53 protein-coding genes and 2 pseudogenes (1 of these 55 running past the window's edge) are annotated in these 57671 nt (G+C 51.0%); 41 read left to right on the top strand and 14 right to left on the bottom strand.

What is annotated here, in order from left to right:
* Positions 1-59, top strand: the end of a protein-coding gene (locus ACKI3C_RS05175) for a hypothetical protein (RefSeq protein ID WP_407402734.1). The gene continues 571 nt to the left of window position 1, outside the view; 59 of the gene's 630 nt are visible here — the last part of the coding sequence; the start codon falls outside the window, past its left edge; the stop codon is at positions 57-59.
* A 44-nt stretch (positions 60-103) separates the two neighbouring features.
* Here the strand turns inward: ACKI3C_RS05175 and ACKI3C_RS05170 are convergent, their stop codons facing one another.
* Complete coding sequence (locus ACKI3C_RS05170) at positions 104-1780, bottom strand: DUF4153 domain-containing protein (protein ID WP_407402732.1); 1677 nt, start codon at positions 1778-1780, stop codon at positions 104-106.
* A 303-nt stretch (positions 1781-2083) separates the two neighbouring features.
* A complete protein-coding gene (locus ACKI3C_RS05165; protein ID WP_407402730.1) occupies positions 2084-2542 on the bottom strand; it encodes a VanZ family protein in 459 nt (152 codons plus the stop codon).
* 152 nt (positions 2543-2694) lie between these two features.
* Here ACKI3C_RS05165 and ACKI3C_RS05160 point away from each other — a divergent pair, with 152 nt between their 5' ends.
* The 15 genes from ACKI3C_RS05160 (at position 2695) to ACKI3C_RS05090 (ending at position 20719) form a co-directional block, all read left to right on the top strand.
* Entirely contained in the window at positions 2695-3003 is a 309-nt protein-coding gene (locus ACKI3C_RS05160; protein ID WP_407402728.1) for a hypothetical protein, read from the top strand.
* Between the two features lie 52 nt (positions 3004-3055).
* A complete protein-coding gene (locus ACKI3C_RS05155) occupies positions 3056-4405 on the top strand; it encodes a sodium-dependent transporter (protein WP_407402726.1) in 1350 nt (449 codons plus the stop codon).
* A gap of 77 nt (positions 4406-4482) precedes the next feature.
* Positions 4483-5340 carry a dihydropteroate synthase gene (gene folP, locus ACKI3C_RS05150; RefSeq protein WP_407402724.1) on the top strand — a complete coding sequence of 286 codons (858 nt, stop codon included), beginning with the start codon at positions 4483-4485 and terminating at the stop codon, positions 5338-5340.
* 22 nt (positions 5341-5362) lie between these two features.
* Positions 5363-6127: a diadenylate cyclase CdaA gene (gene cdaA / locus ACKI3C_RS05145; RefSeq protein WP_407402868.1), complete on the top strand. Its 765-nt coding sequence runs from the start codon at positions 5363-5365 to the stop codon at positions 6125-6127.
* Between the two features lie 33 nt (positions 6128-6160).
* A complete protein-coding gene (locus ACKI3C_RS05140) occupies positions 6161-6745 on the top strand; it encodes a DUF3109 family protein (protein ID WP_407402722.1) in 585 nt (194 codons plus the stop codon).
* Between the two features lie 156 nt (positions 6746-6901).
* Positions 6902-7264, top strand: coding sequence for a 50S ribosomal protein L19 (gene rplS / locus ACKI3C_RS05135; protein WP_407402720.1), 363 nt, complete (start codon positions 6902-6904; stop codon positions 7262-7264).
* Between the two features lie 354 nt (positions 7265-7618).
* The gene (locus ACKI3C_RS05130; protein ID WP_407402718.1) at positions 7619-8623 is read left to right on the top strand and encodes a glycosyl hydrolase 53 family protein; all 1005 of its coding nucleotides are present in this window, start codon (positions 7619-7621) and stop codon (positions 8621-8623) included.
* A 120-nt stretch (positions 8624-8743) separates the two neighbouring features.
* A complete protein-coding gene (locus ACKI3C_RS05125) occupies positions 8744-10096 on the top strand; it encodes an Ig-like domain-containing protein (RefSeq protein WP_407402716.1) in 1353 nt (450 codons plus the stop codon).
* A gap of 781 nt (positions 10097-10877) precedes the next feature.
* Positions 10878-12395, top strand: coding sequence for a 2,3-bisphosphoglycerate-independent phosphoglycerate mutase (gpmI, locus tag ACKI3C_RS05120; RefSeq protein ID WP_407402714.1), 1518 nt, complete (start codon positions 10878-10880; stop codon positions 12393-12395).
* A 119-nt stretch (positions 12396-12514) separates the two neighbouring features.
* The gene (locus ACKI3C_RS05115; protein WP_407402712.1) at positions 12515-13096 is read left to right on the top strand and encodes an LURP-one-related/scramblase family protein; all 582 of its coding nucleotides are present in this window, start codon (positions 12515-12517) and stop codon (positions 13094-13096) included.
* 284 nt (positions 13097-13380) lie between these two features.
* Positions 13381-14898, top strand: coding sequence for a bifunctional metallophosphatase/5'-nucleotidase (locus ACKI3C_RS05110; RefSeq protein ID WP_407402710.1), 1518 nt, complete (start codon positions 13381-13383; stop codon positions 14896-14898).
* 66 nt (positions 14899-14964) lie between these two features.
* A complete protein-coding gene (locus ACKI3C_RS05105; RefSeq protein WP_407402708.1) occupies positions 14965-17976 on the top strand; it encodes a glycoside hydrolase family 3 N-terminal domain-containing protein in 3012 nt (1003 codons plus the stop codon).
* A complete protein-coding gene (locus tag ACKI3C_RS05100; protein WP_407402706.1) occupies positions 17973-18965 on the top strand; it encodes a redoxin domain-containing protein in 993 nt (330 codons plus the stop codon). Before ACKI3C_RS05105 ends, ACKI3C_RS05100 begins: the two co-directional genes overlap by 4 nt.
* A 75-nt stretch (positions 18966-19040) precedes the next feature.
* Positions 19041-20081: a porin gene (locus ACKI3C_RS05095; RefSeq protein ID WP_407402704.1), complete on the top strand. Its 1041-nt coding sequence runs from the start codon at positions 19041-19043 to the stop codon at positions 20079-20081.
* A gap of 215 nt (positions 20082-20296) precedes the next feature.
* On the top strand, positions 20297-20719 hold the full coding sequence (locus ACKI3C_RS05090; RefSeq protein ID WP_407402702.1) for a hypothetical protein: 423 nt from the start codon (positions 20297-20299) through the stop codon (positions 20717-20719).
* On the opposite strand, the gene purT is transcribed toward ACKI3C_RS05090, so the two are convergent.
* Positions 20697-21890 (bottom strand): formate-dependent phosphoribosylglycinamide formyltransferase, encoded by a 1194-nt coding sequence (purT, locus tag ACKI3C_RS05085; RefSeq protein ID WP_407402700.1) that lies wholly within the window; start codon positions 21888-21890, stop codon positions 20697-20699. The genes ACKI3C_RS05090 and purT overlap by 23 nt on opposite strands.
* Before the next feature lie 129 nt (positions 21891-22019).
* Between purT and ACKI3C_RS05080 the strand changes: the two genes are divergently transcribed.
* The 3 genes from ACKI3C_RS05080 to ACKI3C_RS05070 all read left to right on the top strand — a co-directional run bounded on the left by ACKI3C_RS05080 (position 22020) and on the right by ACKI3C_RS05070 (position 25386).
* Complete coding sequence (locus tag ACKI3C_RS05080) at positions 22020-22919, top strand: hypothetical protein (protein ID WP_407402698.1); 900 nt, start codon at positions 22020-22022, stop codon at positions 22917-22919.
* A 252-nt stretch (positions 22920-23171) separates the two neighbouring features.
* Complete coding sequence (locus tag ACKI3C_RS05075; RefSeq protein ID WP_407402696.1) at positions 23172-23933, top strand: hypothetical protein; 762 nt, start codon at positions 23172-23174, stop codon at positions 23931-23933.
* A 397-nt stretch (positions 23934-24330) separates the two neighbouring features.
* A complete protein-coding gene (locus ACKI3C_RS05070) occupies positions 24331-25386 on the top strand; it encodes a helix-turn-helix domain-containing protein (protein ID WP_407402694.1) in 1056 nt (351 codons plus the stop codon).
* A gap of 103 nt (positions 25387-25489) precedes the next feature.
* Here the strand turns inward: ACKI3C_RS05070 and ACKI3C_RS05065 are convergent, their stop codons facing one another.
* Both ACKI3C_RS05065 and rsgA read right to left on the bottom strand, forming a co-directional pair.
* Positions 25490-25693, bottom strand: a complete 204-nt coding sequence (locus tag ACKI3C_RS05065; RefSeq protein ID WP_407402692.1) for a winged helix-turn-helix domain-containing protein — start codon at positions 25691-25693, stop codon at positions 25490-25492.
* 215 nt (positions 25694-25908) lie between these two features.
* Positions 25909-26844 (bottom strand): ribosome small subunit-dependent GTPase A, encoded by a 936-nt coding sequence (rsgA, locus tag ACKI3C_RS05060; RefSeq protein ID WP_407402690.1) that lies wholly within the window; start codon positions 26842-26844, stop codon positions 25909-25911.
* Positions 26845-27005: 161 nt separating this feature from the next.
* Here rsgA and ACKI3C_RS05055 point away from each other — a divergent pair, with 161 nt between their 5' ends.
* The 8 genes from ACKI3C_RS05055 to ACKI3C_RS05020 all read left to right on the top strand — a co-directional run bounded on the left by ACKI3C_RS05055 (position 27006) and on the right by ACKI3C_RS05020 (position 33564).
* Positions 27006-27299 carry a hypothetical protein gene (locus tag ACKI3C_RS05055; RefSeq protein ID WP_321625817.1) on the top strand — a complete coding sequence of 98 codons (294 nt, stop codon included), beginning with the start codon at positions 27006-27008 and terminating at the stop codon, positions 27297-27299.
* A 10-nt stretch (positions 27300-27309) separates the two neighbouring features.
* Positions 27310-27606, top strand: coding sequence for a hypothetical protein (locus ACKI3C_RS05050; RefSeq protein WP_407402688.1), 297 nt, complete (start codon positions 27310-27312; stop codon positions 27604-27606).
* Positions 27607-27785: 179 nt separating this feature from the next.
* The gene (gene rny, locus ACKI3C_RS05045; protein WP_407402686.1) at positions 27786-29327 is read left to right on the top strand and encodes a ribonuclease Y; all 1542 of its coding nucleotides are present in this window, start codon (positions 27786-27788) and stop codon (positions 29325-29327) included.
* 23 nt (positions 29328-29350) lie between these two features.
* Positions 29351-30793, top strand: a complete 1443-nt coding sequence (gene ricT / locus ACKI3C_RS05040; protein ID WP_407402684.1) for a regulatory iron-sulfur-containing complex subunit RicT — start codon at positions 29351-29353, stop codon at positions 30791-30793.
* Positions 30726-31262: a gliding motility lipoprotein GldH gene (locus ACKI3C_RS05035; protein ID WP_407402682.1), complete on the top strand. Its 537-nt coding sequence runs from the start codon at positions 30726-30728 to the stop codon at positions 31260-31262. Before ricT ends, ACKI3C_RS05035 begins: the two co-directional genes overlap by 68 nt.
* A gap of 17 nt (positions 31263-31279) precedes the next feature.
* Positions 31280-32446, top strand: coding sequence for a M24 family metallopeptidase (locus tag ACKI3C_RS05030; protein WP_407402680.1), 1167 nt, complete (start codon positions 31280-31282; stop codon positions 32444-32446).
* 8 nt (positions 32447-32454) lie between these two features.
* Positions 32455-33108, top strand: a complete 654-nt coding sequence (locus ACKI3C_RS05025; RefSeq protein ID WP_407402678.1) for a trimeric intracellular cation channel family protein — start codon at positions 32455-32457, stop codon at positions 33106-33108.
* Positions 33109-33114: 6 nt separating this feature from the next.
* On the top strand, positions 33115-33564 hold the full coding sequence (locus ACKI3C_RS05020; protein WP_407402676.1) for a GtrA family protein: 450 nt from the start codon (positions 33115-33117) through the stop codon (positions 33562-33564).
* Positions 33565-33941: 377 nt separating this feature from the next.
* Here ACKI3C_RS05020 and ACKI3C_RS05015 read toward each other — a convergent pair.
* Positions 33942-34451 (bottom strand): annotated as a pseudogene (locus tag ACKI3C_RS05015) (methylated-DNA--[protein]-cysteine S-methyltransferase); the annotation flags it as partial.
* A 27-nt stretch (positions 34452-34478) separates the two neighbouring features.
* A pseudogene (locus ACKI3C_RS05010) lies at positions 34479-35909 on the bottom strand (CCA tRNA nucleotidyltransferase); the annotation flags it as partial.
* A 361-nt stretch (positions 35910-36270) separates the two neighbouring features.
* Here ACKI3C_RS05010 and rho point away from each other — a divergent pair.
* From rho to ACKI3C_RS04990, 4 genes are all read left to right on the top strand, one after another.
* A complete protein-coding gene (gene rho, locus ACKI3C_RS05005; RefSeq protein ID WP_407402674.1) occupies positions 36271-38316 on the top strand; it encodes a transcription termination factor Rho in 2046 nt (681 codons plus the stop codon).
* A 12-nt stretch (positions 38317-38328) separates the two neighbouring features.
* Complete coding sequence (gene ruvX, locus ACKI3C_RS05000) at positions 38329-38742, top strand: Holliday junction resolvase RuvX (RefSeq protein WP_407402672.1); 414 nt, start codon at positions 38329-38331, stop codon at positions 38740-38742.
* Between the two features lie 41 nt (positions 38743-38783).
* Positions 38784-39353, top strand: coding sequence for a peptide deformylase (gene def / locus ACKI3C_RS04995; RefSeq protein ID WP_407402670.1), 570 nt, complete (start codon positions 38784-38786; stop codon positions 39351-39353).
* A gap of 154 nt (positions 39354-39507) precedes the next feature.
* A complete protein-coding gene (locus ACKI3C_RS04990; protein WP_407402668.1) occupies positions 39508-39897 on the top strand; it encodes a hypothetical protein in 390 nt (129 codons plus the stop codon).
* On the opposite strand, the gene ACKI3C_RS04985 is transcribed toward ACKI3C_RS04990, so the two are convergent.
* From ACKI3C_RS04985 to pheS, 3 genes are all read right to left on the bottom strand, one after another.
* Positions 39890-40660, bottom strand: a complete 771-nt coding sequence (locus tag ACKI3C_RS04985; RefSeq protein ID WP_407402666.1) for an alpha/beta hydrolase — start codon at positions 40658-40660, stop codon at positions 39890-39892. The two genes, ACKI3C_RS04990 and ACKI3C_RS04985, sit on opposite strands and share 8 nt — an antisense overlap.
* On the bottom strand, positions 40647-41288 hold the full coding sequence (gene nth / locus ACKI3C_RS04980) for an endonuclease III (protein WP_407402664.1): 642 nt from the start codon (positions 41286-41288) through the stop codon (positions 40647-40649). The genes ACKI3C_RS04985 and nth overlap by 14 nt, the downstream gene beginning before the upstream one ends.
* Before the next feature lie 75 nt (positions 41289-41363).
* A complete protein-coding gene (gene pheS, locus ACKI3C_RS04975; RefSeq protein WP_407402662.1) occupies positions 41364-42401 on the bottom strand; it encodes a phenylalanine--tRNA ligase subunit alpha in 1038 nt (345 codons plus the stop codon).
* A 140-nt stretch (positions 42402-42541) separates the two neighbouring features.
* On the opposite strand from pheS, the gene tilS reads away from it, so the two are divergent.
* Complete coding sequence (tilS, locus tag ACKI3C_RS04970; protein WP_407402660.1) at positions 42542-43900, top strand: tRNA lysidine(34) synthetase TilS; 1359 nt, start codon at positions 42542-42544, stop codon at positions 43898-43900.
* Between the two features lie 66 nt (positions 43901-43966).
* On the opposite strand, the gene ACKI3C_RS04965 is transcribed toward tilS, so the two are convergent.
* A complete protein-coding gene (locus tag ACKI3C_RS04965; protein ID WP_407402658.1) occupies positions 43967-44794 on the bottom strand; it encodes a DUF5106 domain-containing protein in 828 nt (275 codons plus the stop codon).
* 72 nt (positions 44795-44866) lie between these two features.
* Between ACKI3C_RS04965 and ybaK the strand changes: the two genes are divergently transcribed.
* Genes ybaK through ACKI3C_RS04930 form a run of 7 tightly spaced genes read left to right on the top strand, consistent with a single transcriptional unit; the run spans position 44867 to position 50896 of the window.
* Positions 44867-45367, top strand: coding sequence for a Cys-tRNA(Pro) deacylase (ybaK, locus tag ACKI3C_RS04960; RefSeq protein ID WP_407402656.1), 501 nt, complete (start codon positions 44867-44869; stop codon positions 45365-45367).
* The gene (aroC, locus tag ACKI3C_RS04955) at positions 45360-46433 is read left to right on the top strand and encodes a chorismate synthase (protein WP_407402654.1); all 1074 of its coding nucleotides are present in this window, start codon (positions 45360-45362) and stop codon (positions 46431-46433) included. Before ybaK ends, aroC begins: the two co-directional genes overlap by 8 nt.
* Entirely contained in the window at positions 46433-47314 is an 882-nt protein-coding gene (locus tag ACKI3C_RS04950) for a TIGR01212 family radical SAM protein (RefSeq protein WP_407402652.1), read from the top strand. Before aroC ends, ACKI3C_RS04950 begins: the two co-directional genes overlap by 1 nt.
* Complete coding sequence (locus tag ACKI3C_RS04945; protein WP_407402650.1) at positions 47311-48288, top strand: hypothetical protein; 978 nt, start codon at positions 47311-47313, stop codon at positions 48286-48288. Before ACKI3C_RS04950 ends, ACKI3C_RS04945 begins: the two co-directional genes overlap by 4 nt.
* 5 nt (positions 48289-48293) lie before the next feature.
* Positions 48294-49031, top strand: a complete 738-nt coding sequence (locus tag ACKI3C_RS04940) for an acyl-[acyl-carrier-protein] thioesterase (protein WP_407402648.1) — start codon at positions 48294-48296, stop codon at positions 49029-49031.
* 27 nt (positions 49032-49058) lie between these two features.
* Positions 49059-49601 carry a rubrerythrin gene (rbr, locus tag ACKI3C_RS04935; protein ID WP_407402646.1) on the top strand — a complete coding sequence of 181 codons (543 nt, stop codon included), beginning with the start codon at positions 49059-49061 and terminating at the stop codon, positions 49599-49601.
* 17 nt (positions 49602-49618) lie between these two features.
* Positions 49619-50896 carry an SLC13 family permease gene (locus ACKI3C_RS04930; protein ID WP_407402644.1) on the top strand — a complete coding sequence of 426 codons (1278 nt, stop codon included), beginning with the start codon at positions 49619-49621 and terminating at the stop codon, positions 50894-50896.
* 650 nt (positions 50897-51546) lie between these two features.
* On the opposite strand, the gene ACKI3C_RS04925 is transcribed toward ACKI3C_RS04930, so the two are convergent.
* Both ACKI3C_RS04925 and ACKI3C_RS04920 read right to left on the bottom strand, forming a co-directional pair.
* Positions 51547-52785: a sensor histidine kinase gene (locus ACKI3C_RS04925; RefSeq protein ID WP_407402642.1), complete on the bottom strand. Its 1239-nt coding sequence runs from the start codon at positions 52783-52785 to the stop codon at positions 51547-51549.
* The gene (locus ACKI3C_RS04920; RefSeq protein WP_407402640.1) at positions 52778-53476 is read right to left on the bottom strand and encodes a response regulator transcription factor; all 699 of its coding nucleotides are present in this window, start codon (positions 53474-53476) and stop codon (positions 52778-52780) included. The genes ACKI3C_RS04925 and ACKI3C_RS04920 overlap by 8 nt, the downstream gene beginning before the upstream one ends.
* Positions 53477-53665: 189 nt before the next feature.
* Here ACKI3C_RS04920 and mgtA point away from each other — a divergent pair, with 189 nt between their 5' ends.
* Positions 53666-56323, top strand: a complete 2658-nt coding sequence (gene mgtA, locus ACKI3C_RS04915) for a magnesium-translocating P-type ATPase (RefSeq protein ID WP_407402866.1) — start codon at positions 53666-53668, stop codon at positions 56321-56323.
* A 15-nt stretch (positions 56324-56338) separates the two neighbouring features.
* Positions 56339-56884, top strand: coding sequence for a hypothetical protein (locus ACKI3C_RS04910; RefSeq protein WP_407402638.1), 546 nt, complete (start codon positions 56339-56341; stop codon positions 56882-56884).
* Positions 56885-56894: 10 nt separating this feature from the next.
* Here ACKI3C_RS04910 and ACKI3C_RS04905 read toward each other — a convergent pair whose 3' ends face one another.
* The gene (locus ACKI3C_RS04905; protein WP_407402636.1) at positions 56895-57530 is read right to left on the bottom strand and encodes a carbon starvation CstA family protein; all 636 of its coding nucleotides are present in this window, start codon (positions 57528-57530) and stop codon (positions 56895-56897) included.
* Positions 57531-57671: the final 141 nt, after the last annotated feature.

Below are 57671 nucleotides of genomic sequence, written 5' to 3'. Positions count from 1 at the left end.
CTGAAAACTTTGCTGGCATCATCACTAACATATACAACAGGCTCACAGGACACAAGTGAGAGATCTTGCCAGCCACGAAGAGGCTGGCAAGACCACAGGATGGTTATAGCGGTTTCTTTGCGAAGAGGTTGCCTGAATGGCCGTTTAAGCCTGAATATCCGTTGAGGGCGGTGCCGCTAGTAATGACATCGTACCTGTCTAGGACTATGCACACCGAGTCGTTGCGGTAAATGAATGTTTCGACATCGTTTGTTTTTATGTGACCGATGCCGTGATGGTCTTGCAAGGCTTTGCTGATGGCATCGACGTGGATGCATTCTTGCAGGATTACCTTGTCGTTTAGTTTGGCAGTGATGACGTCAGAATCGGTATCTACATTGAAATCCTGATTTGAGCTGTTGGTTGATCCATAGAAATAAGGATATCCTAGGGTTGTGGTGTTGACAGGTTGGTCACGATCAAGGCTGATGAAGAACACAGGGAACTCGTCGAGCCCATTGGTGGTGTTTATGTCCAGGATGCCGCTTTCTTTGAGCGATTTGTATTCTTCATTTACCTGGCTGTATCCTAACACATTGCAAAGGTAGGAGTAGGCAGCCTGCATTTGCACAATCTCCTTATTGTGTTTGTCAAGATATTGTCTGCTGAACGGCGTGAAATTCCCGTCAAGGTCGCGTGTGCCCAGTGCGTCCATTGACTTCTCGAGCCTTGCCGTCTGTGCATTGATTCCGATGTATTGTGCAGTGATGCCTGGAATGAATGTGAACAGGGCGATGATGGCGGTGGCACCACCGAGAATGAGTTTCAGGTGGTTGCCGCGTTTTAGGGAGAGCAGTAGCGATGCAACAGTGAAAAGAGTCCCCATTGCCAGGATATAGATGCGGTTCTCGGTGAGTGAATATTCCATGACGCGGTGTGAGATGCCCCACCAGAATAGCACTAGCAGCGGGATGCTGATCACTCCAAACCACTTGTAGAACCAGTTGAAGAAGCGCGATGGTGCACACAGGTGCATTGTGTAACCAAGCAGAGTAGCGGCATAAAGCGAGACAATGAGAGTAGCCACTCCTCCTTCGGGCAGTTTCATGCCGACAAAAGAAGAACCTGCATATAAATATAAGAATAAGGTGTAGAGCACAATGGCTGGTGAAATCACATAATGGGCGATGGTACGCAGGAATGGGGCTGCGGTATTACTCAATGCGTCGCCGTTGTGCCTGAAGTGGAGCACGACAAACATGAGTGGAGTGATAAAGTACAAGTTCCACTGGTAACAGTACACAAACCATGAGTTGTTATGATAAAGAGTTTCAGCGGTATAGGCGATGAACATATCTATGAAATAGATGATGAGTGCGGTGAACATAGCGAGGCTTGCATCTACAAGAAATGTGATGATACGTGCCGATAGCATCTCTTCGCTTTGTGTGTCGCGCAGGCAGAGGAAGATGCCGCCACCTGCTGCGGCATAAGACATCAAAAACCATGTCGGACCCGGGGAGAATGAAAGGTATATTGACAGAATCGACAACAAAGACACTCCTGTAATTCCGACTAACCAGTATAATAAGCGTTGCTGCTTGCCAAACAGCAGGTTGGGAATAAAGCATGAGGCAAAGAAAAGCGGGAAATAGGCCTCAATGTGCGGCAAATTCTCATAGCCCTTTGTTTCAAAATGATGGAGTACGACTGTAAGAACTGTGAAAAGGGTGCAAGTGAGGGTTTCTAGCGGTGCTTGTGCCACAAGCTGAGCGAAAGGGTTCTTGAATGATGGTTTCATAATAGGTTTGTAAAATTAATAAGGAATAAATAAGCAACCTGTTATGACGTGGTAACTATTTCCCAATGGAAATCTCCGTGCCGATCTCACTCTCACAGATGATTTTATTAATATTTAATTTCTTCAACTAAAATATCTTTGAGATCCGTGAAATCTGCGCGGTGAGTCAGCAAAAAACACTATTGGTGTATAGTTGTTATGACGTAACATACCGATTGTGTGTCACAAAAGTAATAATTGCTGTGACACTATCAATGCTGGACGGCGGTGCGATGTGTGAATCCAGTTATTTTTTGTGTGAACCTATTGCTCGCTGTGGTGGTGATGATGATGGTGGTGATGGTGATGGTGGTGCTTTCCGCCGAAGAACTTGCGGAAGCGGTGGATGAGGAACAGCTTCAACAGTCCAAGAGCAGAGAAAGCTCCTGCCGTGTTGGCCACGATGTCGAGAGTCTCGAAGCAACGGTGGTTGCTAAGCGCAAGTTGCCCGCACTCCATGAGCAACCCGATGATTGCCGCAATGCACGTGATGAGTATTTCCTTGCTCAAAACGGTGTGGTGAGGGTATTTGTGCTTAACGTAGTCATAGATAAAGGCAGTGGTTGTGACAAAATACATGATGAAATGTGCTATCTTGTCGCTGCCAGGAAATAAAGAAATAGTGGTCCCCACCGGATTGTCGGTCAGGGAAAAATAGGCAACCAGAGCGACCACGATGGCCGATGGTATTCCTGATGGTATAGCGAGAATTAGTTTTCGCATTTAGTCAAGACGTGATTATGTGTATTAAAATAGGGTTTATGGGCACGGTGTCCATGCTATGTGGTGCAAATGTAGTGCAAAAATATGGAAATATGAAGTTTTTTTGCAAAAAAATGTGTAAATACTGCGGAAATTACTATTTTTGCACTTAAATGGGAACGATTAAAGATTTCTTCACAATCACCCGCCATGAGCGAATAGGTGCAGTTGCGGTGCTGATGTTACTGTCAGCAGCGGTGCTGGCACTGGTGATTGCGCAGAGAGCAGAGTCGTCGCCCGATGCAGTAGATAGTGCGGCAGTTGTCGTGTTTGAGCAACGCTGTGACTCTATTGCGGCATCGCGTGACTCGCTGCCCGCCAGGAAGCAATCTAAAAAAAAGAGCAAGTCAAAAAAGAAAACAGGAACAGAGCGAGGGCATCAGGCGCCCGACCGCAGGCTTGACCCTGTGCCTGGATTTTGACCGGAACAGTACCCGCTAGAAAAAGAATATAAATTAAGTAAAGGAAATTTAGATGACAGAAAGAGGACAATTTGCAACTCGGCTAGGAGCGATAGCAGCAACCGTGGGGTCGGCTGTGGGACTAGGTAATATATGGCGATTCCCCTACGAGGCAGGCCAGCACGGAGGGGCTGCGTTCATAGCAATCTACTTGCTATGTGTGGTCATAATGGGCGTTCCGGTGATTGTGGCCGAATTCGTGATAGGCAGGCACACCCATAAGAATGTGTGCGGAGCGTTGCGGCAGTTGTCGCCTGGTGGCAAGTCCCACTGGTTCTCGGCAGTGTGTATCACGGCCTCAATCCTTATCATAAGTTTCTATAGCGTGGTGTGCGGATGGATTGTCGAGTACCTGATACAGGCAATAAGCGGCAAACTCATCAGCGCTCAAGACCATAATGCCGAGTTTGAGCAGTTCGTGGCCGATCCTTATCGCAGCGTGTTGTGGACCGTGCTGTTCTTGATCGCTAACTTCCTGGTGCTCAGACGTGGATTGAAGAATGGCATAGAGCGGGTGGCCAACGTGATGATGCCGTTGCTCTTTGTGCTTCTCATGGTGTTCTGCGTGAACTCGATGCTACAGCCAGGCGCAGAGAAAGGATTGAAGTTCCTGTTTAGCCCAGACTTCAGCGCCATCACGCCGCATGTGGCGATAGGCGCAATGGGTCAGGCGTTTTTCTCGTTGAGCCTGGGACTGTCGTGCCTGCTGACCTACGCGTCTTATTTCAAGGACAGCGACTCGCTGGTGAAGAATGCGACAGTGGTCGCGATACTCGACACGCTGGTGGCTGTGCTAGCCGGCATAATGATATTCCCCATAGTGTTCTCTTACGGGATGACTCCCGAGGCGGGGCCGAAGCTGATTTTCGAGGTGCTGCCGTCGATATTCCAGCAGATGCCTGGCGGATATGTGCTGTCGATATTGTTCTTCTTCTTGCTGTTCATGGCTTCGATAACGAGCACGATATCGATGAGCGAGATATCAATAGCCTACTTCGGCGAGGAACTGCGCATGAGCCGTAGCAATGCCTCGCTGCTCAACACCGCACTTGCAGTTGTGCTGGGAGCGTTGTGCGCATTGTCGTTCGGCGTGCTGTCAGAGTTCAAGATTTTCGGGATGACACTGTTTGAGTTGTTCGACTATGTGTCGTCAAACGTGTTGCTGCCGCTGGGCGGAATATTCTTCTCTGTGCTCATGGGGTGGGTGATAGACCGCCGGCTTGTGGAAGACGAGTTGAGCAACCACGGGAAACTGAAAGTGAAAATGGCCCGTCCCATCATATTCTGCTTGAAATATGTTGCCCCGATATCTATTGTTTTGGTGTTTTTATATGGTTTAGGCGCATTCAACTGGCTGCTGTGAGGCTTTTGTGTCCAAAATATTTGTGATTGAAGGAAAAAACTAGTAATTTCGCACAAGATAACGAAACAAGACCTGCGATGAGAAAATTCACGCCATTCACACTGTCGCTTCGTGGCCGGGAACTGAAGTGTGACCGTCCGCTTGTGATGGGCATCCTCAATGTGACCCCTGACTCGTTTTACGCCGGTTGCCGTGCGACCGACGAGGAAGCGATATCGATGCGCGTTAAGGAGATAGTGGAGCAAGGTGCCGACGTGATAGACATAGGCGCTTACTCGACCCGTCCTGGAGCCGCCGATGTCACAGCTGCCGAGGAAGTGGCAAGACTGCGTCGTGCCGTCGAAGTGGTGAAGCGTGAAGCCCCAGGCATGGCTACATCGGTCGATACATTCCGTACCCATGTGGCTCGGGTGGCAGTGGAAGAGCTGGGCGTGGACATGGTGAACGACGTGTCGGGCGGCTCGCTTGATGATGCGATGTTTGAAACCGTGGCATCATTGCAAGTGCCATATGTGCTGATGCACATGCGCGGCACGCCAGCCACAATGCAGCAGTTGACAGATTATGACAACGTGACCTGCGATGTGGTGGAATGGCTGGGAGCGCGCATAGAGCAGTTGCGTGCGCTGGGTGCTAAAGACATCATCGTGGATCCCGGCTTCGGGTTCAGCAAGACTCTGGATCAAAACTATGAGTTGCTTGCCGGGTTGGAGCGATTCCGCGAACTTGGGGTTCCGCTGCTGGTGGGTGTGTCGCGCAAGTCGATGATATATAAGAAGCTTGGAGTTGACCCCGCGCGGGCATTGAATGGCACGACTGCCGTGAATACAATAGCATTGATGGCAGGTGCCCATATAATTAGAGTGCATGACGTGCGTGAGGCTGTGGAGGCACGTGAAATCGTGTGTGCGACGCAGCGCTACGCAATAAAATAAGAGAGAAATTATGCCTACATCGATATTTTCATTATTCGGCATCAAGGACCTCATTGACATCTTGCTGGTGGCAACGCTGTTGTTCTACCTGTATCGCACAATGAAGGTTTCGGGCACACTCAACATCTTCATCGGCGTGCTAGCGTTTGTGATATCCTGGATCGTGATGTACAAGATATTTGACATGCGACTCATAGGAACCATCATGGACAAGTTTGTCGACATTGGCCTGTTTATCATTGTCATCCTGTTCCAGGAGCAGATTAAGCGTTTCCTCATTGAGCTGGGCTCACACAAGGGGTGGGGGTTCATAGCCAAGGCATTCAGGAGCAAAGCCGAGGGCGATGACGAGAACAAATGGATATTGCCTGTGGTGTATGCTTGCATGAGCATGTCAAAGTCCAAGACTGGCGCGTTAATTGTCGTCAAGAGGCAAATGCCCCTAGAAGGCTATGAGCGCACGGGTGATGTGATTGACGCTAACATCAATACCCGCCTGATTGAGAACATATTCTTCAAGAACAGCCCGCTGCACGACGGCGCCATGATCATAGACGGAAACAAAGTGAAGAGCGCAGGCTGCATCTTGCCAGTGTCGCACGACACGTCGTTGCCGCGCTACTTGGGACTGCGCCACCGTTCGGCCCTGGGCATCGCCCAGGCCACCGACGCTGTGGCTATAGTGGTGAGTGAAGAGACCGGACACATCTCCTATGCCTACAAGGGAGAAATACACCTGAAACTGTCGAGCACCGAGCTCGAACATGCACTCGCCAATCTCGAGTAAACATTTATTGAATCCACCTAAATAGAAATATCTATGTTTGATATACAAGGGACATTAGTGAGCCTAGAGCTGGTAGAGCGATTCTTTTGCTGCGACCTTGACACATGCCTGGGAGCATGCTGCATCGAGGGCGATGCCGGAGCACCCCTCACCGAGGACGAGCGCAAGAAAATAGAAGAGATATTGCCCGATATCTGGGACGACCTGCTGCCTCGCGCACAACAGGAAATCAAGGAAAACGGCGTTGCTTACCACGACCCCGAAGGCGAACTTGTGACACAGATCATCGACGGCAAGAACTGTGTGTTCACTTGCTACGAACCCGGTGGTTTGTGCTCATGTGCCATCGAGAAGGCCTACCGGGCTGGTAAGATAGACTTTCGCAAACCCATCTCGTGCTACCTTTACCCTGTGCGCATCAAGGAATTCTCCACGTTCACTGCGGTGAACTACAACCGCTGGAAGATATGCAAGTGCGCCGAGGTGCTGGGACGCAAGGAGGGCATCAGGGTGTATCAGTTCCTCAAGCAACCGCTCATCGACCGCTTCGGACAAGAGTGGTATGACGAGCTCGTGGCCAACTGCGAACTCTACATCAAGCAATACCTCAGCGATTAGGCAACGATTAAATCGAGATAAAAAAATATCTTTTTTTCATTGCAGAATGAAATAATTTTTGTAATTTTGCACCGCATTTTGTGCAACCTCTGACAAGAAGACCGAGTGGCTTGTGAAAGTTGCGCGAAGCAAATAACACTAAATTACACAAAAACAATGGATTTAATTAAAGTTGCAGAACAAGCATTTGCTACAGGCAAGGAGCTTCCCGAATTCTTCCCCGGTGACACTATCACAGTGGCTTATCGCATCAAGGAGGGTAACAAGGAGCGTATCCAGCAGTACCGTGGCGTTGTAATCAAAATTACAGGCGAAGGCATCAAGAAGCGTTTCACCGTTCGCAAGATCAGCGACAACATCGGTGTAGAGCGTATCTTCCCCATCGAGTCTCCGTTCATCGACAGCATCGTTATCAACAAGCATGGTAAGGTGCGTCGCGCTAAACTGTACTACCTGCGCAAACTCACTGGCAAGAAGGCTCGCATCAAAGAGCGTCGCATTGTCAAGAAGGAAGCCTAAAGCACAGCTTGGACAGACTTATAGAACCGTGGTACATCTTGCATGTGCTGCGGTTTTTTCTTAGATTGCTTGCGATGCAGTGCGGCCTCTTCGAGGCCGGTGTTCATGTGTGTGCTGCCGTCCGACGGTCGGTCGACCGCCGGTTACGATACATTGTGACGGGTTCCCCGTCATGCATGTTCTCAACCTTCGAGCGAGATTGCGTCCGTCGTGTGAGGCTTGGTAAGTGATGTTGACATTCGGATGATGTGGGCGGTGAAACCGCCTTATTGCATCGTAACCGGCGGCTTTTGCCGTCGGAGAAAACAAATAAACTAACGGCCTCGAAGGGGCCGCAATAAAACATTTTTTTATATGAAGACTTTATTATTGTTTATGGCTATTTTAGCCATTGAGTTGTCGGCGCAGGACAAGTTTTGGCTTGGGGCTGACATAAGCGGTACCACAGAGTTGGAGAGTAGGGGAGTGCAGTTGTATAATGCAGCCGGCGAACCTCGTGAGAATACCCAGCTGATGAAGGAACTGGGGCTTGATGCCATACGTCTGCGCGTGTGGGTTGACCCCAAGGGCGGGTTCTGTAACAAGGAAGACGTGCTCAGGATGGCACTGCGTGCACAGGCGCTCGGCATGCCCGTCATGATTGACTTCCACTACAGCGACTGGTGGGCCGACCCTGCCAAGCAGAACATCCCTGCTGCGTGGAAAGACTTGAACTACAAACAGATGAAGAAGGCTCTTGCGCGTCACACCGAGGAGACATTGCGACTGCTCAAGCAGCACGACATCGATGTGAAGTGGGTGCAGGTGGGCAACGAGACCACCAATGGCTTCTTGTGGCCCATGGGACGAGCCCAAGACAATATGAAGCAGTATGCAGGGCTCACGCAAGCAGGATGCAAGGCTGTGAAAAAGGTTTATCCCGATGCCGTGACCATCATACACCTAGATTGCGCTTGCGATCCCGCAAGATATGACTTCATCTTTGACGGGCTGCGTGAGCATGGGGTGAAATATGACATGATAGGCGTGAGTGTCTATCCCTACTGGGACATAGACTCGAAACTCGAGACCGACTATCACGGCACGATCAGGGATTTCCCCAAGAACATAAAGCGCATCAGCGAGAAATATGGAGTGGAGACAATGGTCGTGGAGACCGGCGTGGAAGTTGCCCGACCCAAGGAAGGCAAGGTGATCATGAAAGCTATCATTGACGCCGCTATGAACGACTGCGATGGTCACTGCCACGGTGTATTCTACTGGGCTCCCGAGCTCGAAGGCCAGTATCCCCTGGGCGCCTTCAAGGACCACCGCCCCACCATCATCATGGACGCCTTCACCGAAGCCGCTGGTAAATAGAGATTAAAGATTAGAGATTAGAGATAAGAAATAAGAGTAGTTAAGAGTGGAAATATTTTCGTTTTTCGTAAGAATGTATTAATTTTGCATATTGAAAGATAACTAATATAATCAATTCGAATGAAAAAAGTATTTATGATTTTGGCCCTGCTGTGTGGCATGTGTGCCCAGCAGGTAGATGCCCAGTTGGTCAAGGGCGACATGAACGACGACGGTGTGATTAATATTGTCGATGTGAACGAGAGCGTTAACACCGTTCTTGGCAATCGTGCCATCCAGTATATTCAGGTTGGTGGCGACCCGTATATGGTTGACAACAGCCGCGTAGTGGGTACATGGTATAAGACCAAGAGCGACCACTTCACCCTCAACAGCGACGGAACAACTGATTACGTGTCGGACTATGGCGAAGTGACTACATGGGAGTTCCTGCCTTACCAGGGCATTATCATCTTCTATGACAATACGGGCAAGCCTGTGAGTTGGATTGAGGTAAAGAAATTGGTGCCCGGCTGCATGATATGTTCAATTTATGACGATGGCAATCATATAAGGGTTCTCACTACCGAGGTTCCCACTCAGCCAGTGACTGCTATCCAGCTGAGCGCGACCACACTGGAGATGCAGCCCAACGAGTTCATGCCCATGCTCACCGCTACAGTGTTGCCAGCCGATGCCGACAATAAGGAGGTGACATGGGAGAGCAGCGACGAGAGCGTAGTCAAGCTGTCGGACGGCCAAATCCTTGCAATGGGCTACGGCACAGCGGTTATCACATGCCGCGCCACCGACGGCAGCGGTGTGAAAGCCGAGTGCGCTGTGACTGTGAAGAAGAAGGACAAGTCGGGCAAGGACTCCGTTGGCCGCGAGTATGTTGACCTTGGCCTTCCCAGCGGCGTGCTGTGGGCGACCTGCAATGTGGGTGCCGACAAGCCCGAGGAGAGCGGCCTGTACTACGCTTGGGGCGAGACCAAGGGCTACGCCAAGGGCGAGAGCCACAATTTCGACTGGTCGAACTACAAGTGGTTCAACGGCAGTAATAATACCTTGACCAAATATTGCACAAGTTCAAGTGACGGCACAGTGGACAACAAGACCGTACTTGACCCCGAGGACGATGCAGCCACCGCCAACTGGGGTTCAGGCTGGCGCATGCCCACCTCGCAGGAGATAGATGACCTTTACAATAGTGCTTACACGACTACCGAGTGGGTGACAGTGAACGGTGTCACAGGTCGCAAGATAACGAGCAAGAGCAACGGAAACTCTATTTTCATGCCCGCCGCAGGCTACCGCGACGACGCGAGCCTCAGCAGCGAGGGTTCCTACGGCGACTACTGGTCGAGTTCGCTCTACACTAGCAACAGCGGCAACGCCTACGGCCTGAGCTTCGATTCGGACAACGTGGATTGGGACGGCATCGAACGTTACTACGGACAAAGCGTCCGGGCTGTGTGGGTTGGCTCAGAATAACTGTATCTATCCACCCCTAAAAAAGAACAAAACAATCCCCATTAAGTGCCGTATGCGGGCAAGTAGCGGTTGCCGGCACACGGCGGGCACGGAGTGCTCGCGCCCGCAACGGCGGAACCATCCGACGGTCTGGCGACCATCGGCTACGATGCAGTGCGGCCCCTGCCGAGGCCGGTGTGGTGGATGGCTCCCCGTCCGACGGTCTTCGACCGCCGGTTACGATACAGTGCGGCCTCTGCTGAGGCCGGTGTGGTGGATGGCTCCCCGTCCGACGGTCTGGCGACCTACCGACGGTCTTCGACCGCCGGTTACGATGCAGTGTGACGGGTTTCCCGTCAAGTATGTTTCACTTTAAGGCATGTTCGGTCAGGTTAGTGATACTGCCGGTGCGCGAGGGGGTGACGACTAGGGTTATGGTGTAGGCGGTGTAGGCGGTGGAACCGCCTTATTGCATCGTAACCGGCGGACGCAGTCCGTCGGAAAGGAGTATATAAAACTAACGGCCTCGGAGGGGCCGCACTGAAATCGTCCTTCGTCCTTCGTCTTTCGTCCTTCGTCTTTCGTCCTTCGTCCTTCGTCTTTCGTCCTTCGTCTTTCGTCCTTCGTCTTTCGTCCTTCGTCTTTCGTCCTTCGTCTTTCGTCCTTCGTCTTTCGTCCTTCGTCCTTCGTCCTTCGTCCTTCGTCTTTCGTTTTTTTTCGTCCTTCGTCTTTCGTTTTTCGTCAAATTGTTGTACCTTTGTTGGTTGAAATAGAAAATATATAAAAACTACAAAATAGAATTATGGCAAAGAAAGCTTTATTGATGATTCTTGATGGCTGGGGCGTGGGTCCTCAGGCCAAGAGCAATGTTATTTTCAGCACTCCCACTCCTTACTGGGACAGTCTTATCGCTAACTATCCCAACAGCCAGCTGCAGGCGAGCGGTGAGAACGTGGGACTGCCCGACGGTCAGATGGGTAACAGCGAGGTGGGCCACCTCAACATTGGCGCCGGCCGCGTTGTGTATCAGGACCTTGTGAAGATTAACCGCGCTATTGCTGACGGTAGCATCGCTAAGAACGAAGAAATCGTCAACGCATTCTCTTACGCTCAGAAGAATGGCAAGGGCATCCACTTCATGGGCCTCACTTCAACCGGCGGCGTTCACAGTTCGCTCGACCACTTGTTCGCACTGTGCGACCTGGCTAAGGCTTACGACCTGGAGAAGGTGCTCATCCACTGCTTCATGGATGGCCGCGACACCGATCCCAAGAGCGGCAAGGGCTTTGTTGCCGACGTTGAGGCACATTGCGCCCAGAGTGCAGGTGTAGTGGCAAGCGTTATTGGCCGCTACTATGCAATGGACCGCGACAAACGCTGGGAGCGTGTTAAGGTTGCTTATGACCAGCTCATCAGCGGCGAGGGCAAGCAGAGCGACAACATGACACAGGCTATCGAGGAGTCTTATGCCGAGGGCGTTACCGATGAGTTCATCAAGCCCATCGTTAACACTACAGTTGACGGCACCATCAAGGAAGGTGACGTGGTTATCTTCTTCAACTACCGCAACGACCGCGCTAAGGAGCTCACCGTTGTTCTCACACAGCAGGATATGCCCGAGGCTGGCATGAATACTATCAAGGACCTGCAGTATTACTGCATGACTCCCTACGACGCATCGTTCACCGGCGTTCACATCCTCTTCCCCAAGGAGAACGTGGGCAACACGCTGGCCGAGTACGTGGCAAGCAAGGGCCTCAAGCAGCTCCACATCGCTGAGACTGAGAAGTATGCACACGTGACATTCTTCCTGAACGGCGGTCGCGAGACTCCCTTCGAGGGCGAGGACCGCATTCTGGTTAACTCTCCCAAGGTTGCTACATACGACCTGCAGCCCGAGATGAGCGCCTACGAGGTTAAGGACAAGCTGGTTGCTGCCATCGGTGAGAATAAGTATGACTTCATCGTTGTGAACTATGCTAACGGTGACATGGTGGGCCACACTGGCATCTATGAGGCAATCGAGAAGGCAGTCGTTACCATCGACGAGTGCGTCAAGGAGACCGTTGAGGCTGCCAAGGCTGCCGACTATGAGGTAATTATCATCGCTGACCATGGTAATGCCGACAACGCTATCAACGAGGACGGCAGCGTGAACACTGCTCACTCGCTGAATCCCGTTCCCTTTGTTTATGTCACTGCCAACAAGGACGCTAAGGTTGCCGATGGCCGCCTCGCCGACGTGGCTCCCTCAATCCTCCAGATCATGGGTCTTGAGCAGCCCGCCGACATGACTGGCACAGGCCTAATCTCTAAGTAATTAAGGATTGCTAAAAATACAATACTCCCACACTGCTGCGTAGCTTGTGCTATGTGTTGCTGTGGGAGTTTTGTATTAGATCTAATGTGAGTATTTACGATTCAAATAATTGAAAATAAATGGATAGTTTCTTCTTGAATAACTCATTGTTCGTTGACGAGAAGGTGACAATCATGCGCAACGAATATAAAATCTATGACTCGCAGGGTGTCCAGATAGGTGTGTGCAAAGAAAAACGTTCGATAGCCAGTATGGCTTTGTCGATGTTGACGTCTAAAGATGTAATGCCTTTCAGGCTTGAACTGTCGGATGCTCGCGGCAATGTGATAGCAACTCTCTCTAAGGGTGTTACGCTGTTCATGTCAACGCTCAAGATGCACGATGCCCGTGGAGTACACATCTCAACTGTGAAGCAGAAATTTGGCCTCACGCCTCGTTTTGAAATCATGGGTGTCAACGGCAACAAGCTTGGTGAGATAAAAGGAGATTTTCTGGCTTGGGATTTTGTCATCTATGATGGAAATGGCAACAACATAGGCGCCATAAACAAGAAGATGGGGTCATTGGTGCGTGAGATGTTCACCACTGCCGACAAGTACAATGTCTTTGTTTCGCCCGACCTTAACGATGAGGTTCTGCGTCAGACGATTCTGACCATTGCTTCGGGCCTGGATATGATTTTCAAGGAGAACAATAAATAGATTTTTGTCATTTATGAGCAAATTGCCTGTGGATGGCAAGGACAGAAAAGCGCCCTGTATTTGGGGCGTTTTTTTGTGGGTGATGCAAGCGGCAAAACCGCTTGCCACGGTGGCTCGCTGGAGGTTTCTCGCTGGCGATGAGTGGTAGGGGAGGTTTTGTGAACTTAGGATTTTGTGAATACTGCTTGTTTTGTTGGGGTTTTGTTGTGGTGGGTTTGAGAAAAAGTAGTATCTTTGTAAATTGAAAAATTGTGCATAATAAATATCTATAAATAATTTGATTTATGAAGACATTAAAGAACATTTTCATTGTTGGCCTTGCTGCGATGGCTTTGGCTCCTGCGGTGCAGGCTGAGCATGTGACTATCATTGCTGTAAACGACACTCACAGCCAGATAGACCCTGCTAGCGACAATAAAGGCGGCGCGCTGCGTCGTCGTGCTATCTATGACAAGGTGCGCAGCGAGAACAAGTACACCATGACGCTTCACGCTGGTGATGCGGTTCAGGGCAACGTTTACTTCTCGCTCTATGGCGGTGCGGTTGAATATGCTGTTATCGACAGTCTGGGCTATGATGCAGTGATATGGGGTAACCACGAGATGGACAATGGCATCGACAGCACTTACCACTACTACAAGAACGTGAAGGCTGAACTGCTGAGCGCAAACTATGACTTCAGCGACACAAAGATGGCTGGTCTGGTTAAGCCATACATGATCAAGGCATTCGGCGACAAGCGTGTGGCTGTGATGGGCATCAATGTGCAGCCTGCCGGCCTCGTGAGCGACAAGAACTGTAAGGGACTGCGTTACCTGCCTTCGATAGACGTTGCCGACGCCACTGCCAAGTATCTCAAGGAGGTGCAGAAGGTTGACTACGTGGTGATGCTCTCGCACATCGGTTATGTGAGTGATGCCCCCGGCGAACCTAACGATCAGGACGTGGTAAAGTCTAGCCACTACATTGACCTCGTGATAGGCGGTCACTCTCACTCGACCGTTAAGCCCGGCACCCCCGAGGCAACCGTAATGAATGCCGATGGCAAACCTATCACAGTGGGTCAGAACGGCAAGTGGGGCAAAATCGTGTCAACCTACGACCTCGACCTCGAAACTGGCAAGGTTGTGTATAACCAGATTGCCGTAGATAAGACCTGGGACGAGGCAGCCAAGAAATATGTGGCAATGGACAACTGGCTGAAGCCCTATCGCCAGGGTGTGGATTCACTCATGAACCTGCCTGTGAGCGAGAGCGCTCGCGCAATGAAGAATAGCGAGGCTCCCCTGCAGAACTGGGTGAGCGACGCTTCTCTTGAAATCATACGCAAGATTTCGGGCGTGAAGAAAGTTGATTGCGCTATCATGAACAAGGGCGGTATCCGCGTGAACATGCCCGAGGGTATGGTAAGCGAGGGACTCATCGGCTCGATGTTCCCCTTCGACAACCGTTACGTGGTGCTTGAGATTACAGGCCAGGGCCTTATCGATGCACTCAAGGTGATGGCAGGCCGTGGCGGTGACTGCGTGAGCAAGGAACTCAGCGCTACGTTCAACGACAAAGGCGAGCTCCTTACCGCAAAGATCAACGGCAAGAATATTGATCCCAAGAAGATCTACAACGTAGCAACTATCGACTACCTTGCCAACGGCGGTGACTACATGCAGTCATTCAAAGATGCAAAACGCCTGTGGGTCGATGAGGTGAAGTATGGCGATCACATCCTTGACTACGTGAAGGAGCTCAAGGCAGCCGGCAAGAAGATCAATGGTGCCGACGGCTGGCGCATGGTGAAAAAATAAGAATAACCTATACAGAGGGTGTGTCGTAGTGTCTTATGGCACACCCTCTTCTTAATTTTGACCTCTATGAAACTAACAAGAATGTTTACCGTGGCCTTGATGCTAGCCATGACACTTGCCAGTGTGGCACGTGGCGAGGCTAAGCAGCCCAACATGCTGAAGAAAACCGACAAGGCCAAGATGGAAGAGTGGGTGGAATCTACTTTTGCCAAGATGACCCCCGACGAGCGCATCACCCAGTTGTTTGTCATGTGTGTGGCTTCGTGCAGTGATGAACCATCGCGTGCCCGCCTAGAGAACTACGTGGCGAAGAACCAGGTGGGCGGGCTCATCTACATGGACTCTGACATGGACGAACTTGCCAAGACAGCCAATATGGCCCAGTCGATGGCAAAGGTGCCGTTGATGATTACTATCGATGCCGAGTGGGGACTGTCGATGCGCATGCCAGGCGTGCCTCACTTCCAGCGCAACCTGGTGCTAGGTGCTATCGACGACGACCGTTTGCTCTATGAGTATGGCCGTGAGATGGCACGTCAGCTGCGCCGCATGGGCATCCATGTGAGCTTTGCACCGGTGCTCGACGTGAACGATAATCCGCAGAACCCGGTAATAGGCACCCGTTCGTTTGGCGAGGATCCCGACCTCGTGGCCCGTCACGGCATTGCTTATGCCCGTGGACTTGAAGACGGCGGTGTGATGGCAGTGGGCAAGCATTTTCCCGGCCATGGCTCATCATCGGAGGATTCGCACAAGACATTGCCCGTGATTAACAAGAGTATCGACGAGTTGTCGCTGTGTGAGTTCGCGCCGTTCCGCAAGTATATCGATGCAGGCCTGTCGGGCATGCTCACTGCACACCTCTATGTGCCTGCAATAGAAAAGGAACGCAAACCATCCACAATGTCAAGGAAGTGCGTTACCGACTTGCTGCAGAAGCAGATGGGATTTCAAGGATTGGTATTCACCGATGCTCTCAACATGCAAGGAGCCCTTGCGATGCCCGGTTCGCCCTGTGTGAACGCATTGCTTGCAGGCAACGACGTGCTGCTCATGCCGCTTAATGCCGATGGCGAACTCAAAGCAGTGAAAATGGCAATAGAAGCCGGACGCCTGAAACAGAAAGACATCGACGAACGATGCAAGAAGATATTGCGATACAAATATGCGCTGGGCCTTACCCAGAAGCAGACTGTTGCCGCAACCAGCCTCAAGGATGACCTCAACAAGGGCCAGGCCGATGTGGTCAAGCATCGCTTGGCGTCAAGTTCGGTCACGGTGCTTAAAAATGAAGGTTCGATCCTTCCGTTGGGCAATCTGATGAAAAACCGCATTGCGGTAGTCACAATGGGTAGCGACAAGGGACTCAAGTCGATGTTCCATGATCGTGCCGACGACTATGCCGAGGTCACTGCATTTGACCTTAACAAGGAGTCGGCTTCGGCAGTCGCTGCCAAGGTCAAGGCTGGCAACTTCAACACACTGATCGTGGGTGTGGAGAGCGACAAGGAATCTCCTTTTGCCGCTTCGGTCAACGCACTGTTGCCAACGTGTGACAACATCGTGCTTGTCCTCATGACCCATGCCTATGACATCGAGAAATATTCGTCGGCAATAAACAATCCTAACGTGAAGGCCGTTGTTCTCACCTACGAGAAAAGTGATATAGCCGAAGACTATGCAGTGCAGACAATCTTCGGCGGCAATGCTGCAAAGGGTCATCTTCCCATTTCGCTCAAGTGCGGTGACAAGCAGTATGCAGTGGGCACAGGCATCACCTACGACGCCACACGCCTGGGTTATACCGTTCCTGCCGAGGTGGGCATGGACAATTACCTGCTGCACCAGATCGACTCGGTCGCATCGCTGGGTGTGCGCGAGAAAGCATTCCCCGGCTGTCAGGTCATCGTGGGTCGTCATGGCAAGATTGTGGCAAAGATGAGTTTCGGCGAGATAGCTTACGGCACCGGAATCGAGGTGACCGACAATACCCTTTACGGCCTGGCATCGGTGTCGAAGGCGACAGGCACGTTGAGCGCAGTGATGAAGGTGTATGACAACGGCGGTTTCCAGCTCGACGAGGCTGCAAGCAAGTATATTCCCGGATTGCGCCGTCCCGACAAGCAAGACATGACATTCCGCAGCTTGCTCTACCACGAGACAGGCATGCCGCCTTCATTGAGTATGTGGCAGATGATGATGGATCCCAAAACTTATAAAGGCGCTCTCATCACCAACAAGAAAGATGCTAACCACACAATCCTTATCATGGCAGGTGCTTACGGTCACAAGGACGCCAAGCTGCGCACCGACATCTTGTCGGACAAGAAGACCGATGTGTTCAACATTGAAATTGCTGACGGAATATGGGGCGGCAAGTGCACCTACGACTCAATCATGAACCGCATCTATGCCGAGAAGCTCGGCCCCAAGAAATATCTTTACAGTTGCCTTAACTTCAGCTTGCTGGCTAATGCGGTAGAGAATATCACCCATCAGCCTCTCAATGTGATAACTCATGACAACATCTTCGGTCCGCTGGGCGCTTACCACACAATGTATCGCCCGCTGGAGAAGTTCGATCGCGACGAGATAGCCTACACCGAGGTTGACACCTACCTGCGTCGCCAGCACATCCACGGCTATGTGCACGACGAGCTCGCAGCCTTCTCGGGCGGAGTTCAGGGCAATGCGGGCTTGTTCTCAACCGGCAACGACCTGGCCAAGCTGTTGCAGATGTGGCTCAATGGCGGAACCTACGGCGGCGAGCGTTACTATAAACCCGAGACTGTGAAGTTGTTCACTACCGACAAGAGTCCCCGCAGCCACCGCGGTTTGGGATTTGACAAACCTGTTGTGGGCAACCCCGACGCATCAAACACCTGCGAAGAGGCTACCCCCGAGACATTCGGTCACACAGGCTTCACTGGCACTTGTTTCTGGGTTGACCCCGCCAACGATATGTTCTACATATTCTTGAGCAACCGTGTGAGTCCCACACGCAGCAATCTCAACTTTGGACGCATCAGCGCCCGTTCGCACATTCATTCATTAATTTATAAATCAATCAAGAAATGAAAAAATTATTATTCGCAGCAATTTCAATGCTGGCCATCGTGTCGTGCACGACCGACGGAACCCAAGAAGAAATCAAGAAAGAACCGTATAAAATCACAGTGAAATTTGCTGATGACTCGGCCGATGGCGAGACTGCTTATCTCACCAGTTACGACAGCGGCGACACTATCGCGCAGGAAGTTGTCAAGGGCAAGGAAGTTGTGTTCCAGGATTCAGTAGCAGGCTCGTTCATGGCACGACTTGTGGTTGACGGCAAGCTGGGATTCATCGTTGAGGCTGGCGAGATTACGATCAACTGGGAAGACGGCAAGGCAACAGGCACAGCTCTCAACGACAAGCTTAATGCCATTGATGCTGAACTCGAGAAAGCCGATGGCGACGAAGCCGAGGCTGCAATATTCCAAAAGGCTTACAAGGATAACAAGGATAATGGTATAGGCCCCTGGGCATTCAACTACTATCTCATGTATAACAACTTTACTGTGGCGCAGATAGAAGACATGCTCAAGGAACTCCCCGCCGAGTGGAAAGACCTCAAGCGTGTGGGCAAGGCCCTGAAAGATGCCGAGGCTAAGGAAAACACAGCCGAGGGCAAGAAGTTCACCGACTTTGCCAACGCCAAGGGCGAGAAACTCAGTGACTATGCAGGCAATGGCAAATATACCCTTGTTGACTTCTGGGCAAGCTGGTGCGGTCCCTGCCGCAAAGAAGTTGCCAACATCAAGCAACTCTATGCCAAGTACAACGGCAAGATGAACTTTGTGGGCATCGCAGTGTGGGACGAGGACGAGGCAACTGCCAAGGCTATGGAAGAGCTCAAGATCGAGTGGCCTGTGGTGATGAATGGCAAGAACTGGACCGAACCCACCGACATCTATGGCATTCCTGGCATTCCCCACATCATGCTCATCGACCCCGAAGGCAAGATTGTGAAGCGCGGTCTAGGAGGCGAGGAACTCATCAAGACAGTTGATGATCTCTTTAAGTAAAACAGACTAGGGTGTATCCTGCTCGTGTGATAACGTGGCAGGATACACATTATATTAACAATATAAATCAGGCTAATGAAAAAAATATTTGCATTACTTTTATCCTTAGTGACAATTTCGGGCTTAGCCCAGGACAACAAACCGTCATGGCTCAAATCGCTCGGCGAGCATTTCCACTTCAACGGCTATGCAATGGCAGGCTGGCAGTATCACGACAAGTCCACACCCAGCAATGAGTTCTCGGTGGATAAGATCATCTTTATCGCTGATGCCAAACTCAACGACAAATTCAGCGCTGAGTTCATGTATGACTTTCGCAAGACCTCGATGCATGAGCTGTGGGTAAACTACCGTCCCTGCGAGGCTGTGAACATCAAGGTGGGGCAGTTCAAGACACCGTTCTCTATCGAAAACCCCATTGCGCCTGTTATCCTCGAGACCATCAACCTCACTTCGCTCGTTACCACCGACATGGTGATGGGTAGCAATCCTCTCATGATGCCCGCTGGCGCAGGCCGTGACATCGGTATTACAGTGTATGGCGACCTGCTCAACAAGAAACTCTCTTATGACCTAGCAGTGATGAATGGCGCCGGACGCAACTGCAAGGACATCAATTCGCAGAAAGACTTCGTGGCACGCCTCTCGGTGCGTCCAGTGAAGGAACTCATGCTCAGCGGTTCGATGATTCTAGGCAAGGGCAACGTGGCAGTACACAAGAATGAAGACGGCGTTAACGTGTGTGATGCTGCTCCAGGCGTGACAGGATTTTCCGACAACGGCAACTTTACCCGCAACCGATTTGCAGCAGGTTGTCAGTTGAAGACAAAACCCGTTAACCTGCGTGCCGAGTACATGTGGGGCAAGGACGGCGACTACAACAGCAATGGCGGCTATGCAACCATGTCGGTCAACAACGTGGTAAAGAAGCTTGACCTCGTTGCATCTTACGATCACCTCAATAACTTCCAGGGCGTTCAGAACCGCTACACTGCCGGTGTGCAGTACTGGTTCTACAAGGCATGCCGCGTGCAGCTCAACTACACCCACCACAAGTGGGCAGGCCGCGGTGACGGTGAGAACAACATACTCACCCAAGTGCAAGTAGCGTTCTAAAGAAGAATCTAGACCGAAATAGGCTATTAAGAATTATCCCTGCCAGCAATTTGCCGGCAGGGATAATTGTATATAGGCGATTATCACACAAGTTCTGTTTTTTGAAGTTGTATCCTATTTGGGAATCATGCTGCTTTGGTTAAGATATGTTAACATTGGTGTGCTTGTTTTGTGCCGGGGTGGTGGGTAATTTTGCAATAAAAATAAGAAACAGTATGAAAAATAGCATTACATCTTTAGTTCCTTTCTTGAATAAGAGAGATGACAGCAGCCTTGATTGTGGTTATGCAACTAGCGAATATCGCTATCCGTTTATCATGTTTTCTCGCGACGGGAGTCGTTGTGACTTGTCGTTCAGCGATGTTTCTGCACTGTGTGGCGATGAGTCGGCGAGCACTTGGCAAGTGGTCGTGGCTGATGCTGTGAAAAAAGCATGGGGAACTACACGCCGCTACATGCCTGTAATCGCAAGAAATGCGATCACGGCAGGCAAGGCAAGCTATACTCTCGCATGCAAAGGGGCTAAACTAGCGTGCAAAGGGATTAAACTCGCATGTAAAGGGGTTAAGCTTGCGTACAGGGTGTGTAAGCGAGTGAAACTTGAGGCTCGCGACCTTATTCTCGTGGCAGGGTGGTGATGGTGAGTCGGTCGTAGGCTCGTGCGGCTTTCTCGCGTGCGGCCTCCACAGTGGTGTCGGTTGCCAGGATCACAGCCATGCGTCGGTGTCCCTTGACCTCGGGCTTGCCGAAGATGCGCATCTGCACGCCTGGTTCTTCGAGCACTTTGTCGATGCCCGACAATTCAATGCGATTAGTGTCGCCTTCCACTACCACGGCACGTGATGCGCTGGGGCCGTAGAATTTGATTTCGGGGACAGGCAGCCCCATGAGAGCGCGTGCATGGAGCGCAAACTCGCTCATGTCTTGCGATATCATTGTCACCATGCCGGTGTCGTGGGGGCGGGGAGAAACCTCGCTGAAGATAACCTCATCGCCCTTGACAAACATCTCCACGCCGAAGATTCCGTAGCCACCCAGTGCGTCGGTGACCTTGCGTGCGATGTCCTCGGCAGCAGCGCGTGCCTTGGTGCTCATGGCTTGTGGTTGCCATGAGTAGCGGTAGTCGCCATCTTCCTGAATGTGTCCCACGGGTTCGCAGAAGCATGTGCCAGCCACGCTGCGCACTGTGAGCATGGTGATTTCATAGTCGAAATCGACAAAAGCCTCGACGATGACTCGTCCGGCGCCTGCACGTCCGCCTTCTTGCGAGATGCTCCATGCCCGGTCCACATCGGCCTCGCACTTCACGGTGCTCTGTCCGTGGCCACTAGAGCTCATGATGGGTTTCACTACGCAGGGTATTCCCACTTGGGCAACAGCCTCGTGGAACTCTTCCTCGGTGCTGGCAAAACGGTAGCGTGATGTGGTGATGCCCAGTTGCTCTGCTGCCAAGCGGCGTATTCCCTCGCGGTTCATTGTGAGCCATGCGGCGGTGGCGGTGGGAGTGACGTGGTAGCCTTCTTTCTCAAGCTCTACAAGAACGGGAGTGGCGATAGCCTCAACCTCGGGAATGATGTGGTCGGGTTTCTCAAGCTTAATCACGCGGCGCAACTCGTTGCCGTCGAGCATATTGAACACGTGGCAGCGATGTGCCACCTGCATGGCTGGCGCACCCTCGTAGCGGTCGCATGCCACAACCTCAACGCCCAAGCGTTGTAATTCAAGGGCTACTTCCTTGCCCAGTTCACCACTGCCCAGCAATAGGGCCTTTGTTCCAATCTCACTGCATGTACTACCGATTTTAACCATAGCAAATGTGTTTATGTTTTCTTTGCAAAGTTAGTTATCATTATCGGTTCACACAACTTAAAAAAATGTAAAAAGTTTGCTCGTGTGGCTATGAATGAGTAATTTTGTGGACCAACACATTAAATTATAATGAAAAAATACTTTGTATATGCGATAATGCTGGCCGCAGCGGCGACCTTCGGCCTCGATGCTCATGCAGTCCCCGATGAGAAAGACCTTGACCCGAGTGTCCGCCTGCCTGTGCGCCGCCTGCATCCAGAGCGAGAGTTTGACAAGGCGATGAAGCAGATGCACAAGGACCACGAGGCCAAAGAACAAGCTCGTGAGGCCAAGGAGCAGGAGAAAGAAGCCAAGCGCCTTGAAAAGGAAGCCAAGAAAGAGGCAAAGAACAAGAGCAAGCACGACAACCGCGTGATTCCGCCTAGACCCGCCCAGCGCCAAGCCGCTGCCAGTGTCGATAAGTCGCTCATGAAAGAATTGCTGAGCAAGGACTATTCGCTCAAGAAGTTTGACCTCTATGAAGAACCCAAACCTATTACATGGAAAGATGATCCCGTGAGCAACGACGTGAACGGACTGCTGTCGCATGTGTCGAGCGGTCGTCGCAACGGCAACACGTTCTATACCCCGAAAGGCGTTTCGCTTGCCAATGACGCTAACGATGTGTTCTTCTGCTTCGAATCAAGCGGTAATGCCCCTGGACGTCTGCATCTGCGAGTGCAGTACTATGCCGACGACCCATTGAACTACAATGACATAACATTTACCATTGATGGCTTTAACTATAATTTTCACCCAAGCAAACCCGCACGAGGCAAGCAAGGGGCGCGCATGTATTGGGAACAGAGCGAGGATGCTCTCACTGCCAAGGACAAAGATCTGGTGTACGCATTGTCGCATTGCCACTGGGCACGCATCTCGCTCAAGGGAGCCGATGGCATGAACCACGTGAAGATGCTCACCGATAAACAACTCGAGGCATTCGCCCACACTTTTGAACTATATCGTGCCATGGGAGGCAAGTTTTAACGCTTCTCGAAATCACACCCAGCAGGAATGTAAACCATATCTGATACTAATGTTTTGGCTAACAGGAGTATAACAAGTTTGTCCGCATGGACAAAAAGCTGTGTTATACTCCTTGTTTTCTTTCTAGATACCCTCATGTAGCAGTTTTTGTTTACGAACAAAAATAAATTTGTTTTCATAAATTGTTAATTTAATTTTGTAAATTAAAAGTAATGTATTAACTTTGTGGAAAATTTTATTATTCACTTGATTATGAACAGCAAATTTATCAATCGCATAGCGGGCGTTGCGTTTACGTTTGCAGCATTGGCAGGGGCGAGCAGTTGCTCATTGTTACAAGGCAACAATGCGATGCCTCATTTCTCGGGCGAAGGCAAGTGCCCCGTTTGCGGCACAATAGTTACTAAAAATCCTGTTGCACAACAGTCAACTGTGGACAAGAGTTTCTTGAAGGAGCTTCTTGAAAAGGATTATTCAATTAAGGAATACAAATTTGACGAGCCCAAGCGCATGACTTGGCAGGACGACACTATTGCGGAGACCCAAGAGGAACTTATCGGTTCCTTCAAGTCAAAAGTCGTGTCGGGTTATAACAGTATTCTTCCCAAGAATGCGGTTGTAGATAACACTACTAACGACGTTTACTTGTATTTCACCGAAGACGGCCAGGGCAATCCCGGTGCATTGCGATTGCGTGTGCAGTATTACGCTGACGACCCATTGAACTACAACGACATGGTGTTCCAGATCGACGGTTTCGAGTATAAGTTCCGTCCAGTGAACATCAAGCGTGGCAAGGGAGACGGCATCATGATTTGGGAGCAGAGCGACGACGAACTCAAGGTTGCCGATAAGGATCTTGTTTACGCCCTGTCTCACTGTCAGTATTGGGCACAACTCAAGCTCCACGGCGACGATGGAATGAATCACGTGAAACTCATCAGCAAGGAGCAAATCGAGGATTTCAGCCGCACGGTAAAACTGTATCTGCTGCGCGGCGGATCATTCAAATGATTATAATAGTTTGATGTTTAATATTAGGAAGGGAATGAATCGTGATTGATTCGTTCCCTTTCGAGTTATTTGGCAGGAGTGTAAGCAAAGCCATGTTTGATGGGTAGAATTCATCCTAAAGTTGCACTAAAACTTTATGGTGAATTTTTACTTGAGGTTTAAATGTTTTATCTGTTATTTGTCAAGATATTTCCTGACGGGGCAGAGGGGGGGTGACAGGGAATATATCAGATGAAGAACACCCTAGCACAGCTGTTGTTCGGTAGGGGGAACTACTAGAGTGCTGGGAGTGGCATTTTATTACTTGGGAAAAAGTGGTGACTAAATGGTTGCAAAAACCGCAAAAAGGTGCTAACTTTGCATCATGGATGTGCATCAGGTGGCCAGTAGTGTGGCAATGTTTTCGTTTCTGACGTCGGCAGGGTTTATGTCGATGGTGAAGATACCTCGTCGTCCCGAGTGGAGGCGCATGAGGGTGTGCCGCACGTGCCTGGCGCTTGTGTTTCTTGTCGTGGGTTTGTCGTGTCTCAAGACGGTGTTGTTCAACCTGCCATCTACCCACGAGATAATCCAGACAAGCACGTTGGTGAGCGGTAGCATGCAGGCGTTGCTGTTTTGCTGCACAGGTGTGGCGTTTGTGGCTCCAAGGGAACTCTCACGCCGGTGGGTGGTGCCTGCACTGGCGGTGCTCACGGCAAATGCGATGCAGCTGGTGATGGTGGTGGTGATGTGGCGTGACCGCTTTGTGGTGTCGCTTGCATTGGCGCTAGTTGTGTATCTCGCACTTTTTGTGTTTTATCAGTATAAATTTTACCAAAACTACCGTGAGCTTATCAAGGTGACCGACGACGTGACCGACGAGGACAGCGCCTACAGTTACAAGTGGATAAAAACGTTCTACGTGATGGTGTCGCTGCTGGGTCTGTCGGTGTGTGTGGTGATATTCCTGCCCGTGCAAGCCTATGATGTGTGGATGCTATGCGCCGCAGTGGCGTATGTGTATGTCACACTGTGCTTTGTGAATTATTGCTACCGCACTGCTGTTGTCGTCAACAAGGTGTATGGCCGGGCTGAAAAGACCGAAGAAACACCACTGGTTGTAATGGGTGCCAGCGACGAGGCGTTTGATGTGCTCGAGGCCAATCTGGCTGAATGGATTGAGCGCAAGGAATTTGTGAAAAACGACCTCGTGTCGGAGACGCTGGCTGCTGAATTGGGCGTGAGCCTTACTGTGTTCCGCGCCTATTTCAAAGACCGGTTGGGCACAGAGTTCCGCCAGTGGCGCATGTGCTTGCGCATTGAGTATGCCTGCGAGATAATGCGGCAGCACCCCGACTACACCTACAGCATGGTGGCTGAAATGGTGGGAATAGGTGACCGCAGCAACTTCAACAAGGCGTTTGTTAAGGTCAAAGGTATGACGCCCAAGGAATTTGCGGCAACGATAGATTGACGGATGTTCTGAATCATGGAAGTACCTCGGTGCGGGTGAAAAAAGAGGGTATTGCCATGTTTTGACAATACCCTTGCATTTTTGTTTCTTAAAACTGAATAGATCAGATAAGATTTACTTCAACCTCGGTTTCGTTTTCGTTTACATTAACCTTGCCCTCGCGAGCGAGCCAGCCGATAGCTGCGTAAACTTCTTTCTCTTTCAATTTAGTGGCCTTCTTGAGACCCTTCACGTTAAGCGTGCCTTTGGCATCGTTGAGGGCGTTCCATACGGCACCTGCCCATAAACCAATAGTTTCTACGTTCATAATAAAAATCATTTAAGTTTAAAAACGTTGCAAAGGTAACGACTTTTTGTCCAATGGTCAATAAAATTGCTGCACAAACATGCACATAGCGCTATGCAACCGATTGCATAAAGTGGCTTTTCTTGCGTGCGTGCGCGCGCAATGAGATGGCTGATCCTCGGGCACAGGCGGCATTTCTTGCGTGCACACGCGCGCGAGTGATCTAAAAAATTTGGCTAGAATGCCTTGCGGTACTTGTCGTCGGGGTCGTCGGTGATGATGCTCAAGTAGCTGGCATAGCGCGACTCGCTGATGTAATGGTTCTCGACGGCTTCGAGCACGGCGCAGCCGGGCTCGTGGGTGTGGGTGCAGTTGTTGAAGCGACAACCCTCGGAGATGCTGAAAATTTCGGGGAAGTAGTGGGCCACTTCTTCTTTTTTGAAGTCGATGGTGCCGAATCCCTTAACTCCTGGGGTGTCGATGATGCAGCCCCCGCCAGGCAGGTCGAGCATCTCACTGAATGTGGTGGTGTGCATGCCGGTGTGGTGTGACTGCGACACATCGCCCACACGCACGTGGGCGTCAGGTATGAGGCAGTTGATAATAGAACTTTTCCCTACGCCGGAATTGCCCGAAAGCAGCGACATCTTGCCGGCAAGTGACAAACGCAGGCTGTCAATTCCTTGGCCTGTGACCGTGGATAGTGTGAGCACCTCGTAACCTATTGATTTGTATAGGCCAGCCACGGCGTCGAGGTATGCCTTGTCGTCGTCGCTGTCGAGCAGGTCGGTTTTGTTGATTGCGATGACGGCAGGCACGTTGTAGGCCATGGCGGTGGCAAGAAAACGGTCAATGAAAGTGGTGTTGGTCACGGGGTTGGCAAGCGTGACCACAAGAACGGCCTGGTCGATGTTGCTCGCTATGATTTGGAACTCCTTCGACAAGTTGCTGGCGCGGCGAATGATGTAGTTGCGTCGCTCCTCGATAGAGCGGATAAAAGCTGTTCCGTCGCCTTTGATCTCGATTGTGACGATGTCGCCCACCGCCACGGGGTTAGTGCAACGGAAACCCTTGAGGCGCAGGTTGCCCTTGATTTTGCAGTTATGCAGCGTGCCGTCGTCATGGCGCACGACATACCAGCTGCCGGTGTTTTTAATTACAAGTCCTTTCATTGTGAATGCAAATTTACAACCTAATTCTTGATTTTTCATTCATTGTTGTGAAAAAAATAGCGTGAGCGAATTTTTTTTATGCCATTTAGTTGAATATTTAGCGGGTTTATTGCTGTTGTTTCACTTATTTTTTGTAATTTTGTGCAAAACTTGGAAAGAAAGTGGCAACAGAACTTCAAGACACACTGGCTCGGTTAGTAAGCAAGAGCACTGTGATGGTTGAGAAATACCATGCTCTCTCGGCAGCAAAAGAACAGGCTGTCGCCGAGTTGCAGCGTGTGCAGGAAGAGAATAAGAAGCTGCGCATAGAGATGGAACGCGTCAAGCGTGAGAACGAATATCTGCGCATGGCCCACATGGTTGCGCCCAATGCCGAAGCTGCGGCACGAGGCAAGACGATGATTTCCAAGATAGTGCGGGACATTGACAAGTGCATTAATCAATTAAATGCATGACAACACGATAATGGCAAACGAAGCAAAGAAACAAATATGGTTGCACCTGGCTGACGTGAATCCCATTCCGCTCAGCGTAAACCCCAGCGAGGAGGAGCAATGCCGCAGGGCGGAGGAGCTTGTCAACTCGTTGTGGGACAGGTGGATGCGTCAGTTTGCCGAGAAAGGTTCATCGTCGGAGGTGCTAGCAAGGGTTGCATTCAGGTTTGCCCAGCTCTATTACAACGAGTATGCGGCCAACAGAGGGGTGAATGACTTCTTGAAAAAGTTTGAAAAAGAACTTGACAGCATTGTCGTGGATGTGTGATGCGGGTAGCGCAGTCTGCCAGCATTGTGCATATTGTCGGTCAGTGACAATTTTGAAGAGTTGAGATTTAGGTTCCTGCACACTCATTGTGGACTTATCGCCGCCCTAGGCTGGGGCGGATTGTCGCACAAGGGTTGTGCATTTTTTATTAATATTTTATTCACATATTATTTTTATACATGGAATTTGTTTATATCGCAATTGCAGCTGTTGTAGCTTTCGCAGTGGGCATGGTAATCGCCCAGATGATGGCTAAGCGCAATGCAAAATCAAGGGCCAACGAGATTATCGAGAAGGCCAAACTTGAAGCCGAAGTTCTCAAGAACAACGAGGTGATCAAGGGTAAGGAAGAAGGTATGTCAATCAAGAGCGAAGCTGAGAAGCAGGCCAACGCACGCCTCTCAAAGGTGCAGTCAAGCGAGGCCAAGCTCAAGCAGCGCGAGCTTCAGCTCAACCAGCAGCAGGCCGACGTGCAGCGCAAACGCAACGAGGTTGACAACCTGAAGTCAAACCTTGAGCACCAGCAGGAAGTCCTTGACGACTATAAGAAAGAGGTCGAGAAGATGGAACGCAGCGTGCGCGACACACTTGAGCACGTGAGCGGTCTCAGCGCAGAGGAGGCAAAGGAGAAACTCGTGGAGTCTCTCAAGGACGAGGCCAAGACTGCTGCCGCAAGTTACATCAACGACATCATGGATGATGCTAAACTCACAGCCAACAAAGAGGCAAAACGCATCATCGTAGAGACAATCCAGCGCGTGGCAACAGAGACCGCCATCGAAAACGCTGTGACAGTGTTCCACATTGAGAACGATGAGATTAAGGGCCGCATCATAGGCCGCGAGGGTCGCAACATCCGCGCTCTCGAGGCAGCCACAGGCATCGAGATCATCGTTGATGATACCCCCGAGGCTATCGTGCTTTCTGGTTTCGACCCCGTGCGTCGCGAGATTGCCCGCCTGGCGCTCCACCAGCTTGTGGCCGACGGACGTATCCATCCTGCTCGCATCGAGGAGGTAGTTGCTAAAGTTCGCCGTCAGGTAGAGGAGGAAGTTATCGAGACTGGCAAGCGTACCGCTATTGACCTGGGTATCCACGGATTGCACCCCGAGCTCATTCGTCTCATCGGTAAGATGAAATACCGCTCAAGTTATGGCCAGAACCTGTTGCAGCACTCACGTGAGACTGCTAACCTGTGTGCCGTGATGGCAAGCGAGCTGGGTCTCAATCCCAAGAAGGCCCGCCGTGCCGGTCTGTTGCATGATATAGGCAAGGTGCCCGATGACGAGCCCGAATTGCCGCACGCAATCCTCGGTATGAAGCTTGCTGAGAAGTACAAGGAGAAAGCCGACATCTGCAATGCAATCGCTGCCCACCACGACGAGGAAGAGGCCCAGAGCCTTTATGCTCCCATCGTGCAAGTGTGTGACGCAATCTCGGGTGCACGTCCTGGTGCACGCCGCGAAGTGGTTGAGGCCTACATCAAGCGCCTTAACGACCTTGAGCGTCTCGCACTCAGCTATCCCGGCGTTGTCAAGACCTATGCAATCCAGGCAGGCCGCGAACTGCGCGTGATCGTGGGCGCTGACAAGATCAGCGACGCAGAGACCGAAAAACTCTCTAACGAAATCGCTCAAAAGATTCAAGATGAACTTACTTATCCCGGACAGGTGCGCATCACCGTTATCCGTGAAACCCGTGCAGTGAGCTACGCTAAGTAAGTTATACCTAAAAAAGGTTATTCATGAATCAGGAATATAACAAGAAACCAGTTAACGACAGCGCTGAAGCGTGCTTGAACTGCGGCACAGGGTGCTGCGGCGACAACAAGTGCAGCCGGTGCAACCTGCACAGCTACAACTGGCTTGAAGACGTGCCAGGCAACGACGAAGAGTTTGATATCGTCGAGGTGCACTTCAAGAACACCCGCCGCGGCTTCTATCGCAACTCGTCGCACCTGCCCCTCAAGGCTGGCGACATGGTGGCCGTCGAAGCCAACCCCGGGCATGACATAGGCGAGGTGGCAATGACCGGACGCCTTGTCAAGCTGCAGATGAAGCGTGCCAACCTGCGTCCCGACACCGAAATCTTGCGGGTGTTCCGCAAGGCAAAGCCCCAAGACCTGGAGCGCTTTGAGGAAGCAAAGGCTCGTGAGGTGGACACCATGATACGCTCGCGCAAGATTGCCGTTGACCTGGGACTGAAGATGAAGATAGGCGATGTGGAATACCAGGGCGACGGAAACAAGGCCATATTCTACTATATCGCCGACGAACGCGTGGACTTCCGCCAGCTCATCAAGGTACTGGCCGATGTGTTCAAGATACGCGTTGAAATGAAGCAGATCGGCGCACGCCAGGAGGCCGGACGCATAGGCGGAATAGGTCCTTGCGGACGACCGCTGTGCTGTGCTAGCTGGATGACCAACTTTGTGTCGGTTGCAACTAGTGCTGCAAGGTTCCAGGACATCTCTCTCAATCCGCAGAAGCTTGCCGGACAGTGCGCTAAACTCAAGTGCTGCATCAACTTTGAGGTGGACACCTATGTTGAGGCTTCCAAGGCAATGCCCTCACGCGACGTGCAACTGGAAACGAAAGACGGCTTGTATTATTATTTCAAGGCCGATGTGCTCAAGCGCGAGATCACATATTCTACCGACCGCAATGTGCCTGCTAATCTCGTGACGCTTCCTGCCGAACGAGTGTTTGAGGTGATGGCACTGAATCGCAGTGGCGTGCGGCCCGACAAGTTGTCGCTTGACGACAATGACAAGCAGGCCGAGAAGAAGGCCTTTGGCGACATTCTGGGCCAAGATGCGATCAATCGCTTCGACAAGAAGAAAAAGAAGAAAAACAACAAGCGTCCCCGTGGTCAGGAAAACAATGGCGCGAGCGACAGCCAGCAACGCGACCAGTCGTCGCGTGAACCCCGCAGGGAATCACGCCGCGACAATGGTCCTGCTCCCGCTGCCGACAATAACAAGGAGGGAGGCGAGCAATCTAACCGCTCACGCCAGCACCGACGCCCGCGTGGCGAACAAGGTGAAGCTCCCCGCAACGACCGCCAGCGTCGTCACGGAGGCGGCAACCGCCACCAGGGGAATCCCAATAAGCGCAGAAATGAGAACGGAAACTCCAATAGCGCCGAAGGCAACAACAACCGCCGCCAGCAACAGCCCAAGGATTAAACTTGTGGCTGCTGCCATGGCAGTTGTCGTCATGTTGCTGGGCTTGGGAGGCTGTACTTCCGAGCAGAACTTCTATTGTCAGTTTCAAGATGTTCCATCCCACGGGTGGGTCTCGCAGGTGCCTTTGAAGTTTGAACCTCAATTCCCCGACTCGACGATAAACGAGTGCGAGATCATCTTGTCGGTCAGGCATAATAACAATTTTGCTTACCGCAGCCTGAACCTTATAGTTGACGTCATGGACTCGCTTCATCATGTGGTGCGCACTCCCGTGAGCATTGCTGTGAGTGACGAATATGGCAACTTGAACGGGAGCGGATTCGGTGGTCTGTACCAGTGCAGCGCAAGCGTTGTTGAGTCCATTCCGTGCAGTGCGGTCAAGAGCATCATCGTGTGGCCCGCGATGAAGGGGTGCGATACTATCATGAACGTGGAAGACGTGGGTATCACACTGAAGGCGGCCAAATAAAACGAGCAGAACGTAACATGGATAGTTTCATTCCTAAACACTTACAAGACGAAGTCAAGGCGCGAGTATCGCGTCTTGCTTTGTTACTCAACAATGCCGGCGTGGAAGCTATGCTGGTGTGTGACAACGTAGGGCTGTATTACTTGAGCGGCAGGGTCTTTGCCGGATATATCCTTGTGGGCCAAGACGCTAGCGCAAGTTATTTCGTGCGTCGTCCCGTCGGGTTCTCGGGTGTGGATTACATACGCAAGCCCGAGCAGATTGCCGAGATTGTGGGCACAGTGCCTGCAACGCTGGCACTCCAGCTCGACACGCTCTCGGTGGCTGATTACAACCGCCTGTCCAAGGCGTTTGCCGGGGCAAGCATTGTCGATGCATCGGGCATGATGCGCCAGCTGCGGTCGGTCAAGTCGCAATATGAGATAGAGTTGATGCGTGCATGTGGAGTGAAACATGTCGAGGCTTATAGCCACATCCCCGAGGTATATCATCCCGGAATGACCGATGTGGACTTGCAGATTGAGATAGAACGGTTGCTGCGCAAGCATGGTTGCCTGGGACTATTCAGAGTGCACGGGCAGTCAATGGAACTGTTTATGGCCAATATCCTGTGTGGCGCCAATGCCGACAATGCCAGCCCTTATGACTTTGCCATGGGCGGGGCAGGGCAGGACTTGTCGCTCCCAGTGGGTGCCGATGGCACCACGATAGCCAGCGGGAATGCTGTGATGGTGGATGCATGTGGCAATTTCAACGGTTACATGACCGACATGACCCGCACTTATGCTGTGGGCGAGTTGCCCGAACTCGCGTTGCGGGCTCATCGCGTGTCGATTGAGATTAACCGTTGCATAGCCCAGGAAGGCAAAGCAGGTGTTGAGGCAAAGCGTCTGTATGAAATCTCGCTGGAGATGGCGCAGCAGGCCGGACTTGATGACTATTTCATGGGACACAGGCAGAAAGCAGGCTTCGTGGGCCACGGCGTGGGCATTGAGGTCAACGAGGCTCCCGTGCTGGCACCTCGCAGCCGCGATGTGCTTGCCGTGGGCAATGTCATCGCTGTCGAGCCTAAATTTGTAATCCCTGGCGTGGGCGCCGTGGGCATCGAGAACACCTATGTCGTGACAGAGTCGGGCATGGAATGCATCACCCTTGCTCCTGAGGCAATCACACCGCTAGTTTGAATTGAGAAATGACATTCGGATCGTTTGAATATATAATGGAACTTGTCGCCACGGCATTCTATGCCATCAGTGGTGTTCGTCTTGCTGCTGCCAAGAAGTTTGACTGGTTTGGGGCATACGTGATAGGTTTCATCACAGCCTTCGGCGGTGGTACCGTGCGCGACGTGTTGCTGGGCGTAGATGCATTCTGGATGGACGACGTGAATTACGTCATCGCCACGGTGATAGGCCTTGCCATTGTGATAATCTTCCGCAAGTGGCTCGTGCGCATTGAGGGCACGTTCTACATCTTTGATGCCTTTGGCCTGGGATTGTTTGTCGATGTGGGCATCTACAAGACTCTCATGATGGGGCACCCCATGTGGATGGCAATCATGATGGGAACCGTCACGGGCGCTATGGGCGGTGTGCTGCGCGACATCTTTATCAACGAGGTGCCGCTGGTGTTCCGCAAGGAGGTTTATGCCACGGCATGCATCATGGGTGGCATCGTCTATTGGGCAGTGGGGCTCATCGACCCGCACCCCATCGTGCCGCAGATGTGTTGCGCCGTGTTTGTGGTGGTGCTGAGGTTCCTCGCGGTGAAGTACAACTGGTCGTTCCCCGCATTGCATTACAGCTATAGCGGTGAGGATGACGAAACTAAAAAAGATAAATCCTAACAAGAAATGAAGATAGATAAGGCAGAAGCTCGCAAGACAACCATACAGTTGCTCAAATATGGAGTGATAGGTGTGTCAAACACGCTCATCACGCTGGTGACATTTTATTTGCTGAACACTTTGGCGGGGTGCACCTATGGAGTTGCTAATGTGATTGGTTACATTCTGGGTGTGATCAACAGTTTCATCTGGAACCGCAACTGGGTGTTCAAGACTCACAACAGCGTGAAGCGTGAGGCGATGCTCTTCGGCATCGGTTTCTTGCTGTGCCTTACTTTGCAAGGTGCGGTGAGCTGGTTCTTGCTTGAAGGCCTAGGCTGGAAAAATATGGACGAAATATCATGGCTCCCCATGAAGAACACCGGGCAAAACATCGTTATGCTCATCGCCATGGTGTCATACACCCTAGCCAACTACATCTACAATCGCGTAGTGACTTTCAGGGAAAAGAAGTAAAACCTTACAACTTAATTTTGCATTTTGCGACATCTGCAACTATTCACCAATTGGGGTGATCTCTCGCAGATCTCGCAGATGACGCAGATTTTTTTGATTAAGGAAGGAAAGAAATTATCCGATATTAAAATCATTTCACTGCAAGGTGGCGGTATTCGACCGCAGTATAGCGTATCGTTATCCCTGTCCTGCCTTCGCTTGCGTTCAGTTAGGAAAGGGTTATGTGCAGAACTGCGGTCTGCGTATCGGCTTCCACCCTCTTTTAGTCCCCGCACTATTCTTCCCCGGTGCCTTATGCTTTGTGCGAAAGAAAGATTTTGGTGAGATATTATGCGCGGGGACTCTGCAAAAAATAGTAGTCACGCGACACCCTCGCGTCAGCAAGAGGCATCTGATTTGTCGGCGGTGATGGTCGGCGTCCTTTTTTCAAGGTCGAGCAGTTGTTGCTTGACTTGGGTGCCGCCTCGGTATCCGCCCAGGCCGTTGCTCGCCACGATGCGGTGACATGGATAGACTATCATCAAGCGGTTGACGTGGCATGCCTGCGCTGCGGCACGGTAGGCCTTGGGACTGCCTGCGCGTTTAGCTAGTTCGGCATAAGGAATTGTCTCGCCGTAGGGGACCTTGAACATTTCATTCCACACTTTCATCGTGAACTCGCTGCCTGTGGTGAAGCAAGGCAAGTCAAACTCACGGCGCTCGCCGGCAAAGTATTGCTGGAGTTGTTGTGTGCAATGCGTTAAGAGCGGGAGAGAGGCTTCGGCAAGGTCGAGATGCGATGATTTGCCCAGTTGCGACAACATCTCTTGTGCATCGTCTTGTGTTGTGATGAGGGCAATGCCACGGGTTGTGCATGCCACGGTGAGCACTCCCACAGGGCTGTCAATGGTGGTGTAGCACAGCTTGCCTTTGTTCACGGGCTCTATGCCCAGTGATGCCGCGCGTTGCATCATGAAGGGGTAGGCCTCGACATAGCTGTTGGCAATAGCACCGTCGAGTATGGCATCCTTGATGGCGTCTTTGATTTGCCCCACCTCGCGTGATGGCGTGAGGCCGAATGTCTCCATCACCTCGGCCCCGTCGATGGGCGGCTGGAAATTGCGCACTCGGTCTTTCTCCTCGATGTCGATGAGTTTGCGTTTCACCAGGTCGAAGTTGTCGCGGAATCGTTTCACCTTTTCTTGGTTCTTTGACGTGATGTCGGCCTTGCACAGAGTCATCAAGTCGTCGATATCGTCGCCGGCGTCAAAGAGCAATCTTCTCACAGCCGAGTCGGTGACGCCATCCTCGACCAGAGCGATGGGGCGCATGTGCAGTCCCACTAGTTTCTTGACATACTTCATGTGCTCGTTGAGCGGAAGGCGCATGCGGCCGAACACTTTGGGCACCATTTTCTCTCCTATGAAGTTGTGATTGTGGAAAGTCCATCCCAGCTGGTTGTCCCAGCGTTTGGTGGCAGGTTTGCCTATGTCGTGCATCACTGCCGCCCAGCGCAGCCACTCGTTGGTCGATGCACCGGCCACGTTGTCGAGCACTTGCATCGTGTGCAGGAAGTTGTCTTTGTGCCCTCGTCCGTGGCTGTTGTCCACGCCCTTGAGCGCGGCGAGTTCGGGGAAGATGAGTTGCAACAGCCCGGTCTCGTCGAGAATCTTGAATCCGCGTGAAGGCTGCGGTGACCGCACGATTTTCATCAGTTCCTCGGCGATGCGCTCGCGTGTGATGATTTTGATGCGCCCGGCATTGCGCTTGATGGCTTGCAGCGTGTCGGGGTAGATGTCAAATTGCAGTTGTGTTGCAAACCTCACGGCCCTCATCATGCGCAACGGATCGTCGCTGAAAGTGATGTCGGGGTCGAGCGGAGTGCGTATGATGCGTCGCTGCAAGTCGCCTATGCCGTCGAATGGATCAAGCAGCTTGCCGTAGGTCGATTTGTTGAGCGAGATAGCCATGGCGTTGATGGTGAAGTCGCGTCGCAGCTGGTCGTCGCGCAGCGTGCCGTCCTCGACGATGGGGTTTCGGCTCTCGCGGCGGTAGCTTTCCTTGCGTGCGCCCACAAATTCAAGCTCAAGCCCCTCGCGTGTTTTCACCTGTGCAGTGCCGTAGGTCTTGAACACAGCCAGCGTGGCCTTGCCTTTGCCCAGTCGTTGTGCCACGGCGCGTGCCACCTCGATGCCGCTGCCCACAGTCACAAAGTCCATGTCCTTGCTCGCGCGTTCCAGAAAGATGTCGCGCACATATCCGCCCACAACGTAACACTCGCGCTGCATCTCATCGGCAACGCTGCCCACGAGGTGAAACACCGGCAATGCCACGTGCGGCTCTATTTTATCTAACTTGATTTCCATATTTATTATTATGGTGCAAAATTACTAAAATAATCTAGAATAATGAAACGATACACTGCTATCGATGGTAGTATTATTAGTAAAAACAGTGCATTTGTCGATTATTTGCTCGGTTAATGATAAAATGTTTGGAAAATATTTTGCACAATTGCCCAACATGTACTACCTTTGCATAGAATTTAGGCCAAATGTCATAGAGTTCAGTTAGACGTTAGATTGAGAAAATCATGATAGGCCTCAAAGTGCGAGTCCTAATTTTAAAATCCAATAATTTTATTTATCATTGAATGCGTGATGTCGTGCACCGTGTGCACCGCGTGTTATGGACTCCAGAAATGAAAGTATTCATTAATTATTATATATGTACAATATTAACGAATTAAATTCCATGAGCGAGGAGCAACTGCGCGATCTCGCGAAATCATTGGGACTAAAAAGAATTAACACTACGCCTGTAGAGAAACTTGTGTTTGACGTGCTTGACCGCCAGGCCGAAATCGAGGCCAAGGGGACAGAAGAAAAACCTGCAAAGCGCGCAAAGAAAGAACCTGCTAAGGCTAAAAGTGAAAAGAAGAGTAAATCTAGTGAAAAGAAAACCCCTGCTGAATCTGATGTAGAGAACAAAGATCAGCAGGCCGAAACTGTTGCCCCCGCTCCTAAAAAACGCGGACGTGCAGCAAAAAAGGATACAACCCAGGCACAACCTCAACAAGAGGTGGTGACCGAGGCACAGGCTCAAGAGACAGCTGTACCTGCCGAGCAACCTAAAAAAACAAAGCAGAAGAAGGCAAAAGAAGAACCTGCAACCGATGCCCCCGCAGCCGAAACCCCCAAGCGTGGACGCACACGCAAGGCAAAGCAGGAAAAGGCACAGCCCGAGGGCGAAGCAGAACCTGCAACTGTGCCCGTTGAAGCACAGGCTCCTGCTGACAAACCTGCGGTTGAGGAGGTTAGTCCTGCCGAAACACCAGTCGAGGAAGAGACACCCCAGCAGGTGCGTCGTGACGTGGGTTTAGGCTCGTTCTTCAACACCGGCAGTGTGCAGACGTTTAAACCTCGCACTCAGCAAGAGCGTGAAGAGGCCGCACGCCGTGCCGAGGAACAGCGCCGCCGTGCTGCCGAAGAAGCAGCCAAGGCTCCTATCATAATCCAGGAACCCAAGGCCGAGAAAGAACAGCAACAGCAAGGCGGTAAGAAAAACAAGAAGAACAAGAAAAACAATAACAACCAGCAGCAACAGCAGCGTGAGATAATGAGCGAAAATCCGTTCGCTAACAATCCTTACAATTTCGAAGGCATTCTCACCGCATCGGGACTGTTGGAGATCATGCCCGACGGCTATGGGTTCTTGCGTTCAAGCGATTATAACTACCTGAATTCGCCCGACGATATCTATGTGGCCCAAGGACAGATCAAGAATTTAGGACTAAAGACAGGAGATGTGATCGAGTGCACCATTCGCCCGCCTCGCGAGGGCGAGAAGTATTTCCCCATGTGCGACGTGCTGGCTATCAATGGACGCACTCCCGAGTTTGTGCGTGACCGCGTGCCCTTCGAGCACCTTGTTCCTCTGTTCCCCGAGGAGAAGTTCGACCTCGTGTCGCACACTCACCCCACATTGTCGCAGCGTGTAGTCGATATGTTTGCCCCCATAGGCAAGGGACAGCGAGGTCTCATCGTGGCTCAACCCAAGACAGGTAAGACATTGCTGCTGAAAGACATCGCTAACGCAATTTCAGAGAATCATCCTGACACCTACATGATTATCCTGCTCATTGACGAGCGTCCCGAGGAGGTTACCGACATGGCTCGCAGCGTGAATGCCGAGGTTATTGCTTCGACATTTGACGAACCCGCCGACCGCCATGTGAAGATAGCCGACCTCGTGTTGAGCAAGGCAAAACGCATGGTGGAGTGCGGTCATGACGTGGTGATCCTGCTCGATTCAATCACTCGCCTGGCACGTGCCTACAACACAATCGCGCCTGCATCGGGTAAGATTCTCTCTGGTGGTGTCGATGCCAACGCCTTGCAGCGTCCCAAGCGATTCTTCGGTGCTGCCCGCAACATTGAGAACGGCGGCAGCCTCACTATCATAGCAACGGCTCTCATCGACACCGGTTCCAAGATGGACGAGGTGATCTTCGAGGAGTTCAAGGGAACAGGCAACATGGAGCTTCAGCTCGACCGCAAGCTCAGCAATAAACGCATCTTCCCGGCAGTAGATGTCATGGCATCAAGCACTCGCCGCGACGACTTGCTTCTCGACAGTGCTACGCTCAACCGCATGTGGATCATGCGCCGCTACTTGAGCGACCGCACCAGCGTGGAGGCAATGGAGTTTATCAAGGAACGTATGGAGCGCACTAGATCCAACGAGGAATTCCTGCTCACAATGCAAGACTAACAACACGGTGGCATGGCACGCATTCTAGGCATAGATTACGGACGACGTCGCACAGGTGTGGCAGTGACCGACCCCTTGCAGATTGTTGCAGGGGCTATAGGGACATTGCCCACACACACTGTGCTTCAGTTCATCAAGGACTATGTGGCAAAGGAGGAAGTGGAGCTCATCGTTGTGGGGCAACCCACCCAGCTCAATGGACAGCCCAGCGAGAGCATGCGCTACATCACTCCTTTTGTCAACACGTTGCGCAAGCAGTTGCCCGAAATGCCTGTGGTGATGTATGACGAGAGATTTACTTCAACCATAGCTCACCAGGCGATGATCGACGGAGGCATGAAGAAAAGTGACCGCCGAGACAAAGGGCGCGTCGATAGCATTGCGGCCACTATTATCCTGAATGATTACTTGTCAAGCAAGAGATAAGAAAAGAATATTTATTAGTTAACTATAAAAACTATATTATTATGGTATTACCTATATATCTTTACGGTCATCCGGTGCTTCGCAAGGTTGCCGAAGAGGTTACTCCCGAATATCCTGCACTGGCCGAACTTATTGCCAACATGAAGGACACCATGTATGCAAGCGATGGCATAGGCATCGCAGCCCCGCAGGTGGGAGTGAGCATAAAGTTGGTGTATATCGATGTTGATGTCTTGGGCGAAGACATGCCCGAGCTCAAGGGTGTGAACATGGTGCTCATTAATCCCGAGGTCACAGTCATTGAGGATGGTAATGTCACTCAACGTGAAGAAGGTTGCTTGAGCCTTCCCGGCATTCACGAGAGCGTGAAACGCACCGAGAAGATTAATCTCAAGTGGACCGACGAGAACTGGGAACAGCATGAGCAGGTTATCGAGGGGTATCTTGCGCGCGTGGTGCAGCACGAGTGCGATCACCTGGACGGCAAGGTGTTCATCGACCATGTTTCGCCCATTCGCAAGCAGCTCAACCGTTCAAAACTCAACAATATCATCAAGGGAAATGTGCGTTGTCACTACCGTACACGCGGGTTCAAACCACTCAAAAAATAAAAAAGTAAGGGATGTCTCACGACAGCCCTCACAAACCTTAAATCTAATACCATGAAAAACACACGTACAAATGTATAAAGATTTTATGTATTGACAAAACTATTCATTGAATATTTATTTATAATTAACATATTTTAAAGAAAAACGCGGGAAAATGGGAGAATCTAACAATATTGATCCGAATAATAGTGCTGGTCAAAAACATAATGTCGTGAGGACATTTACACGCCTGAACATTCTTGTGGCTTCGCTGTGCGTTATTGTAAATGTGATTGTCACATTGTTTTTGTGTAATTTCTATTTGGGTACCCTTGAGTTTATGCAAGAAGCATATCTTGCGGCTCCTGTGAAGATGTGGGTTGCTAAAACCTTCGTTCCCATATTTGTTTCTGTGTTTGTTAGCGCGGTTATTATTTTGATTGCTTATCTTGTATTCAAGAAAGCTGTGAATGTAAAAGGGCTGTTGCTATTGAATTTGGTAATAGCAATGGCAATTACGCTAACTGACCGGTTGATTCATTTTTTTCAGTATGGATTCATCTGAAGTGTGTGTCAAAGTTCTGCCAGTCGAGCTGCAATTTCTGGATTGCCAGTTGTAGGGTAGTGAAATCGGCGGGAGAGAAGTGGAAGTGGCTACTTGTGGGTAAGGTGATTGCTGTGGCGCAGGCGAGGCGTTGCTGCAGCATAGTGAGACTTTTGGGGGAAACAAGTTCGTCGTGTTGGCAATGGATAGCGAGCACGGGGACTGTGATTGATGGCAACTGATGCTTGGTGATGGATATAAGTCTAAACAGGTCGGCAATGCGTGGCAGCCATGAGGCATATTGCCACCAGTTACCTTGTTCCACTCCCATTTTGTCAATCATCGACAACACGTCGGGCGAGGTTGTCTTGACCTTAAACCCTATCTTGATGTTGTTTGTGATGGCTTTACATGTAACATTGACTTTGAGAGGGGTAGCTATAGCAATAACTGCCTTTATCTTTTCACTGCATCGCGCACTCTCATTGAGCATTAGCAATGCGCCCATAGAACGTCCTAATAAAATGATGTGTTCGTAGTTGCTCCTGAGCTTATCAGTTGCCTGTGAGACAGCTTCCTGCCATTGCGACAACGAAGCTCCGGCAAAGTCCTTCATGCTTCCGCCGTGCCCGGGAAGGGTGATTGCAGCAGTAGAATAGCCAAGTCGTTCAAACGCAGGAACGAACTCGTTCATGGCGTGAGCTGCCTCTGCAATGCCGTGAACCATCAGCACAACAGTCGAGGCACCTGTCACGTTGTTCACTATGGTGTTACTGCTTGTCATTTTTTGAAAAATGTCTGCACAGGTGGGTGATGGGGCAGTTGAGGCAGTCGGGGCGCTGTGACTTGCACACGTAGCGGCCGTGGAGCAGGAGCCAGTGGTGGACCTTGTAGCGCAGGTGCTCGGGGATGTGGCGCGTGAGGGCCTTTTCTACTTCGAGCGGAGTCTTGCCGTTGGCCAGACCTAGGCGGTTTGACACACGGAACACATGTGTGTCAACGGCGATAGCTGCCTTTCCGAAGACCACGCCCATTATCACGTTGGCAGTCTTGCGACCCACGCCGGGCAACAGGGTGAGCTCGTCCATAGTTGAGGGGACGGTGCTGTTGAACTTATCTACCAGTATTGCCGCCATAGCTTGCAGGTGAGCCGCCTTGCTGTTAGGGTAGGAAACGCTCTTTACATATTCAAGTATGTCCTCGACGCTTGCGGCCGCCATAACCTCGGGCGTGGGATAGGCGGCAAAGAGCGCAGGGGTGACCTGATTCACACGCTTGTCGGTACACTGCGCCGAGAGCATGACCGCTACTAGTGTTTCAAATGGGTTGGAGAAATTTAGCTCGCTCTCGGGATTTGGGTTTGCTGATGCAAAATGGTCGAGCACCGCTTGGTATCGTTCTTTGATAGTCATTTGTCAAAATCTTACAAAAATGGCACATGCCCCGTTGGTTGGGAAATGTGCCATCGCATTGTATTGCTAACTTGATTAATGTGCGCTCTTGAACTCGTCGAGGAAGCGTGCGTCGTTCTCGCTGAACATGCGCAGATCCTTGACCATGTACTTGAGGTTAGTGATGCGCTCAACGCCCAGACCGAATGCATAGCCGGTGTAAACACTGCTGTCGATGCCGCTTGCCTCGAGCACTGCGGGATCAACCATGCCGCAACCCAGAATCTCTACCCAGCCGGTGTGCTTGCAGAATCCACAGCCCTCACCGCCGCACAGCATACAAGAAACGTCCATCTCGGCACTAGGTTCGGTGAACGGGAAGTAACTGGGACGCAGACGAATCTGTGTTTCGGGACCGAAGAGCTCTTTGGCAAAGTTGAGAAGCACTTGCTTTAGGTCGGCAAAGGTCACGTTCTTATCGATGTAGAGACCCTCAATCTGGTGGAAGAAGCAGTGAGCACGCGCGGTGATTGCCTCGTTGCGGTAAACGCGACCGGGGCAAATGATGCGGATGGGCGGCTGCTTGCGCTCCATGGTGCGCACCTGTACTGAACTGGTGTGGCTACGCAACACGATGTTACGCTTCACGTCTTCCTTGTTCTGCTCGATGAAGAAGGTGTCCTGCATGTCGCGTGCAGGGTGGTCGGCAGCAAAGTTGAGTGCGCTGAACACGTGCCAGTCGTCCTCAACCTCGGGACCATCGGCAAGGGTGAAGCCCAGGCGAGAGAAGATGTCGATGATTTGCTTGCGCACCACCGAGATGGGGTGGCGAGTACCCAGCTCGGCAGGGAATGCCGGGCGGGTGATGTCGATTTTGTTCTTTTCCTTTTCCTGTCCCTTGAAGGTTTCCTTTAGAGCATTGATGTTGTTGGTAGCAAGATTCTTGAGCTCGTTGAGCTTCTGTCCCAGTTCTTTCTTCTGCTCGGGCGGAACGGTGCGGAAATCGGTGAACAGTGCTGTGATTTCACCTTTTTTGCTCAGATACTTGATGCGCAGAGCTTCAAGTTCCTCTTCGTTGGCGGCATGCAATGCTGCAAGATCCGTTTTGAGTTTCTTTATTTTTTCAAATATCATAGTCTGTATATGTTTATATTTGCAAAGGTACAAAAAATAAAGCAAAGTGCAAGGATATTTTTTGCATTATTTCATGCGCGTAATGTTTGTGCGATTAAATTTTGGTAATTACGGCAACATTTGATAATTTTGTAGTCTGTATGCAAGGTCAGGAATTCATATCGCGTGTTGATGGTTACATCTGGTCGAATGCGTTGTTCGTGAGCGGCGGTCGGCCCGTGCTTGTGACATTGAGTGGTGGCGCCGACTCGGTGGCTCTGCTCAGGGTGCTCGTGGCGTTGGGCTATGAGTGCATCGCTGCGCATTGCAATTTCCACCTGCGTGGCGAGGAGAGCGACCGCGACGAGCGGTTTGCCGTGTCGCTGTGCCGGTTGCTGGGCGTCAGGCTGGTGGTAAAGCACATGGACGTCGAGGCACGCCAGCGTGAGCGTGGCATCTCGGTCGAGATGGCATGCCGTGAGCTGAGGTATGAGTGGTTTGCGGCAATGGCTTCCGAATTTGGCTGCCAGGCCATAGCCGTTGCCCATCATGCCGACGACAACGTGGAGACCTTTTTCCTCAACGCCCTGCGCGGCACAGGCATAGCGGGCCTTGCCGGGATGAAGCCGCGCAACGGCAATATCGTGCGTCCGTTGCTGGGCGTGACCCGCAGCGAGATAGAGGAGTATCTCAACGAACTGGGGCAGCCGTATGTCGTTGACAGCACAAATCTCGAGAATGACTACAAGCGCAACCGCGTGCGCAATGTGATTGTGCCCGTTATTGAGCGAGAGTTCCCCGGAGCCCGCAAGACGCTCCAGTCAACGGTTGAGCACACGAGGGAATGTGCTGACCTGTATCGAGACTTGCTTGGAGACTTGAAGTCGAGGCTAGGCATTGCTGATGGTGCCGAGTGCAGGGTTGGCGTGAAGGAGCTCTTGGCAGTTAAGACAAGCAACATGGCATTGCTCGTCCACGACTTGCTGGACAGTTATGGGGTAAGCCATGAACAGAGCGAATATATAGCCGAAATACTCTCTTCCAAAAGTATGAAAGGGCAGAAAATCCATACATCAAGTCATACTTTAAGCATAAGGGAGCAATATGTTATAATAGAAAAGAATAGCATTGGGATAAATGACCAAATACAGGTTGATTTCAGCGCGCTTCATGGAGTTAAAGAAATACTTGAAGTGAACACTGCGCCAACCAAGCCTTTCGCACCCAAGATGTGCGACGGGAAGGGTTCTGTCGCATTGCACAAGGATGTGATCAAATGCGAGAATGTCGTTCTGCGCCATTGGCGTGAAGGCGATCGCATGCGTCCGTTCGGGATGCGTGGCACCAGGCTGGTGAGCGACATGTTCTCCGATGCAAAGTATGGCCCCGTCGCTAGGCGTGCGGCATGGCTGCTTGATGTGGATGGTGAGATTGTTTGGGTGCTAGGATTGCGGTCGGGAAATTCCTTCAAGGTTGATGTGGGTTCCACTGACTACATTCTGGTCAATACTAAAAAATAAGAGCACCATGAGTCACGGTGCTCTTGTTGTGTATAGTAATGCTTTTAATTGTCTTGATGTTCCTGCTTATTTGTTGAACAGCAGGTTGGCCAGTGTTTCGGAGTCGGCATCGGGCGATGACATGATTTTCGCGATAACTTTCTCAATACGTTTCAAGCTTGCCTCGTTCTTGGCAAGCACGGTGTTGTCACGTCCAAGCACATAGAACACGGGAAGGGTGGGGAGGTCGTAACTTCCGCCGTCGTTAATGCTTTGCGACTTATTCCACCCGTTGGTCACCCATGCGGGCATTTGTGTTTTCTTCCACTGCTTTTCGTTGGCCATGGGATTAATGGCAACCACTCTCACGATACCTGTTTCTACTGCTTGCTTGATGGCCGCGCTGGCTTGCAGGTTTTCCTTGACCTTGGCGCATGCGTCGCAGTCGGGGTCGTTGAAATACAGCAGTGTGAAACGTTTGTCATTATTTAGCAAGTTTTCCTTTTCTCCTTTGTCTGTGATGTAGTCAATGTCGTTTGCGGTTTTTCCTATGCGGTTCTTCATTGCGCTTTCGAGCAAGGCTTTGGGGCGCATTTTCTCGTTGTTGCTCAGCACGAACGATTCGGTTGCGTGTTTGAGCACTGCCATATAGACGTCCTCGTTGTGAAGGCTGTCGGTGGGGTCGCTCAGGCGGTTAAGGACCATGTCGAGGGCTTTGCGGTAGCTCTTGGGGTTGGTGCTCATCACCTGCATTGTTTGTTCTACAATGAGCATCGCGTTGTCGCGAGGCATCTTCTGTGTCTGCTCGATAAGTTTCATGAACTTGTCGGGGTCTAGCCCGAAAAATTGCTCTTGTGCCGGCGCTGTGAATGCGGCTCCGATAGCTAATGCTATTGCTAAAATAAATTTTTTCATCTTTTTTACGTGTTAAAGTCTTGCAAAGGTAAGCAACTTTGAGTATTTTTGCAATTAATAGACGCAAAAGAAATGAAAAAGATAACTAAAACCAATGCAGCGCGCCTGCTCGACAGGGCCAAAGTGACCTACGAACTCATCCCCTACGAGGTGGATGAGAGCGATTTGGCCGCGGGCCATGTGGCTGACCAGCTGGGCGAAGACATACATTGCGTGTTCAAGACCCTGGTGCTCCATGGCGAGCGCACGGGGCATTTCGTGTGTGTGATACCGGGATGTGACGAGGTGGACCTCAAAAAGGCCGCAAAGGTGTCGGGCAACAAGAAAGTTGACCTGATAGCGATGAAAGACCTGCTGGCGACCACCGGCTACATACGCGGCGGTTGCTCGCCCGTGGGCATGAAGAAACCGTTTCCCACGTTTTTCCACACCACGTGCAATGACTTTGAACACATCTATGTGAGTGCTGGCATGCGCGGCTTGCAATTTAAAGTCAATCCTGGCGACCTTGTGAAGTTTGTGGGTGCCCAGGTGGTTGACATAACATCTGACAAAACTGACGATAATGAGTAATACGTTTGGCAACATATTGAGGCTTACCACCTTTGGCGAGTCTCATGGCATCGCAATAGGCGGCGTGCTCGACGGCATGCCGGCCGGTGTCGCTATCGACATGGACGAGGTGCAGCGTGTTGTGGACCGCCGCCGCCCGGGGCAATCGGCCATGACGACTTCGCGCAGCGAGGACGACAGGGTTGAGATTCTTTCGGGTGTCTTCGATGGCGTCACGCTGGGCACGCCCATAGGTTTCGTAATCCGCAACAAGGATCATCATTCGGCCGATTACAGCGAGATCAAGGAATGCTATCGCCCGTCGCATGCCGACTATACCTACGACGCGAAATACGGCATTCGTGATTACCGTGGCGGAGGGCGCTCGTCGGCACGCGAAACTGCTGCCCGTGTGGTGGGCGGGGCGATTGCCATGCAGGCGTTGAAGCAATTAGGCATTACAGTCACAGCATATACTTCTCAAATAGGGACTGTGTTGCTGGGCGCATCAAAAAAGGTTGATTTGTCAAATATTGACAGTAATACTGTTCGCTGCCCCGATGCCGATACTGCTGCCTTGATGGAGGCTGAGGTGATGGCGGCGCGTGCTGCCGGCGACTCGCTGGGCGGCTGTGTCTCTTGTGTGGTCAACGGGGTTCCTGCGGGGCTGGGCGAACCGGTTTTCGGCAAGCTGCATGCCCAGCTGGGCGCGGCGATGCTGGGCATTAATGCGGCTAAAGGCTTTGAGTATGGCGACGGATTTGCGTTTGCTGGTGCTCGCGGCAGTGAAGTGATGGACCGCTTCACTTCGTGCGACGGCACGGTCACCACGCTCGACAACCACTCGGGAGGCATTCAGGGCGGCATCTCCAACGGTGCTCCCATCACGTTCAGAGTGGCGTTTAAGCCAGTGGCTACGCTGATGCGCGACATTGAGACTATCGACCGCAACGGCAATCCTGTCACACTGCATCCGCATGGCCGTCACGACCCCTGCGTCGTGCCTCGCGCTGTGCCCATTGTGGAGGCGATGGCGGCGCTTGTGATGCTTGATAATGTGCTTATGGCACGCACGTCGAGGCTGTGATGCGCAAAGGGTACTCGGAGTTTCTGGCCGAAAGGTTTGACGGCAAGGTGCAGAAGATTGCCGTGAATGCCGGATTCTCATGCCCTAACCGTGACGGCACCGTGGGGCGTGGCGGGTGCACATACTGCACCAACGAGGCATTCAATCCTCGATACTGCGATGCCCGGCTCACTGTTGCCGAGCAACTGGAACGTGGAAAGGCATTTTTCGCCCGCAAGTACCCGAGCATGAACTACCTGGCATATTTCCAGGCATACAGTAACACTCATGCCGGCGTCGATAGATTGCGAGAACTGTATAACGAGGCCCTTGCCGTGGATGGAGTGGTGGGCATCGTCATAGCTACTCGCCCCGACTGCTTGGGCGATGAAGTTGTGGAGCTGCTGTCGGAGTTGGCTGCGCGCACACGGCTCATCGTCGAATTGGGTGTAGAGACGATGCATGACGTCACCTTGCGCAAGGTGAATCGTTGTCATGATTGGACAACTGCCCGCAATGCAATTGTGAGCCTTGCCGAGCGCGGTATTGCCGTGGGTGTCCACTTGATACTAGGGCTGCCGGGCGAGGACGTGTCGATGATGGAGCGCACGGTGAGAACCGTCGCGGCATTGCCGGTGACGGTTCTCAAATTCCATCAGATGCAAGTCCTCAAAGGCACGAGGCTTGCCCGCCAATGGCAGGCAGGAGAGGTGGAGCTGATGCAGTGGACTGCACAGGAATATGCGTCGTTGTGCGCACGGCTGTTGAGGCTTTTGCCATCGCATGTCGTTGTAGAGCGTTTTGTGTCGCAGTCGCCGCCGTCGATGCTGCTGTCGCCACGGTGGAACTTGAAACCGGGTGAGTTTGCCCAGTTGCTAGAATCAAAAATGAATGAGTTATGAAGAAATATATATTAGCCTTGGTGCTTATTGCAATATCCATAAACTTGTCGGCAAGAGACAAGTTCAATGCTAGCTGGCAACATGCGATTCTTGCTGCTGTTGACAGTTTTCCTGAACGTGGCGGTTACTATACGGGCGGTCGCCCCAACGCCGTGTTCGGCAAGACTACGATGCAGGGGCTTCACGATGCGTTCAAGATGGGCGAGAGCGATAAGCGCCCGCAGTTCGACCCCCAGCAGGCACAACCGTCGTTCTGTTCTAGCGCGACCTATGCCGTGCTTGTTAAGGCCTTGCTGCTGTGGGACACGCGTGGCGTGATTGGGCGTGAGGCATGGGTGAACATGAAGCCCTATGTGGGTATCAAAGATGCCCTCAACCCCGACGGGATAGGCCAGGATGACGGTGTGGGTGTGTGGGGCCGCGCCAATGCCAATGGCCCGGGTTTGGGTGTTCTTATCGCGGAACTGGGTGCAGGCTACAATTTCACTGCTTATCGAGGAGCTAAGAGCCAGCGCAACAAAGAGACTCCGGGCGAGGTTTATATGAGCGACGAACAATGGTGCTTGCAGGACGTGTGGAGTCGTGCTCGGCCTGGCGACCTGATGAAAATATTCTGGAACCGCAATGAGAGCCGCGGACGCGACAGCGGCGCTATCATAGGTTGCAACGATGACAAGGATGCCGACCAGGAGGCTGGGCACAGCGTCATCTTCATGGGTTGTGAGGGCGACACTGTGGCCTACTGGAGCAGTAATGGCCCGGGAAAGAACCCCGAGACGCTGGGCTACGGCATGGGGCGTTGTCATAAAACGGCAATTCAACGCGTGGTTTTCACACGCATCACGCATCCAGAGAAGTTCAACAATGCTCGTAGCATTAGCCCCACAAGCGTTAACCAGTATCTCTACGACCTCAACGGACGTCGTCACAGCAATACAAAGGAACTCAAGAAACAACTGAAAATTAAAAAGTAATAAACATGATAAAAGAATATAGCAAAACGTTCTACATGAGCGCGGGCGAGTGCAACCCGCAGGGCGAGATGCCCGTGTCGCTGCTCGTGTCTCGACTCATCGAGATTGCCACGCTGCATGCCAACTCGTGGGGTGTGGGATTTGACCGCCTCATCAGCGATAACCATGCGTGGGTGCTGTCGCGTGTCACTACCGAGATGAAGCGTTATCCCCGTGCTGGCGAAGATTATGAAATCATCACGTGGATTGAGGACTATAACCGTCACTTCTCGCAGCGCAACATGGAGATACGCAGCGCAACCACAGGCGAGGTGCTAGGGTTTGCCCGCACCATCTGGATGGTCATCGACCTTGCCGCACGCACGGGTGTGGACATCTCACAGTTGAGTTACATTAGCAGCAACGTGTCGCCCCGCGAGTGCCCCATCGAGCCCCAGTCGAGGTTGCGTCCTGTGGCCGATGCTACGCGCACGACAGAACATACATTTGGCTACACCGACTGCGACTTCAATCGCCATGTCAACACAGTGCGATATCTAGAATTACTGATGAACCAATTCAGTTTGTCGCATTACGACAATAACTTTATTGCTCGCATGGAGATGGCGTTTGTCAAGGAAACCCACTATGGGGCAACTGCTCAAGTGCTCATCAACGATAGCGATGAAGCCGATACTAGGTTCTCTATCAATGTAGAGGACACTGACCGTGTGCGTTGTCGCTTCACATGGAAACAAAGATAAATCAATCAATAAAAAAAACGAAAAGAAATGAAAGAATCAAAGTATGCAGGAACGCAGACCGAGAAGAACCTCGAGGCTGCTTTTGCCGGTGAGAGCCAGGCACGTAACAAGTACACCTATTTCGCTGAAATAGCTAAACAAGAAGGCATGGAGCAAATAGCAGAGCTCTTCCTCAAGACTGCCGACAATGAGAAGGAGCATGCTAAACTGTGGTTCAAGGAACTCAATGGGCTGGGCGACACCGCCGAGAATCTGGGTGCCGCAGCCGATGGCGAGAATTATGAATGGACCGACATGTACGAAGGCTTTGCCAAGACTGCCGAGGAAGAAGGTTTCAAGGCCCTGGCTGCCAAGTTCCGCATGGTTGCAGCCATTGAGAAACGCCACGAGGAGCGTTACCGCGCGCTGCTCCTGAATGTTGAGACTGCTGCCGTGTTCGAGAAGAGCGAGGTTAAGGTGTGGGAATGCCGCAACTGTGGTCACATCGTGGTTGGCACCAAGGCACCAAAGGCTTGCGCCGTGTGCCTCTATCCCCAGTCTTACTTCGAAGTTCACGCAGACAACTTCTGATTTAGCTCTACATTGTTATGCATGACATAATCTTTTGGGGGTTAGGGCTTGACGCGTGGATTACCGTGGCTACGCTTGTGGGCGTGTTCATGACATTGCTATTCACCGACACCAAGGCACATGTGGCGTTTTTCTGCGCTATAGCAGTGCTTAGTGTCACTGGCGTGCTCACTATCGAAGAAGCTTTTGTGGGTTTTGACACGTCAAGCATCATTACTGTGGGACTTTTGTTCCTTGTTATTGCCGGACTGCGTCACACTGGTGCGCTCGAGTGGATGGTGAGTCACCTGATGGGTCAGCCCAAGAATCATTCTCATGCCATCATACGCATGATGCTTCCCGTGGGATTTCTCAGCTCATTCATGAGCAATACCGGCACTACCGCGTTGTTCCAGGATGTAATTAAGAAGTGGGCCGAGAAACTGGGCATGGCACCGTCAAAGCTGCTCATACCGCTGGGTTATGCAGCCTCACTGGGCGGACTGCTCACGCTCATAGGCACACCGCCCAACCTCATCATTGCAGGCATCTATGCCAAGGAAACAGGCAACACGATGAACACGTTTGCCCCGTTCCCAGTGGCAATTTGCTGTCTTTTGGCAAGTGTGGCGATAGTTATATTGTTGCGCAAATGGCTTCCTGAACGAGTTGCGCCAGCAAGTCAAGCCGATGATCAGACCGATAACCTTGCCAATGCCAAGGCAAGCGGAAAGACCTACTTGAGCATCGGCATCATGATTTCGGTGCTGCTGCTGTCGGCACTCAACGTGTTGAGTTTGCCTGTGTGCTGTATCCTTGCAGGAATCATTATGGTACTCACCAAGTGCTGCACAAGCGACCAGGCAGTGAAAGAGATTGACTGGACCATTCTCATCGTGTTTGTGGGCAGTGTGAGCATAGGCGCGGCAATCCACAAGACGGGTATCGATGAGGTGATACTGGACGGCATCTTTGCTTGCTGTGGAAAAGACCCGCTGATGGTGCTCATAATGTTGTGCGTCACAGCATCAATTACCACTGAGTTTATCAGCGACACTGCTTGTGCCGCAATGTTTTGCCCCATCGCATGGCATGCTTCGCAATCACTAGGCGTGGACTCCTTGCCTTTTATGATTGCCTTGATGATGGCAGTTTCCAACAACTATGCCACACCCATAGCAACGCCCCCCAACACGCTTGTATTTGCCTCGGGCGGATATAAGTTTGCCGACTTCGCCCGCCTGGGCATCATTCTCAAGGTCGTGAACCTTATCATCGCCATCTCAATGGCTATGCTGTTCTATCCCTTGAAATGATAGTTGCCATATATGAAAAAAAGTGGTATGCTTGGACTTTAAGCATACCACTTTTTTTAGGAGATTACCCCATTGGTGTATAGTTACCCAGTGGCTCATTTTAGTTAAAAATGCATTTACTCACTTGTTTTGACCTCGAAACAGATGAAAAGTTAAGAAAAATGATTATCTTTGCACGCAAGTGCGAGAAAGACAAACGTTCGCCACTCGAACAAACTATAGCTAGCATGGGACAATTAGCATTCCTAGATCTCTTCCTTAGGGCATACGTTTAGGTGTCCATTCCTGTTGATAAATATGAGAACACTCTAAAAAAGTAAACGATTATGTGCAAGTATAAAGACACCAATATAGGAATAAAAAACTCAACTTCACAGAGAAGCGAGGCATGATGGTGGTTTACCTTACCGATGGCCGTGTGGTGATGGTTCCCGTTAACTATTTCCGCGACATTAAGCACATGTCCGTTAAAGAGCGCTCAAAATGGTATATTCTTGATGACCAGTATTTCACGTTCGAAAATATGTCACGCGTATATTCTGTAAAGGACGTACTTAATTATAATATGATTCAACGGTAACACTGGCCCGCTTGACACCCAGCACGAGCGTATTCTAATGGGGGCAAGTTTTTTGTTGACTAAAATATTATTAGGTGTTTGGTATTTTTACACAGAAAGAAGTCCCGTATCCGGGTTTTGACTTGACCTCAATCTTTCCTTTGTGTAGAGTGATTATTTTTTGAGCTAGTGCCATGCCTATGCCGTGTCCTCTCTGTCCAGTGGCGGTTCCTCGGTAAAAGAGCTGGAAGATGTTGCGTTGTTCTTCGGTTGTCATGCCTTTGCCCGAGTCGGAGAGGGTGATGCATATACCATTTTCTATTGTGGTAATCAGAATATTAGATGTCTTGTTGCTAGAGTATTTACAATTGTTCTCTATCAGATTTTTCAGTGCTATGTTCATCAAGTATTCATTAGCATTGATAGTGAAATCGGCGTCGGCATCAATGGCATCCTCATCAAAGGAGATGTTGACCGTATAGTCGGGATGAGCATGTAGCAACTGCTCGCGGGAATCGAGCAGGAGTTCGTCAATGCGGAGCAGTTCCATTGTAATGCCATGTGCGCCATAATCAGCTTTGGCGAGGTTGAGTAGGCCGTCTATGAGTAGCGTCATGCGGTGAGCATCGTCAAGGCTTCGCATGAGTGATTGCTGATATTGCTCGGGCGTGCGTTCGCGTGAAAGAGCAAGGTCCAGTTCTGCCGTGATAGCAGCAAGGGGAGTGCGAAGTTCGTGCGAGACATTGCTGACAAACATCCTTTGCGAACTCAGTGCATGCTCTATGGGACGAATGGTGATATTGGCAAGATAATATCCCACGGCAAGCATGAATAGGATACTGACAAGGAAGATGCATGTGAGCAAAACAAGTAGCGAGTGCATATTAGCCTCTCCACTGCCATCGTAAGCGGCTGCTGTGATAACATATTTCTCGTTATACAGCACCCCAATCGCTTGATATCCATTACCAACGCTGATATCAATCTCTCCCTTATGGCTTATCTCGTCAATCATTTCGGGCGTTTCCTTCACAATATCATGCTCAGCAGCGTCGTGGTATAGCATCTGGAAGTCTCGTGTATAAACTGCCACCTCCACCTCATTGATAAACTGCGTGTTGTTGAGATAGATGTGTTGCATCGTCTCGGCATCCACTCGGTTTTCAAGGAAAAGATTTGCCTTGGTAATGGCTTCAGAGCGCAGGGTGTTGCAGAATGTGGCACGACGTGCGCCATCACTCATTACATAGATGATAATGAGTGCCACCACCATCACAGCCGACATTACCGCTGTGTATTTGAGTGTGAGGAGTATGCGCCTGTTATTCATCGTTAAGCATGAAACCTATGCCAGGTTTTGTTTTTATCAGTTTTACGGAGAAGTCACGGTCCACTTTTCGACGCAAGTAGTTGATATATACGTCAATGAAGTTAGTGCCTGTATCGAAATGTGTGTGCCAAACTTTCTCTTGAATATCTGCGCGGCTGACAACCTTATCGGCGTTCTCCATCAAGTATTGCAATAGGGCAAACTCCTTTGGGGTAAGCCTTATCTGTCGGCCATTGCGTGAGCATTCGTGTCGGTCGATGTCTAGCAGGCATCCTCCATACTCCAGCACTCTTTTCTCTGAGGCATGAGGTTGATTCTGCACACACCTCCTTTTTAGCAGCACGGCTATGCGTGCCAGCAGTTCGCGAAAGTCAAAAGGTTTCGTCATGTAGTCATCAGCCCCAGCGTCGAAACCTTCTAGCTTGTCGTCAGTGGTTCCGAGAGCAGTAAGCATCAAAATAGGAATCTGGGGGTGTTCGGTATGTATGCACTTACAAAGTTCTATACCGTTCATTCCAGGAAGAATGATGTCGCTAATAACAAGATTTATATGCTTGTTTTCGCTTTTCAATAAACGCAACGCCATCTCTGCATCATAGGCTAATAGCACTTGATGCCCAGCTTCCTCTATGCCCGTCTGGAGCAACGAGGCAAGTCGATGATCGTCTTCTATGATTAATATGGTACACATTATGGGTGCAAAGTTATCCTTTTTTTGTCAATTATGAACCTGATGTGTTATTAAAAAATCATTAGAATTTGCTCTAATGGTTTTCTAATAACGTTCTAATCATTCTCTAACAGTGTTTCTTGGTGCATCTTTGTAATTTTGCCCCCGATTTCAAGAAACTGATTGTTAAACCATTTAGAAAAGAAAATGATGAAGAACCTTTTCAATTTCAGGAAGAGCTCTATGACAAGGGCTGTTTACAATAGCGAGTATGCACACTTTGCATCTCGCCAGACACTGAACTACGTATATGGAGAATTGTCAAGCCACAAGCATGGCTTGAGCGAGCGCGAGGTGGAACGCCGCAAGCGCAAGTATGGCGACAACGTTGTCGTGCACGAGCAACGCACTAATCCCATGAAGCTGTTTGCTTCGGCATTTATCAACCCATTTATAGGTGTGCTCACAATTCTCGTGGTCATATCCTTTATTCTCGATGTTGTGCTGGCTGAACCTGGCGAGCAAGACTGGACTACAATTATCATAATATCTACCATGGTAGTGTTCTCTGCTATATTGCGATTTGTTCAAGAACTTAAGGCCGGTCGTTCAAGTGATGCACTGCTCAAAATGGTAAAGAACACTTGCTATGTGGTGCGCACTAATGCCCGCAATGGCGAAATTCCGGTTGAGGAGCTTGTGCCAGGCGACATCGTGGTTCTCAGTGCCGGCGACATGATACCGGCCGACATGCGCATTGTCAAGGCCAAGGATTTCTTTGTGAGCCAGTCGTCGCTCACCGGCGAGAGCGAGGGGATAGAGAAGCGACCCGAGTGTAACACTAGCGAGGGTAGTGTGGTCGACCTTGATAACCTCGTGTTTATGGGTTCTACAGTGATAAGTGGAACTGCACAGGGCATTGTGTATGCCACTGGTAACCAGACCTATCTAGGCTCAATAGCCAAGAGCATTGCCGGCCATCGTGCCGAGACTGCATTTGACAAAGGCATCACCAAGGTGTCATTACTACTCATACGCTTCATGCTCATCATGGTGCCGTTTGTATTCATGGTAAACGGCTTCACTAAAGGTGACTGGCTCGAGGCTTTCATCTTTGCCGTGAGCGTGGCTGTGGGATTGACTCCCGAGATGCTGCCCATGATTGTGACTGCCAATCTTGCCAAGGGAGCGGTGAAAATGTCGAAGAAGAAGGTCATAGTGAAGGATCTGAATGCGATTCAGAACTTTGGTGCCATGAATATTCTCTGTACCGACAAGACGGGCACGCTCACTCGCGATAAAGTGGTGCTGGTGAAGTATATCAATGCTGATGGTAGCGAGGACTCGACACGCCGAATCCTGCGTCACGCATTCTTCAACAGTTATTTTTCTACCGGTTTGAAGAATCTCATGGACAAGGCTATCGTGGAACATGTAAATGAGAGAGGAAAGCCCCTGGATGTGGTAATCGGTGACTATAAGAAGATTGACGAGATTCCTTTTGACTTTAACCGTCGTCGCATGTCGGTTGTGCTTGAGGGTAAAGATGGCAAGCGACAGATTATCACCAAGGGTGCAGTGGAGGAAATGATCCGTATATGCTCACATTGCGAACTTGATGGGAAGGTTATTCCCATGACAGGTAATATGATTACCATGGCCATGAATATTGTTCATGAGATGAACAGCCAGGGCATGAGAGTGCTTGCAGTAGCTCACAAGTCATATCTTGACAAGGCGGGTGAATTTGGCGTGACTGACGAAGATGATATGGTACTCATAGGTTATCTTGCCTTCCTCGATCCTCCCAAAGAGTCGGCAGGCGAGGCCATTAGATTGCTTCATGAGGCTGGGGTAGAAGTGAAGGTGCTTAGCGGCGACAATGCTGCGGTTGTGAGCACTATAGCAGAGCAAGTGGGTATAGATACTACGCATTGGACCGTGGGCGATGACTTTGATAAGATGAGCGATGAGGATAAACGTGTAACCGTGAGAGAATGTAGCATCTTTGCAAAGCTCACTCCGCACCAGAAGACGGAGATAATCGCACTACTGCAAGAGCAGGACAACACTGTGGGCTTTCTGGGCGATGGCATCAATGATGCTGCTGCGTTGCGACAATCAGACATTGGCATCTCGGTAGATACCGCTGTTGACATTGCCAAGGAGAGCGCCGACATCATCCTCTTGGAGAAAGACTTGATGGTATTAGAACAAGGTGTATTGGCTGGTCGCGAAACATTCGGCAACATCATCAAGTATGTTAAGATGACTGCATCAAGCAACTTCGGCAATATGTTCTCAGTTCTTACCGCCTCTGCATTCCTACCGTTCCTGCCAATGCTCTCAATCCATCTGCTCATCCAGAACCTGCTCTATGACATCTCGCAGACAGCCATTCCGTTTGACAAAATGGATAAGGAGTTCCTGTTGAAGCCACGCCGTTGGGACAGCAGCGACATTGCCCGCTTTATGATTTTCATAGGTCCTATCTCCAGCATCTTTGACATTGCCACATATTTGCTCATGTGGTACGTTTTCGGATGTCAGAGTCCTGAAGCGCAGACGTTGTTTCAAAGTGGATGGTTCATTGAAGGACTACTATCGCAGACTCTCATTGTTCACATGATTCGCACTCGTCGCATACCATTCATACAGAGTAATGCTGCATGGCCATTGATGCTCATGACCTTCGCCATCATGGCTATAGGCATTGCAATCCCATTCACATCGTTTGGCTCTTACATAGGTCTCATGCCTCTACCACTGAGCTACTTCCCATGGCTCATTGCAATCCTGCTTAGCTATTGCGTGCTGACCCAGGGTATCAAGATGTGGTACATACGCAAGTTTGGCAAATGGTTGTAAATAAAAAGCAATATAATGACAAGGATATTTATAATAGTGATGGTCGCTCTGGCGATGGGCGACCACCACCTTATGGCTCAAGCCCTTGATGTAGAGTATAATTGCTTTATTACGGCCGAGATGGATGCACGCCTGGATGGAAACGACGCAGGCAGTTATGGTATTACGCAACTCGACATCGTCAAGGGTGGCAATACTTTCCACTTGGGTAGTTCCCTCTTGATTCCTAAGCCTCTAGACCGAAGCTTCTGGGCATACACCGAGCACGAAATCACTCCTAAGACAGGTATCCTCGTTGCCTGCTATTATGATTCTTCTCCATTCTCACCCTCTAGATGGTATGCAGGAGCAGGCGTTCACCAGCAAATAGGACGTTCAACCCTTTGCCTGCATTATGTGTGGCGTCAATTTCAAGAGGAATCACCATCCAATACTCTGGATATGACTCTGCACATGCCTCTGTCCGTAAGGGTTAATCTGCAACCCACATTGCGACTTGTGGAACAAGGGCATTCGGCTCGCATGGTGGGATTGATTCGTATGCGCATCGAACTGGAATAATGTGATTTCATCAATGGCGTTCTTTGAGGAATTTGCTGTGCCAGATGAAGAAGGCTGTGACTGTGGCTGTCATTGCCAGTGCAGTGAGGATGTAGCATATCACCGGTGGCATGCCTAGGGTCTGCTTGCTGATGGTGACAAAGAGGGTGCAGATGCCTGTCATTATCACGGCAGGGACGAGGGTTGCCCAGTAGAATACCTTCTTTCTTGCCAGATACACGGTGATTGCCCACAGGGTGAATACCGAAAGCGTCTGGTTGGCCCACCCAAAGTATTTCCAAAGCACGCTGAACGAGTCGGGATTGTCGAGTTGCCACAAAAGCATCAGCAGCGTTGCCACAAAAATGGGAATGGAGATAATGAGTCGCTTGAAAATGGGCTTTTGGTCGTAGTTGAAATTCTCGGCAACGATGAGGCGTGCCGAGCGCAGCGCAGTGTCGCCGGTGGTGATGGGGGCGAATATCACCCCCATTATTGCCAGCATGCCGCCTATCGCTCCCAGCCATCCGTTGCACACGTGCATCACAACCTTGGGGGCAGAGAAAAACTGCGTGACGGTGAGTTCGCTCTGGCCTGTAAATGCCGCTACGACTTCGGGAGAACAAACCTCGCGCCATCCCTCGCTGTAAAAGAACCAACTGCTCACGGTAACTACTCAGGTAGGGGTACACGCCCTTTTGGGGAACTTGAAATGTTAAAATGAACACCGTCTGTTTCTGTCTGCTAAGTTTTATAAAAACGCATTTGCCAAAGCGTCCAAATAATACGTATATACCTGCTATACAGC

It is taken from the genome of Sodaliphilus sp. (genome assembly GCF_045598405.1).
In the GTDB taxonomy this organism is placed as follows: Bacteria; Bacteroidota; Bacteroidia; order Bacteroidales; family Muribaculaceae; genus Sodaliphilus; species Sodaliphilus limicaballi.
The sequence above is the reverse complement of the archived record's forward strand: the minus strand, read 5'-3'. Positions and strand labels throughout refer to the sequence as shown.

What these genes read in the sequence shown, in the direction of transcription:
- ACKI3C_RS05170 (WP_407402732.1), bottom strand. Translation starts at nt 1,780, where the DNA reads ATGAAACCATCATTCAAGAACCCTTTCGCTCAGCTTGTGGCACAAGCA.
- ACKI3C_RS05165 (WP_407402730.1), bottom strand. Translation starts at nt 2,542, where the DNA reads ATGCGAAAACTAATTCTCGCTATACCATCAGGAATACCATCGGCCATC.
- ACKI3C_RS05160 (WP_407402728.1), top strand. Translation starts at nt 2,695, where the DNA reads ATGGGAACGATTAAAGATTTCTTCACAATCACCCGCCATGAGCGAATA.
- ACKI3C_RS05155 (WP_407402726.1), top strand. Translation starts at nt 3,056, where the DNA reads ATGACAGAAAGAGGACAATTTGCAACTCGGCTAGGAGCGATAGCAGCA.
- folP (WP_407402724.1), top strand. Translation starts at nt 4,483, where the DNA reads ATGAGAAAATTCACGCCATTCACACTGTCGCTTCGTGGCCGGGAACTG.
- ACKI3C_RS05140 (WP_407402722.1), top strand. Translation starts at nt 6,161, where the DNA reads ATGTTTGATATACAAGGGACATTAGTGAGCCTAGAGCTGGTAGAGCGA.
- rplS (WP_407402720.1), top strand. Translation starts at nt 6,902, where the DNA reads ATGGATTTAATTAAAGTTGCAGAACAAGCATTTGCTACAGGCAAGGAG.
- ACKI3C_RS05130 (WP_407402718.1), top strand. Translation starts at nt 7,619, where the DNA reads ATGAAGACTTTATTATTGTTTATGGCTATTTTAGCCATTGAGTTGTCG.
- ACKI3C_RS05125 (WP_407402716.1), top strand. Translation starts at nt 8,744, where the DNA reads ATGAAAAAAGTATTTATGATTTTGGCCCTGCTGTGTGGCATGTGTGCC.
- gpmI (WP_407402714.1), top strand. Translation starts at nt 10,878, where the DNA reads ATGGCAAAGAAAGCTTTATTGATGATTCTTGATGGCTGGGGCGTGGGT.
- ACKI3C_RS05115 (WP_407402712.1), top strand. Translation starts at nt 12,515, where the DNA reads ATGGATAGTTTCTTCTTGAATAACTCATTGTTCGTTGACGAGAAGGTG.
- ACKI3C_RS05110 (WP_407402710.1), top strand. Translation starts at nt 13,381, where the DNA reads ATGAAGACATTAAAGAACATTTTCATTGTTGGCCTTGCTGCGATGGCT.
- ACKI3C_RS05105 (WP_407402708.1), top strand. Translation starts at nt 14,965, where the DNA reads ATGAAACTAACAAGAATGTTTACCGTGGCCTTGATGCTAGCCATGACA.
- ACKI3C_RS05100 (WP_407402706.1), top strand. Translation starts at nt 17,973, where the DNA reads ATGAAAAAATTATTATTCGCAGCAATTTCAATGCTGGCCATCGTGTCG.
- ACKI3C_RS05095 (WP_407402704.1), top strand. Translation starts at nt 19,041, where the DNA reads ATGAAAAAAATATTTGCATTACTTTTATCCTTAGTGACAATTTCGGGC.
- ACKI3C_RS05090 (WP_407402702.1), top strand. Translation starts at nt 20,297, where the DNA reads ATGAAAAATAGCATTACATCTTTAGTTCCTTTCTTGAATAAGAGAGAT.
- purT (WP_407402700.1), bottom strand. Translation starts at nt 21,890, where the DNA reads ATGGTTAAAATCGGTAGTACATGCAGTGAGATTGGAACAAAGGCCCTA.
- ACKI3C_RS05080 (WP_407402698.1), top strand. Translation starts at nt 22,020, where the DNA reads ATGAAAAAATACTTTGTATATGCGATAATGCTGGCCGCAGCGGCGACC.
- ACKI3C_RS05075 (WP_407402696.1), top strand. Translation starts at nt 23,172, where the DNA reads ATGAACAGCAAATTTATCAATCGCATAGCGGGCGTTGCGTTTACGTTT.
- ACKI3C_RS05070 (WP_407402694.1), top strand. Translation starts at nt 24,331, where the DNA reads ATGTTTTCGTTTCTGACGTCGGCAGGGTTTATGTCGATGGTGAAGATA.
- ACKI3C_RS05065 (WP_407402692.1), bottom strand. Translation starts at nt 25,693, where the DNA reads ATGAACGTAGAAACTATTGGTTTATGGGCAGGTGCCGTATGGAACGCC.
- rsgA (WP_407402690.1), bottom strand. Translation starts at nt 26,844, where the DNA reads ATGAAAGGACTTGTAATTAAAAACACCGGCAGCTGGTATGTCGTGCGC.
- ACKI3C_RS05050 (WP_407402688.1), top strand. Translation starts at nt 27,310, where the DNA reads ATGGCAAACGAAGCAAAGAAACAAATATGGTTGCACCTGGCTGACGTG.
- rny (WP_407402686.1), top strand. Translation starts at nt 27,786, where the DNA reads ATGGAATTTGTTTATATCGCAATTGCAGCTGTTGTAGCTTTCGCAGTG.
- ricT (WP_407402684.1), top strand. Translation starts at nt 29,351, where the DNA reads ATGAATCAGGAATATAACAAGAAACCAGTTAACGACAGCGCTGAAGCG.
- ACKI3C_RS05035 (WP_407402682.1), top strand. Translation starts at nt 30,726, where the DNA reads ATGAGAACGGAAACTCCAATAGCGCCGAAGGCAACAACAACCGCCGCC.
- ACKI3C_RS05030 (WP_407402680.1), top strand. Translation starts at nt 31,280, where the DNA reads ATGGATAGTTTCATTCCTAAACACTTACAAGACGAAGTCAAGGCGCGA.
- ACKI3C_RS05025 (WP_407402678.1), top strand. Translation starts at nt 32,455, where the DNA reads ATGACATTCGGATCGTTTGAATATATAATGGAACTTGTCGCCACGGCA.
- ACKI3C_RS05020 (WP_407402676.1), top strand. Translation starts at nt 33,115, where the DNA reads ATGAAGATAGATAAGGCAGAAGCTCGCAAGACAACCATACAGTTGCTC.
- rho (WP_407402674.1), top strand. Translation starts at nt 36,271, where the DNA reads ATGTACAATATTAACGAATTAAATTCCATGAGCGAGGAGCAACTGCGC.
- ruvX (WP_407402672.1), top strand. Translation starts at nt 38,329, where the DNA reads ATGGCACGCATTCTAGGCATAGATTACGGACGACGTCGCACAGGTGTG.
- def (WP_407402670.1), top strand. Translation starts at nt 38,784, where the DNA reads ATGGTATTACCTATATATCTTTACGGTCATCCGGTGCTTCGCAAGGTT.
- ACKI3C_RS04990 (WP_407402668.1), top strand. Translation starts at nt 39,508, where the DNA reads ATGGGAGAATCTAACAATATTGATCCGAATAATAGTGCTGGTCAAAAA.
- ACKI3C_RS04985 (WP_407402666.1), bottom strand. Translation starts at nt 40,660, where the DNA reads ATGACAAGCAGTAACACCATAGTGAACAACGTGACAGGTGCCTCGACT.
- nth (WP_407402664.1), bottom strand. Translation starts at nt 41,288, where the DNA reads ATGACTATCAAAGAACGATACCAAGCGGTGCTCGACCATTTTGCATCA.
- pheS (WP_407402662.1), bottom strand. Translation starts at nt 42,401, where the DNA reads ATGATATTTGAAAAAATAAAGAAACTCAAAACGGATCTTGCAGCATTG.
- tilS (WP_407402660.1), top strand. Translation starts at nt 42,542, where the DNA reads ATGCAAGGTCAGGAATTCATATCGCGTGTTGATGGTTACATCTGGTCG.
- ACKI3C_RS04965 (WP_407402658.1), bottom strand. Translation starts at nt 44,794, where the DNA reads ATGAAAAAATTTATTTTAGCAATAGCATTAGCTATCGGAGCCGCATTC.
- ybaK (WP_407402656.1), top strand. Translation starts at nt 44,867, where the DNA reads ATGAAAAAGATAACTAAAACCAATGCAGCGCGCCTGCTCGACAGGGCC.
- aroC (WP_407402654.1), top strand. Translation starts at nt 45,360, where the DNA reads ATGAGTAATACGTTTGGCAACATATTGAGGCTTACCACCTTTGGCGAG.
- ACKI3C_RS04950 (WP_407402652.1), top strand. Translation starts at nt 46,433, where the DNA reads ATGCGCAAAGGGTACTCGGAGTTTCTGGCCGAAAGGTTTGACGGCAAG.
- ACKI3C_RS04945 (WP_407402650.1), top strand. Translation starts at nt 47,311, where the DNA reads ATGAAGAAATATATATTAGCCTTGGTGCTTATTGCAATATCCATAAAC.
- ACKI3C_RS04940 (WP_407402648.1), top strand. Translation starts at nt 48,294, where the DNA reads ATGATAAAAGAATATAGCAAAACGTTCTACATGAGCGCGGGCGAGTGC.
- rbr (WP_407402646.1), top strand. Translation starts at nt 49,059, where the DNA reads ATGAAAGAATCAAAGTATGCAGGAACGCAGACCGAGAAGAACCTCGAG.
- ACKI3C_RS04930 (WP_407402644.1), top strand. Translation starts at nt 49,619, where the DNA reads ATGCATGACATAATCTTTTGGGGGTTAGGGCTTGACGCGTGGATTACC.
- ACKI3C_RS04925 (WP_407402642.1), bottom strand. Translation starts at nt 52,785, where the DNA reads ATGAATAACAGGCGCATACTCCTCACACTCAAATACACAGCGGTAATG.
- ACKI3C_RS04920 (WP_407402640.1), bottom strand. Translation starts at nt 53,476, where the DNA reads ATGTGTACCATATTAATCATAGAAGACGATCATCGACTTGCCTCGTTG.
- mgtA (WP_407402866.1), top strand. Translation starts at nt 53,666, where the DNA reads ATGAAGAACCTTTTCAATTTCAGGAAGAGCTCTATGACAAGGGCTGTT.
- ACKI3C_RS04910 (WP_407402638.1), top strand. Translation starts at nt 56,339, where the DNA reads ATGACAAGGATATTTATAATAGTGATGGTCGCTCTGGCGATGGGCGAC.